The 57671-nt window shown below is 44.1% G+C and carries 54 protein-coding genes (1 of these 54 running past the window's edge); 26 read left to right on the top strand and 28 right to left on the bottom strand.

Annotated elements, in window-relative coordinates; translation table 11 throughout:
- From sucC to sdhC, 7 genes are all read right to left on the bottom strand, one after another.
- On the bottom strand, nt 1–511 hold the 5' end (the start) of the coding sequence (sucC, locus tag AB6E54_RS19545; RefSeq protein ID WP_010436793.1) for an ADP-forming succinate--CoA ligase subunit beta. Its footprint begins 656 nt before the window's first position; 511 of the gene's 1167 nt are visible here — the first part of the coding sequence; its start codon is at nt 509–511; its stop codon lies off the left edge, out of view.
- A 206-nt stretch (nt 512–717) separates the two neighbouring features.
- On the bottom strand, nt 718–1926 hold the full coding sequence (gene odhB / locus AB6E54_RS19540; RefSeq protein WP_017056410.1) for a 2-oxoglutarate dehydrogenase complex dihydrolipoyllysine-residue succinyltransferase: 1209 nt from the start codon (nt 1924–1926) through the stop codon (nt 718–720).
- 21 nt (nt 1927–1947) lie between these two features.
- Nucleotides 1948–4764 carry a 2-oxoglutarate dehydrogenase E1 component gene (gene sucA, locus AB6E54_RS19535; RefSeq protein ID WP_017061946.1) on the bottom strand — a complete coding sequence of 939 codons (2817 nt, stop codon included), beginning with the start codon at nt 4762–4764 and terminating at the stop codon, nt 1948–1950.
- Between the two features lie 97 nt (nt 4765–4861).
- Nucleotides 4862–5575, bottom strand: coding sequence for a succinate dehydrogenase iron-sulfur subunit (locus AB6E54_RS19530; RefSeq protein ID WP_010436773.1), 714 nt, complete (start codon nt 5573–5575; stop codon nt 4862–4864).
- Between the two features lie 12 nt (nt 5576–5587).
- Nucleotides 5588–7354, bottom strand: a complete 1767-nt coding sequence (gene sdhA / locus AB6E54_RS19525; protein WP_048606450.1) for a succinate dehydrogenase flavoprotein subunit — start codon at nt 7352–7354, stop codon at nt 5588–5590.
- Nucleotides 7355–7702, bottom strand: a complete 348-nt coding sequence (gene sdhD / locus AB6E54_RS19520; protein ID WP_010436768.1) for a succinate dehydrogenase, hydrophobic membrane anchor protein — start codon at nt 7700–7702, stop codon at nt 7355–7357.
- A complete protein-coding gene (sdhC, locus tag AB6E54_RS19515) occupies nt 7696–8088 on the bottom strand; it encodes a succinate dehydrogenase cytochrome b556 subunit (protein ID WP_017061948.1) in 393 nt (130 codons plus the stop codon). Before sdhC ends, sdhD begins: the two co-directional genes overlap by 7 nt.
- A gap of 417 nt (nt 8089–8505) precedes the next feature.
- Here sdhC and AB6E54_RS19510 point away from each other — a divergent pair, with 417 nt between their 5' ends.
- Nucleotides 8506–9795, top strand: a complete 1290-nt coding sequence (locus tag AB6E54_RS19510; protein ID WP_017061949.1) for a citrate synthase — start codon at nt 8506–8508, stop codon at nt 9793–9795.
- A gap of 248 nt (nt 9796–10043) precedes the next feature.
- Here AB6E54_RS19510 and AB6E54_RS19505 read toward each other — a convergent pair whose 3' ends face one another.
- Nucleotides 10044–10802 (bottom strand): Nif3-like dinuclear metal center hexameric protein, encoded by a 759-nt coding sequence (locus AB6E54_RS19505; protein WP_371724297.1) that lies wholly within the window; start codon nt 10800–10802, stop codon nt 10044–10046.
- 106 nt (nt 10803–10908) lie between these two features.
- Here AB6E54_RS19505 and AB6E54_RS19500 point away from each other — a divergent pair, with 106 nt between their 5' ends.
- The gene (locus AB6E54_RS19500) at nt 10909–11667 is read left to right on the top strand and encodes a DUF1853 family protein (RefSeq protein ID WP_372106387.1); all 759 of its coding nucleotides are present in this window, start codon (nt 10909–10911) and stop codon (nt 11665–11667) included.
- Between the two features lie 122 nt (nt 11668–11789).
- On the opposite strand, the gene pgm is transcribed toward AB6E54_RS19500, so the two are convergent.
- Entirely contained in the window at nt 11790–13436 is a 1647-nt protein-coding gene (pgm, locus tag AB6E54_RS19495) for a phosphoglucomutase (alpha-D-glucose-1,6-bisphosphate-dependent) (RefSeq protein ID WP_017061952.1), read from the bottom strand.
- A 92-nt stretch (nt 13437–13528) separates the two neighbouring features.
- Entirely contained in the window at nt 13529–14068 is a 540-nt protein-coding gene (seqA, locus tag AB6E54_RS19490; RefSeq protein ID WP_017061953.1) for a replication initiation negative regulator SeqA, read from the bottom strand.
- A gap of 93 nt (nt 14069–14161) precedes the next feature.
- Here seqA and AB6E54_RS19485 point away from each other — a divergent pair, with 93 nt between their 5' ends.
- The 3 genes from AB6E54_RS19485 (at nt 14162) to fldA (ending at nt 15842) form a co-directional block, all read left to right on the top strand.
- Nucleotides 14162–14923: an alpha/beta fold hydrolase gene (locus AB6E54_RS19485; RefSeq protein WP_017061954.1), complete on the top strand. Its 762-nt coding sequence runs from the start codon at nt 14162–14164 to the stop codon at nt 14921–14923.
- Between the two features lie 108 nt (nt 14924–15031).
- Nucleotides 15032–15250: a DUF2788 domain-containing protein gene (locus AB6E54_RS19480; protein WP_004737900.1), complete on the top strand. Its 219-nt coding sequence runs from the start codon at nt 15032–15034 to the stop codon at nt 15248–15250.
- 58 nt (nt 15251–15308) lie between these two features.
- Nucleotides 15309–15842: a flavodoxin FldA gene (fldA, locus tag AB6E54_RS19475; RefSeq protein ID WP_010436745.1), complete on the top strand. Its 534-nt coding sequence runs from the start codon at nt 15309–15311 to the stop codon at nt 15840–15842.
- 96 nt (nt 15843–15938) lie between these two features.
- Here fldA and AB6E54_RS19470 read toward each other — a convergent pair whose 3' ends face one another.
- The gene (locus AB6E54_RS19470) at nt 15939–16445 is read right to left on the bottom strand and encodes a DUF4442 domain-containing protein (RefSeq protein ID WP_017061955.1); all 507 of its coding nucleotides are present in this window, start codon (nt 16443–16445) and stop codon (nt 15939–15941) included.
- Between the two features lie 207 nt (nt 16446–16652).
- On the opposite strand from AB6E54_RS19470, the gene fcrX reads away from it, so the two are divergent.
- Both fcrX and AB6E54_RS19460 read left to right on the top strand, forming a co-directional pair.
- Nucleotides 16653–17099, top strand: a complete 447-nt coding sequence (gene fcrX, locus AB6E54_RS19465) for a ferric iron uptake transcriptional regulator FcrX (RefSeq protein ID WP_017061956.1) — start codon at nt 16653–16655, stop codon at nt 17097–17099.
- A gap of 57 nt (nt 17100–17156) precedes the next feature.
- The gene (locus AB6E54_RS19460) at nt 17157–17774 is read left to right on the top strand and encodes a prepilin-type N-terminal cleavage/methylation domain-containing protein (RefSeq protein WP_371724299.1); all 618 of its coding nucleotides are present in this window, start codon (nt 17157–17159) and stop codon (nt 17772–17774) included.
- Nucleotides 17775–17906: 132 nt separating this feature from the next.
- Here the strand turns inward: AB6E54_RS19460 and glnS are convergent, their stop codons facing one another.
- Together glnS and nagE are read right to left on the bottom strand one after the other, a co-directional pair.
- On the bottom strand, nt 17907–19574 hold the full coding sequence (glnS, locus tag AB6E54_RS19455; RefSeq protein WP_017063407.1) for a glutamine--tRNA ligase: 1668 nt from the start codon (nt 19572–19574) through the stop codon (nt 17907–17909).
- A gap of 299 nt (nt 19575–19873) precedes the next feature.
- Nucleotides 19874–21436, bottom strand: a complete 1563-nt coding sequence (gene nagE, locus AB6E54_RS19450) for an N-acetylglucosamine-specific PTS transporter subunit IIBC (protein ID WP_372106389.1) — start codon at nt 21434–21436, stop codon at nt 19874–19876.
- Nucleotides 21437–21911: 475 nt separating this feature from the next.
- Here nagE and nagA point away from each other — a divergent pair, with 475 nt between their 5' ends.
- From nagA to asnB, 4 genes are all read left to right on the top strand, one after another.
- The gene (gene nagA / locus AB6E54_RS19445) at nt 21912–23048 is read left to right on the top strand and encodes an N-acetylglucosamine-6-phosphate deacetylase (RefSeq protein ID WP_017062193.1); all 1137 of its coding nucleotides are present in this window, start codon (nt 21912–21914) and stop codon (nt 23046–23048) included.
- A 2-nt stretch (nt 23049–23050) separates the two neighbouring features.
- Nucleotides 23051–24265 (top strand): ROK family protein, encoded by a 1215-nt coding sequence (locus AB6E54_RS19440; protein ID WP_017062194.1) that lies wholly within the window; start codon nt 23051–23053, stop codon nt 24263–24265.
- Nucleotides 24266–24348: 83 nt separating this feature from the next.
- A complete protein-coding gene (locus AB6E54_RS19435) occupies nt 24349–25935 on the top strand; it encodes a cation:proton antiporter family protein (RefSeq protein ID WP_017062195.1) in 1587 nt (528 codons plus the stop codon).
- A gap of 235 nt (nt 25936–26170) precedes the next feature.
- Nucleotides 26171–27841 carry an asparagine synthase B gene (gene asnB / locus AB6E54_RS19430; protein ID WP_372106391.1) on the top strand — a complete coding sequence of 557 codons (1671 nt, stop codon included), beginning with the start codon at nt 26171–26173 and terminating at the stop codon, nt 27839–27841.
- Between the two features lie 78 nt (nt 27842–27919).
- Here the strand turns inward: asnB and rfaH are convergent, their stop codons facing one another.
- Nucleotides 27920–28426: a transcription/translation regulatory transformer protein RfaH gene (gene rfaH / locus AB6E54_RS19425; protein ID WP_372106393.1), complete on the bottom strand. Its 507-nt coding sequence runs from the start codon at nt 28424–28426 to the stop codon at nt 27920–27922.
- Nucleotides 28427–28927: 501 nt separating this feature from the next.
- Here rfaH and AB6E54_RS19420 point away from each other — a divergent pair.
- Nucleotides 28928–30325, top strand: a complete 1398-nt coding sequence (locus AB6E54_RS19420) for a peptide MFS transporter (protein WP_017062198.1) — start codon at nt 28928–28930, stop codon at nt 30323–30325.
- Between the two features lie 123 nt (nt 30326–30448).
- Here AB6E54_RS19420 and hemH read toward each other — a convergent pair whose 3' ends face one another.
- From hemH to htpG, 3 genes are all read right to left on the bottom strand, one after another.
- Nucleotides 30449–31411, bottom strand: coding sequence for a ferrochelatase (gene hemH, locus AB6E54_RS19415; RefSeq protein WP_017063404.1), 963 nt, complete (start codon nt 31409–31411; stop codon nt 30449–30451).
- A gap of 277 nt (nt 31412–31688) precedes the next feature.
- Complete coding sequence (gene adk, locus AB6E54_RS19410) at nt 31689–32333, bottom strand: adenylate kinase (protein ID WP_372106394.1); 645 nt, start codon at nt 32331–32333, stop codon at nt 31689–31691.
- Nucleotides 32334–32721: 388 nt separating this feature from the next.
- The gene (gene htpG, locus AB6E54_RS19405) at nt 32722–34626 is read right to left on the bottom strand and encodes a molecular chaperone HtpG (RefSeq protein WP_102332544.1); all 1905 of its coding nucleotides are present in this window, start codon (nt 34624–34626) and stop codon (nt 32722–32724) included.
- Between the two features lie 270 nt (nt 34627–34896).
- Here htpG and AB6E54_RS19400 point away from each other — a divergent pair, with 270 nt between their 5' ends.
- The 3 genes from AB6E54_RS19400 (at nt 34897) to AB6E54_RS19390 (ending at nt 36796) form a co-directional block, all read left to right on the top strand.
- Complete coding sequence (locus AB6E54_RS19400; RefSeq protein WP_102332545.1) at nt 34897–35808, top strand: transcriptional regulator; 912 nt, start codon at nt 34897–34899, stop codon at nt 35806–35808.
- Nucleotide 35809: 1 nt separating this feature from the next.
- Complete coding sequence (locus AB6E54_RS19395; RefSeq protein ID WP_102332546.1) at nt 35810–36325, top strand: regulatory protein ToxS; 516 nt, start codon at nt 35810–35812, stop codon at nt 36323–36325.
- Nucleotides 36326–36475: 150 nt separating this feature from the next.
- A complete protein-coding gene (locus AB6E54_RS19390) occupies nt 36476–36796 on the top strand; it encodes a SelT/SelW/SelH family protein (protein ID WP_017062204.1) in 321 nt (106 codons plus the stop codon).
- A 24-nt stretch (nt 36797–36820) separates the two neighbouring features.
- Here AB6E54_RS19390 and yfcE read toward each other — a convergent pair whose 3' ends face one another.
- The 5 genes from yfcE to AB6E54_RS19365 are packed head-to-tail and all read right to left on the bottom strand — an operon-like array spanning nt 36821 to nt 39683.
- Complete coding sequence (gene yfcE / locus AB6E54_RS19385; RefSeq protein WP_017068995.1) at nt 36821–37366, bottom strand: phosphodiesterase; 546 nt, start codon at nt 37364–37366, stop codon at nt 36821–36823.
- Between the two features lie 47 nt (nt 37367–37413).
- Nucleotides 37414–37821, bottom strand: coding sequence for a CBS domain-containing protein (locus AB6E54_RS19380; RefSeq protein WP_017062206.1), 408 nt, complete (start codon nt 37819–37821; stop codon nt 37414–37416).
- Nucleotides 37818–38168, bottom strand: coding sequence for a P-II family nitrogen regulator (locus tag AB6E54_RS19375; protein ID WP_017062207.1), 351 nt, complete (start codon nt 38166–38168; stop codon nt 37818–37820). The genes AB6E54_RS19380 and AB6E54_RS19375 overlap by 4 nt, the downstream gene beginning before the upstream one ends.
- On the bottom strand, nt 38158–38952 hold the full coding sequence (locus tag AB6E54_RS19370) for a DUF1538 domain-containing protein (protein WP_017066002.1): 795 nt from the start codon (nt 38950–38952) through the stop codon (nt 38158–38160). Before AB6E54_RS19370 ends, AB6E54_RS19375 begins: the two co-directional genes overlap by 11 nt.
- On the bottom strand, nt 38949–39683 hold the full coding sequence (locus AB6E54_RS19365) for a DUF1538 domain-containing protein (RefSeq protein ID WP_017072437.1): 735 nt from the start codon (nt 39681–39683) through the stop codon (nt 38949–38951). The genes AB6E54_RS19370 and AB6E54_RS19365 overlap by 4 nt, the downstream gene beginning before the upstream one ends.
- A 289-nt stretch (nt 39684–39972) precedes the next feature.
- On the opposite strand from AB6E54_RS19365, the gene AB6E54_RS19360 reads away from it, so the two are divergent.
- The 6 genes from AB6E54_RS19360 (at nt 39973) to AB6E54_RS19335 (ending at nt 45088) form a co-directional block, all read left to right on the top strand.
- The gene (locus AB6E54_RS19360) at nt 39973–40887 is read left to right on the top strand and encodes a TIGR01777 family oxidoreductase (RefSeq protein WP_102332547.1); all 915 of its coding nucleotides are present in this window, start codon (nt 39973–39975) and stop codon (nt 40885–40887) included.
- A 43-nt stretch (nt 40888–40930) separates the two neighbouring features.
- Nucleotides 40931–41758: an SDR family oxidoreductase gene (locus AB6E54_RS19355; protein WP_017061923.1), complete on the top strand. Its 828-nt coding sequence runs from the start codon at nt 40931–40933 to the stop codon at nt 41756–41758.
- A 396-nt stretch (nt 41759–42154) separates the two neighbouring features.
- Complete coding sequence (locus tag AB6E54_RS19350) at nt 42155–43009, top strand: co-chaperone YbbN (RefSeq protein ID WP_102332548.1); 855 nt, start codon at nt 42155–42157, stop codon at nt 43007–43009.
- 197 nt (nt 43010–43206) lie between these two features.
- Nucleotides 43207–44136 carry an SPFH domain-containing protein gene (locus tag AB6E54_RS19345; RefSeq protein WP_102332549.1) on the top strand — a complete coding sequence of 310 codons (930 nt, stop codon included), beginning with the start codon at nt 43207–43209 and terminating at the stop codon, nt 44134–44136.
- 3 nt (nt 44137–44139) lie between these two features.
- A complete protein-coding gene (locus tag AB6E54_RS19340; protein ID WP_017061926.1) occupies nt 44140–44589 on the top strand; it encodes an NfeD family protein in 450 nt (149 codons plus the stop codon).
- Nucleotides 44590–44908: 319 nt separating this feature from the next.
- Nucleotides 44909–45088 (top strand): hypothetical protein, encoded by a 180-nt coding sequence (locus AB6E54_RS19335; RefSeq protein ID WP_017061927.1) that lies wholly within the window; start codon nt 44909–44911, stop codon nt 45086–45088.
- 76 nt (nt 45089–45164) lie between these two features.
- On the opposite strand, the gene cueR is transcribed toward AB6E54_RS19335, so the two are convergent.
- From cueR to zipA, 5 genes are all read right to left on the bottom strand, one after another.
- On the bottom strand, nt 45165–45557 hold the full coding sequence (gene cueR / locus AB6E54_RS19330; protein WP_017061928.1) for a Cu(I)-responsive transcriptional regulator: 393 nt from the start codon (nt 45555–45557) through the stop codon (nt 45165–45167).
- Between the two features lie 93 nt (nt 45558–45650).
- Nucleotides 45651–46454: a DUF2057 family protein gene (locus AB6E54_RS19325; protein ID WP_017063394.1), complete on the bottom strand. Its 804-nt coding sequence runs from the start codon at nt 46452–46454 to the stop codon at nt 45651–45653.
- Nucleotides 46455–46552: 98 nt separating this feature from the next.
- The gene (locus tag AB6E54_RS19320) at nt 46553–47653 is read right to left on the bottom strand and encodes a porin (protein ID WP_102332550.1); all 1101 of its coding nucleotides are present in this window, start codon (nt 47651–47653) and stop codon (nt 46553–46555) included.
- A 525-nt stretch (nt 47654–48178) separates the two neighbouring features.
- Nucleotides 48179–50191, bottom strand: coding sequence for an NAD-dependent DNA ligase LigA (ligA, locus tag AB6E54_RS19315; protein ID WP_102332551.1), 2013 nt, complete (start codon nt 50189–50191; stop codon nt 48179–48181).
- A 92-nt stretch (nt 50192–50283) separates the two neighbouring features.
- Entirely contained in the window at nt 50284–51327 is a 1044-nt protein-coding gene (gene zipA / locus AB6E54_RS19310) for a cell division protein ZipA (RefSeq protein WP_017061932.1), read from the bottom strand.
- A gap of 229 nt (nt 51328–51556) precedes the next feature.
- Here zipA and cysZ point away from each other — a divergent pair, with 229 nt between their 5' ends.
- The 5 genes from cysZ to crr all read left to right on the top strand — a co-directional run bounded on the left by cysZ (nt 51557) and on the right by crr (nt 56558).
- Nucleotides 51557–52315, top strand: a complete 759-nt coding sequence (cysZ, locus tag AB6E54_RS19305) for a sulfate transporter CysZ (RefSeq protein ID WP_029235129.1) — start codon at nt 51557–51559, stop codon at nt 52313–52315.
- Between the two features lie 237 nt (nt 52316–52552).
- Nucleotides 52553–53521, top strand: a complete 969-nt coding sequence (cysK, locus tag AB6E54_RS19300) for a cysteine synthase A (protein ID WP_017061934.1) — start codon at nt 52553–52555, stop codon at nt 53519–53521.
- Between the two features lie 302 nt (nt 53522–53823).
- Complete coding sequence (locus tag AB6E54_RS19295) at nt 53824–54081, top strand: HPr family phosphocarrier protein (protein WP_004734263.1); 258 nt, start codon at nt 53824–53826, stop codon at nt 54079–54081.
- 136 nt (nt 54082–54217) lie between these two features.
- Complete coding sequence (gene ptsI / locus AB6E54_RS19290) at nt 54218–55942, top strand: phosphoenolpyruvate-protein phosphotransferase PtsI (RefSeq protein WP_017061935.1); 1725 nt, start codon at nt 54218–54220, stop codon at nt 55940–55942.
- A 106-nt stretch (nt 55943–56048) separates the two neighbouring features.
- Nucleotides 56049–56558 (top strand): PTS glucose transporter subunit IIA, encoded by a 510-nt coding sequence (gene crr, locus AB6E54_RS19285; protein ID WP_004737851.1) that lies wholly within the window; start codon nt 56049–56051, stop codon nt 56556–56558.
- 491 nt (nt 56559–57049) lie between these two features.
- Here crr and AB6E54_RS19280 read toward each other — a convergent pair.
- A partial coding sequence (locus AB6E54_RS19280; protein WP_372168999.1) for a flagellin occupies nt 57050–57671 on the bottom strand: 622 nt, incomplete at its 5' end.

Below are 57671 nucleotides of genomic sequence, written 5' to 3'. Positions count from 1 at the left end.
CAACTAGACCAAGTTTGAACGCCAGTTCACGGCCTTGGTAAGCTTGAGGGCCTACTAGAGGATCGATCGCTGATTGGTGAATCAACTCTGGAGTTTCTTCAGCGATTTTCTCAATGTCCACACCGCCTTCAGTTGACGCCATGAATACAATTTTACGCGTTGCGCGGTCAACAACAGCACCTAGGTAAAGTTCGTTAGCAATGTTTGATGCTTCTTCAACTAGGATCTTAGTTACAGGCTGACCATTAGCGTCTGTTTGGTAAGTCACTAGGTTTTTACCTAGCCACTTTTGTGCAAACTCTTTAACGCCTTCTTTGGTGTCATGTAGCTCTACGCCGCCCGCTTTACCGCGGCCACCAGCGTGTACTTGACACTTAACGACTTTCTTGGCTGTACTGATACGACCTGCAGCTTCGAAAGCTTCTTGTGCAGTATCACATGCGAAACCTTCTGGTACAGGCAAACCGAATTCTGCAAACAGCTGTTTGGCTTGGTATTCATGCAAATTCATTTTGATATTCCGTTTATTTTCCCTTAAGGGATTATTATTTCCATAACGACACAGTTTCCTGTGTTACGTCTGTAGGGTCTTCTCAAAACAACTGCTGTCCATTTTCTAATGGCTTTACAGTTCAATTGAAGGCCAGACGTTGAGCAGCCTAGCCTTTGAAACTTTTTACGTCTAGCTAACGGGGTTAACTAGACGTTTTAGCGATACTAAACGTCTAATAGCAGACGTGCAGGATCTTCTAGAAGCTCTTTGATGGTCACTAGGAAGCCAACTGATTCACGGCCATCGATTAGACGGTGGTCGTAAGAAAGCGCTAGGTACATCATTGGTAGAATCTCTACCTTGCCATCAACAGCCATTGGACGGTCTTGGATTTTGTGCATACCCAAAATTGCCGCTTGAGGCGGGTTGATGATTGGCGTAGACATTAGAGAACCAAATACACCACCGTTTGTGATAGTGAAGTTGCCGCCCATCAGTTCATCAACCGTTAGCTTGCCGTCACGACCTTTGATTGCTAGCTCTTTGATGCCTTTTTCGATATCAGCGAAACCTAGTGTGTCACAGTCTTTGAGTACTGGAGTCACTAGACCACGTGGCGTAGATACCGCCATGCTGATGTCGAAGTAGTTGTGGTAAACGATATCTGTACCATCAATAGAAGCGTTCACTTCTGGGAAACGCTTCAGTGCTTCTGTTACTGCTTTCACGTAGAAAGACATGAAGCCAAGACGCGTATCGTGACGTTTCTCGAATTGGTCTTTGTACTGCTTACGAAGGTCCATGATTGGCTTCATGTTCACTTCGTTGAAAGTAGTCAGCATTGCTGTGCTGTTTTTCGCTTCTAGAAGACGGTTTGCAACTGTCTTACGCAGGCGAGTCATAGGCACGCGTTTTTGGCTGCGAGCCGCTGCTGGCGCTTCAACTGCTGGTGCAGATGCTGCTGCCGGAGCCGCTTTCGCTGCTGCTAGGTGTGCGTCGATGTCTTCACGAGTAATACGACCACCAACACCAGTGCCTTTAACGTCAGCTGGTTGTAGGTTGTGCTCAGCAAGCAGGCGACGAACAGCTGGGCTTAGTGCGTCGTTGTTCTCTTCTGTTAGCGCAGCTTTATGGCGCTTATCAGGAGATGCTTCTGTATCTTCAGTGGTGTCTTTCGTTGGTTCACCAGCGACAGCACCCGGCTTGATTTTAGCCAAAAGCTGCTTAGAAAGTACCGTAGCACCCTCTTCTTCGATGATAGCTTCCAGAACACCCGCTTCAGGAGCCGGTACTTCTAGAACTACTTTATCTGTTTCGATATCTACAATGACTTCATCACGTGCAACCGCTTCGCCCGGTTTTTTGTGCCAAGTAGCAACTGTTGCATCAGCCACAGATTCAGGTAAATCTGGAACCAGAATTTCAATTGTCATGTGCGTATTTTCCTTTTACTTCTAGTTCTTAAGTAGGGTCAAAGCGTCGTCAACTAACGCTTTTTGTTGTTTCAAGTGTACTGACATATAGCCAACAGCTGGTGATGCTGATGCAGGACGACCTGCGTATTGAATATCAGCACCTACTGGGATAGCAGCTCGGAAATTATGTTGGCTACTGTACCAAGCACCTTGGTTTTGTGGCTCTTCTTGACACCAAACGTAATCGACTACATTTGTGTATTGTGCGATGGCAGCTCTCACGTCCTCATAAGGGAACGGGTAAAGTTGCTCAATACGTACAATAGCGACATCGTCTTGCTCGTTCTTACGTCTTTGGTCAAGCAGGTCAAAGTAAACCTTACCTGAACAGAACACGACGCGTTTTACGTTCTCAGGAGCCAGATCATCAATTTCTGCGATAGCTGGTTGGAACGTGCCTTCTGCCAAATCTTCAAGAGAAGAAGTACACAGAGGGTGACGAAGCAATGACTTAGGTGACATTACAATCAGTGGACGACGCATTGGTCGAACAACCTGACGGCGAATCATGTGGTAAACCTGTGCCGGTGTTGAAGGAACAACAACCTGCATGTTTTGTTCAGCACATAACTGAAGGTAACGCTCAAGACGTGCAGAAGAGTGCTCTGGGCCTTGGCCTTCATAACCGTGAGGAAGCAGCATAGTTAGACCACATAGACGTGCCCACTTTTGCTCACCTGATGAAATGAATTGGTCGATAACAACTTGTGCACCGTTTGCGAAGTCACCAAATTGAGCTTCCCAAAGGGTTAGACCGCTTGGCTCTGCTGTCGCGTAACCATACTCAAATGCGAGTACCGCTTCTTCAGATAACACAGAGTCAAACACTTGGAATGGCCCTTGTTTATCATGAATGTTCGCAAGAGGAACATACGTGCTTGCATCTGATTGATTGTGCAGTACTGAATGACGGTGGAAGAACGTACCACGACCTGAATCTTGGCCTGAGATACGAATACGCTTACCGTCGTCAACAAGTGTTGCGTATGCCAGAGTTTCAGCCATACCCCAATCGACTTGTTTCTCACCATTCACCATGGCAGTACGATCGTTGTACAGTTTATTTACTCGGCTTTGCAGCTTGTGGCTGTCCGGGTATTGACAAAGTTTGGTACCAAGCTCTTTCAGGCGCTCGATATCAATCTTGTTATCCCACTCGATGTTCCAGTCGTGACCTAGGTAAGGAGACCAGTCTACTGAGTGAAGTGCCATTGGACGCCACTCTTTAACCACAACTTCACCGTGATCAAGTGCATCACGATATTCGTTAACTAGCTGAGTTGCTGTATCAATACCAAACTCACCGCGCTCCATTAGCACGTCAGCGTAAAGCTTACGTGGTGTTGGGTGCTTCTTGATTTTTTGGTACATCAAAGGCTGTGTTGCATTCGGCTCATCGGCTTCATTGTGACCGTGGCGACGGTAACAAACCAAATCAATAACAACATCACGCTTAAACGTATTACGGTAATCCAATGCAAGACGCGCAACAAACGCAACCGCTTCTGGATCATCAGAGTTAACGTGGAAAATCGGAGCCTGAACCATCTTCGCGATATCGGTACAGTACATCGTAGAGCGTGTATCGCGAGGGTTAGACGTTGTAAAACCAACTTGGTTGTTTACAACGATACGAACCGTACCACCTACACAGAAACCACGAGCTTGAGACATGTTAAACGTCTCTTGTACTACACCCTGACCAGCGATAGCTGAGTCACCGTGGATAGTAATTGGAAGTACACGGCTACCATCATTATCACCAAGGCGATCTTGACGTGCACGTACTGAACCGATAACTACCGGGTTTACGATTTCTAAGTGAGATGGGTTAAATGCTAGTGCTAAGTGAACGTTGCCGCCTGGCGTTGCGAAGTCCGCAGAGAAGCCTTGGTGGTATTTCACATCACCAGTACCCCACGTGTCATCGTGCTTGCCCGCAAACTCGTCAAACAGGTCTTGTGGCTTTTTACCAAGCACGTTGACCAACATGTTTAGACGACCACGGTGAGCCATACCAACAACAACTTCACGCATGCCTTGTCCGCCAGCATGACGAATAATTTCTTTCGTCATTGGGATAAGAGCATCACCACCTTCCAACGAGAAGCGTTTTGCGCCTGGGAATTTCGCACCAAGATAGCGCTCAAGACCTTCAGCAGCAGTTAGCTCTTCTAGGAAAGCTTGCTTTTCTTCTTTGTTGAAAGAGGGTTGACCAGATACAGACTCTAAACGTTGTTGGATCCAACGCTTTTGCTCTGTATTTGTCATGTGCATGTATTCAGCACCAATAGAGCCACAATACGTTTGCTTTAGAGATTTGTAGAGATCTTTAAGCACCATCGTCTCTTGGCCAATGGCGTAAGAGCCGACGTTGAACGTCTCATTGAGGTCATCTTCGGTAAGAGTGTGGAAAGAAGGGTCCAGTTCATCAACTGTCGCTCTTTTCCATAAACCTAGGGGGTCTAGATTTGCTGCTTGATGCCCTCGGAATCGATAGGCATTAATAAGTTGCAGAACCTTTACTTGTTTCGCATCGACATCTGGATCACTAACTTGGACACTGTAATGCTTTGTTTCTTGAGCGAGTCGACGGAAGTATTCACGAACACGAGAGTGTGGTTGTTCCACTGTCTCTGAAGCTTGCACAGGCAGTTCTTCAAAAACACTTCTCCATTCGTCACTTACCGAATCTGGGTCACTTAGATACAGTTCATAGAGTTCTTCTACGTACGTTGCATTGGCGCCAGCCAAGTGTGAAGACTCGAGCCATGCCTTCATCACGCCGTTGTGCATATTTTCCCTTAACCAGTAGTTTTCACGTTTGCTGCGGTCTATGCCGAGCTATTAAAAGGCCGCCCCAAAACTTCTAGGGCGGCAATTTTTATATAACTTAAACCGAACGATTCACTAGCATGGTCTTGATGTGACCAATAGCTTTTGTCGGATTTAATCCCTTAGGACAAACACTTACACAATTCATGATGCCATGGCAACGAAAAACGCTAAATGCATCATCAAGATCGGACAAACGTTCGTCTGTCGCTGTATCTCGGCTATCAATTAGCCAACGGTACGCTGCAAGCAGGCCTGCTGGTCCGATGAATTTGTCAGGGTTCCACCAGAATGATGGGCATGACGTTGTACAACATGCACACATGATACATTCGTACAATCCATCTAAATGAGCACGCTCATCAGGGCTTTGTAAGTTTTCACGAGCCGGTGGCACATTGCCATCAGACACTAAGAATGGCTTCACTTTTTCGTAGTTATCGTAGAACTGAGTCATGTCTACAATCAGGTCACGAACAACGGGTAAGCCAGGCAGTGGGCGAATCACAATCTTGTCTTGGCCCGAAAGCGCAGACAATGGCGTGATACACGCTAGGCCATTTTTACCGTTCATGTTCAAACCATCCGAGCCACATACACCTTCACGGCATGAGCGACGGAATGAGATTGTTGGATCTTGCTCTTTCAACAGAATAAGCGCATCCAAAAGCATCATGTCTGAACCTTCATCCACTTCTAGAGTGTATTCCTTCATATAAGGTTTCTGGTCGACATCTGGATTGTAACGATATAAAGAGAAATTCAGTTTCATGGTCATATCTCCTTAGTACGTACGTGCTTTTGGTGGGAACGCTTCACGATGGATAGGTTCCATGTTTACACCACGCTTAGTCATGCTCTCTGACTCTGGGTTGTAAAGTGAGTGGCATAGCCATTGCTCATCATCACGGTCAGGGAAATCGAATCGAGCGTGTGCGCCACGGCTCTCTGTACGGAAATTTGCAGCAACAGCCGTTGCGAATGCCGTTTCCATCAAGTTTTCAAGCTCTAGACACTCGATACGTTGAGTGTTGAACTCTGTAGACTTATCAGATAGGTGTGCATTTTTCAGACGCTCGCGAATCGCTTTTAGCTCTTCTAGGCCTTCAGCCATTGCTTTGCCTTCACGGAATACTGAGAAGTTGTTCTGCATACATTGCTGAAGATCTTTACGGATTTGCGCTGGATCTTCGCCGTCTGTGCTGTTTTCCCAACGGTTGTAACGCTCTAGTGAACGCTCAATGTCAGCTTCAGTTGCAGGTTTCGCTTCGTCTTGCTTCTTCAGTGTCTCACCTAGGTGTAGACCTGTCGCACGACCAAATACCACCAAATCAAGCAGTGAGTTACCACCTAGACGGTTGGCACCATGTACTGATACTGATGCGATTTCACCACAAGCAAAGAGACCTTGGATTTCAACATCGCTGCCGTCTTCGGTTTGCTTAATAGCTTGACCAGAAACTTGTGTTGGAACACCACCCATCATGTAGTGACATGTCGGGATTACTGGGATTGGCTCTTTCACTGGATCAACGTGAGCAAAGGTACGAGAAAGTTCACATACACCAGGAAGACGAGATTCAAGCGTCTCTTTACCTAAGTGATCAAGCTTAAGCTTAATATGTGGACCCCAAGGGCCATCGCAACCACGACCTTCACGAATTTCAACCATCATTGAACGAGCAACAACATCACGACCCGCTAAGTCTTTAGCGTTTGGTGCGTAACGTTCCATGAAGCGTTCGCCGTCTTTATTGAGAAGGTAACCACCTTCACCACGACAACCTTCCGTTACCAATACACCTGCACCAGCGATACCCGTTGGGTGGAACTGCCACATTTCGATGTCTTGCATAGGAACGCCAGCACGAATCGCCATACCAACACCGTCACCAGTATTAATATGTGCATTGGTTGTTGATGCGTAGATACGACCAGCACCTCCGGTAGCAAGGATTGTTGCCTTCGCTTTGAAGTAGCAAACCTCACCGGTTTCCATGCAAAGCGCAGTAGTACCTAAGATTGCACCATCTTCGTTCTTAACAAGATCCAGTGCATACCACTCAGAGAAAACAGTCGTTTTGTGTTTAATGTTTTGTTGGTAAAGCGTGTGAAGCAGAGCGTGACCAGTACGGTCGGCTGCAGCTGCGGTACGAGCCGCTTGCTCACCACCAAAGTTTTTAGATTGACCACCGAAAGGACGCTGGTAAATAGTACCGTTCTCAAAACGAGAGAAAGGTAGGCCCATTTTTTCGAGTTCGATTACCGACTCAGGACCGTTTTTACACATGTATTCGATAGCGTCTTGATCACCGATGTAATCAGAACCTTTTACTGTGTCATACATATGTTGTTCCCAATGGTCTTCATGCGCGTTACCAAGAGCAACAGTGATGCCGCCTTGCGCTGAAACCGTATGAGAACGAGTAGGGAAAACTTTAGAAAGCAATGCACAAGAAAGGCCTTGCTCAGAAATTTGCAGTGCGGCACGCATACCTGCACCACCAGCGCCGATAACTACGGCATCAAACTCACGAACAGGAATAGTCACTTACGCACCCCACAAAATAAACAGACCAGAGAAGAAATATCCAAGAAGAACTGCAACAACACCGACTTGAAGACCAACACGCAGTTTTGCGCATTTGATGTAGTCAGTTAGTACTTGCCATAGGCCGATCCACGCGTGAACCAAAACAGAAGTAAGCGCTAACATGGTGAAGACTTTAGTGAAGGTTCCACCAAAGAATTGCGTCCAAGATGCGTAAGAGATATCACCAGAGAAAGCACAGAAGCTAACTAGGTAGATAGTGTAAAGCGTCATAATGATGGCAGTTGCACGAATCAATAGATAATCGTGGACACCATTACGACCAAAAGTAGAAACGTTGTTTACCATACTAAGATCCCCGCTAGTAGAGACAATACCGCTGTTGCTGCGAATGCAACCTTAGCGCTCTTAGCGCCAGATTCCAGCTCTTCAAAGTGACCAAGGTCCATAAGAAGGTGACGAATACCACCAGCAATGTGGTAAGCCAAAGCGGTTAAAATGCCCCACAGAATAAACTTCACGAAGAAACCATCGACAATGTCGCTAGCTTCGGCAAAGCCTACTGGGGATGAGAGGGAAATGGATAGTAACCAAAGCAGAATTCCAATCGCGACAAAAGTTATCACCCCAGACACACGGTGTAGGATGGAAGCTATTGCTGTGATTGGAAAGTGGATGGTCTGTAAATCTAAATTAACAGGTCTTGTCTTTCTTTCTTTCACGGGCTTGCTCACTCAGCTCCATTGAGCATTATGGTCATTAAATAACCTTATGATATTGTTATGGACAAAATTTGATTGTAAACCTTCAAAATTTAACATTAACTTAACAAATAACTGAAGTTGAGCCTTAGATAATTGTAAAATAATTGTTAACTGCTCGATTAAGAAAGACACCTCACATTTCTTCTTAGCCTTGCATTTATAAGGTTTTAACCAAACTTTTCAGCGTCACTATACGACTGGCAACATTCTAATACAATTGATGTAACAAATAATGCTACACAGACCAGATTTTTAACGAATTTAATGTAAAAAACACTAACAAGTGCACACAAAGCTTCAGAAAAATTGACTTTCCCACGTAAGACCAGTAAAAAAATGGCACATAAACATCCTGGACGGATTAAATAATAAACAAAGGAGATTGTTATGGCGGATAAGAAAGCTACCCTTCACATTGAAGGTCAAGCGCCAATCGAGCTGCCGATTACAGAAGGTGTACTTGGTACTCCAGTGATCGATGTTCGTACACTAGGTTCTAATGGTTTTTTCACTTTTGACCCTGGTTTTCTTGCCACTGCATCCTGTGAGTCTCAAATCACTTTTATTGACGGTGGAAAAGGCATTCTTTTACATCGTGGTTATCCAATCGACCAACTTGCCAATAACGCTGATTACTTAGAAGTATGTTACATACTTCTTTACGGTGAAGCCCCATCTCGAGCTGAGTACGAAAAGTTCAAGACTACCGTGACACGTCACACTATGGTGCACGAGCAAATCGCTAGTTTCTTCCACGGCTTCCGTCGTGACGCTCACCCTATGGCTGTAATGTGTGGTGTTGTAGGCGCTCTAGCGGCGTTCTACCACGACTCACTTGATGTCAACAACGATACACACCGTGAAATTGCGGCATACCGCCTGATTTCAAAAATGCCAACACTGGCTGCAATGTGTTACAAATATTCAATCGGTCAGCCGTTTATCTACCCACGTAACGACCTAGGCTACGCAGAAAACTTCTTACACATGATGTTTGCAAACCCATGTGAAGAGTATGAAGTGAACCCTATCGTTGCTCGTGCAATGGATAAGATTTTCACTCTACATGCTGACCACGAACAGAACGCTTCTACGTCTACAGTGCGTCTTGCTGGTTCATCTGGTGCTAACCCGTTTGCGTGTATCGCAGCAGGTATCGCATCACTTTGGGGCCCAGCTCACGGCGGTGCAAACGAAGCTTGTCTGCGCATGCTTGAAGAGATCGGTAGCGTAGATAACATTGAAGAATACGTTGCGAAAGCAAAAGACAAAGATGACCCATTCCGTTTGATGGGCTTCGGTCACCGTGTTTACAAGAACTACGACCCACGTGCAACAGTAATGCGCGAAGCGTGTCACGAAGTGCTTAAAGAGCTAAACATCCAAGATCCATTACTAGACGTGGCGATGGAACTTGAGCGTATCGCTCTTTCTGATGAGTACTTTGTTTCTAAGAAGCTATACCCGAACGTAGATTTCTACTCAGGTATCATTCTGAAAGCAATCGGTATTCCAGTATCTATGTTTACAGTAATCTTCGCGATGTCTCGTACCATCGGTTGGATTGCTCACTGGAACGAAATGCACAGCGATCCGACGAACCGTATCGGTCGTCCTCGTCAGCTATATACTGGTGAAGAACAACGTGACTTTAAAGCACTTCACGAACGTGAATAGTTGCTATAAATCATAATGTTAAAAGGGGTTGATGTGAGAACATCAACCCCTTTTCTTTTGTACGCTCTCAACTTCGTCATCCTCAAGAATGCGAAGTGAACGAATAAAATAATATCGTCATCCCCAAGAACGAGGGACGAATGAGTTGGGGATCTCCTTAAGCGAGCAGATAAACTATACAGGTTACCTGCTCAATTCTAGAGAACGACGCATACACTCGACTCGTACCCCTTATCTCGCATCTGCTCTTAAACTGGGTTATCGATATCAATAAACTCAACATCCAAGCCATGTTCTTCCGCTAACCATTCACCTAACGCTTTTACACCGTATCGCTCAGTCGCGTGGTGGCCAGCAGCAAAATAATGAATGTCTTGCTCGCGTGCTGAGTAAGTAGTGCGCTCAGAAATTTCACCAGAAATAAAAGCATCAATGCCTTGAGAAGCCGCTAGCTCAATGTAGTCTTGACCACCACCAGTACACCAACCGACGGTCGTTATCATTTTGTCTTGGTTTTCTGGAGCGATATGCAGTGGTTTACGATTTAGAGCTTGATCGATTTTTTCTGCGAATTCAGTACCTGTCATTGGTGTTTTTAATCTACCAAACATAGCAACCGATTGTGGGTGCCCTTCCAAGCCACCTTCTACTTCAATATCAAGCAGTTCAGCGAGTTTGGCGTTGTTACCAAGTTCAGGGTGGATATCAAGCGGCAAGTGATAACCTAAAAGGTTGATGTCATTTTTAATTAGGGTACGAATACGCTTGCCCTTCATGCCACGAATTGCCTCTGACTCACCTTTCCAAAAGAAACCGTGATGAACCAACAAAGCGTCAGCCTCTAGCTCAACCGCTTTATTAATCAAAGCTTGCGAAGCTGTTACACCAGTAACGATTCGCTTCACTTCTGTCGCGCCTTCAACTTGAAGACCATTAGGACAGTAATCTTTAATCTGCTGTGGCTGCAGTTTTTCGTTAAGTAGCTTTTCTAATTGTAAGTTAATCATTTTTCTTTCCAGCTTACCTTTATAATAACGTCGTTATATCAATTTACGGGTAGAATGTCGAAAGCCCCAGGGTTATGTTTATAAAGAGCTAGTTTATGAGGAAGAGATGACAGCACTGCAACGTTTTTACCAATGGGTCATCGACTCACCGCCATTACTAGAAATCAAGCCACCGGTTTCGGATCTCAGTGCATTCTCTAGCAACCATGCCATCGACTCATCACATACTTATGAGGGTAATCCTAGATTAGGTTTCCTCTACCAATATCTATGCGAGCAAGTGATCGCTGCCTCACCGAATTACTCGATAAAGCACGACGAGATTCAGATCAATGTGGAAGGCAGAACTCTCGGTGCAATCGACTTTATTCTTAAAGAAGAGAGCAGCCCAAAGCTGGAACATTGGGAAGTGGCGATTAAGTTTTATCTGCTCCACGAACAAACATGGTTTGGACCCAACTCTCACGACCAATTGGATAAGAAACTCGACAGGATGCTCAGCCACCAACTCGAAATGTCCTCTTCTGCCGCCTTTGTTGAGCAATATCCAGAAATCGATGTCGACTCAAAACACTTACTGATGCAAGGTCGTCTATATACCAACCCTTTCTTAGAGCAAAACATACCGACAAAATGCTTGGGCTATGACATTAACCCAAGCCAAGTAAACGGCTTTTGGTGCTATCAAGATCAGGCTCATTTAATCAGTGAACCACTGTATCCACTCACCAAAGAGCAATGGGCAGCAGGGACGGATGATTTCAGCAGTCAGCCGATCACCGAGTTCGGTGATCGCTTCGTCCATGGGCAAACAAAGTCGGGGCAATTCTGGTTTGTGATGCCACAAAGTTGGCCACACGGTTAGTCGTCTGAGCTAACTCAGTTACCTTTTCCCGCTTATACGTAACTAACACAAACAAAAAGGGTTGATGCTTTCACATCAACCCTTCTTCTATTTACTTAGCAACTCTAGTAATCGAGATTCGATTATAGGCCAGCGGCTGCAAATACTTGGTTAACAATCTCTTGAGCTTCTGCTTCGATTGCTTTCAGGTGCTCTTCACCCTTAAAGCTTTCACAGTAGATCTTGTAGATGTCTTCAGTGCCTGATGGACGCGCAGCAAACCAGCCGTTCTCAGTTGTCACTTTCAAGCCACCAATCGCAGCACCGTTACCTGGAGCGTGTGTTAAGCGTGCAGTAATTGCATCACCAGCCAACGTCTCAGCAGAAACCATCTCTGGAGATAGTTTCTTCAGCACGTCTTTCTGTGCACCATTTGCTACCGCTTGAATACGGTTGTACTTAGATTCACCGTGTTTAGCGGCAAGTTCTTCGTAGTATTCTTGTGGGTTCTTACCTGTCACTGCTGTGATCTCAGCCGCAAGCAAGCAAAGAATCAGGCCGTCTTTATCTGTTGACCAAGGCGTACCGTCTTTACGTAGGAAAGAAGCACCTGCGCTCTCTTCGCCACCAAAACCAAACTGGCCGTTGTATAAGCCATCAACGAACCATTTGAAACCAACTGGCACTTCACAAAGTTCGCGACCTAAGTCAGAAACTACGCGATCGATTAATGCACTTGATACTAGTGTCTTACCAACAGCAACGTCTTTACCCCAACCTTCACGGTTACGGTATAGGTAATCAATACAAACCGCTAAGAAGTGGTTTGGATTCATCAAACCTTTAGGTGTCACGATACCGTGGCGATCGTAATCTGGGTCGTTACCAAATGCTAGAGCGTACTCGTCTTTAAGCGCCAGTAAGCCTGCCATTGCGTATGGAGAAGAACAGTCCATACGAACTACGCCATCTTTATCTAGAGACATGAATTGGAATGAAGGGTCAACCGCTTCACTTACCAGAGTAAGATCTAGATTGTACGCTTTACCAATTTGACGCCAGTAATCAATACCGCTGCCACCCAGTGGATCAACACCAATCTTGATGTTTGCTTTCTGGATCGCTTCCATATCCACGACGTTAACCAAATCAGCGACGTATGGCGCGACTAGGTCAACTTCTTTTACTAGCTCAGACTGTTTAGCCTGTGCGATAGGCGTACGCTTAACACCTTGCATTTGCTCAGCAATGATCACGTTCGCACGGTCTTCAATCGCTTGAGTCAGTTCAGCTTCAGCTGGGCCACCGTGTGTCGGGTTGTATTTAATACCGCCGTCTTGAGGTGGGTTATGTGAAGGCGTGATAACAATGCCGTCGGCTTTTTTGTCATTCACTAGGTTGTGCGTAAGAATCGCGTGCGAGATACCAGGTGTTGGAGTAAAGCCGTTGTTTTCTTGAATAATAACTTCAACACCGTTCGCTACAAGCACTTCGATAACCGTAGAGAACGCAGGCTCAGATAGAGCGTGAGTATCTTTACCTAAGAAAAGAGGGCCAGTTGTACCTTGCTCGGCACGAACTTCAGCAACCGCTTGTGCAATTGCTAGAATGTGGTTTTCGTTAAATGTTGATTTGTCTGCTGTACCGCGGTGACCTGAAGTACCGAAAAGTACTTTATGATCTGGGTTCGTAGCATCCGGTTGCTGTAAGAAATAGTTAGCAACTAAAGCCGGGATATTATGAAGATCTTCCTGCTGAGCTTTCTGCCCAGCACGAGGGTGCATAGCCATTTTTCGACATCCTTATATATAAAATTTTAAAACAAAAAAACCTCATAATATCTTCTTATCCATGGATATTATGAGGTTTAAATCAGATTTCGTTAAATTGAACCTGTTACTTTTTCTATCAATTCTGCTTGGAAATTCATGCGGCTCATAAGCTGCTCAACCATCTGTCTTTTTCGGCTTGTATTGTTATTAGTAATAACCCAAAAAGGACTTTGTGGAATAGCTTTAGGCTTAGTCGTGTTGCCGTTTGCTAGCAACGTCGCTTCGTTATCTGCAAAGTAAACGCGCTTACGGCCTTTTACTTGAGTTGCTTCTGAAAAGCTTAAAGGGTCGATTTTATGCAGTGTTGATAACACAAGCATGAAACGATCAATGGCTTTCTTTAGTGATGCAAACTCATCTGATATTAGTAGTGAGCGCATTTCTTTAACGCCATCGAACTTCTCTGGAGTAAAGCCTACCTCTTTGCTAACAACGATACCTTTTGGCTCAACGATCTCTTCGATCGGAGCCATGCCTTGGCTATCAACCTGTAACAAGCGGCGCAGAATATCTGAAGCGCTTTCGCCAATACGTTCTGTCTGACCCGCAATAAAACGGTATAGGTCCTCATCAACCTCAATTGTTTTCATTCGCTTTTCACAATCTCAATGTTTAAACTCTGGGGGATTATAGCGAGATCCGCGCGGATACTCTACGTCAAACCCACCATGAATAAGATAAAAATGTCAGTACAGCTCAACTATAAAATTGAAGGTGAGGGTCACACCATTGTTTTGATCCATGGGTTATTCGGTAATCTGGACAACCTTGGCTTGCTCGCTAGGGATCTAAAAGCCGATCATCAGGTACTTAGTATCGATCTCCGCAACCACGGTCAATCCTTCCATAGTGACACTCATAACTATCAAGCGATGGCACAAGACGTGGCTCAACTGCTGCATGATCTTAAGTCAGAAGACGTCACTGTGATTGGTCACTCGATGGGTGGCAAAGTAGCGATGGCACTGACACAACATCTTGCGCTGCATAAATTGATTGTCTTGGATATGGCTCCGGTCGCGTACACTCAGAGTCGCCACGACAACGTATTCGCAGGCCTGCAAGCCGTGATAGAAGAAGAGCCGACTTCACGCTCAGATGCACTCAAGGTTCTCGCAAAACATATCGAGATCGATGGCGTTCGCCAGTTTTTAACCAAATCTTTGTTCAAAACAGAGCAAGGCATCATGGAATGGCGCTTCAATGTTGCTTCGTTATTGAGCAACTACCCACATATTATTGGTTGGGAACCGATCGAGAAAACCTCGGTCAAAACCTTGCTCATTAAAGGTGGGGATTCAGATTACCTCACCGCAGAACATCAAGCAGCCGTTCAGCAGCAATTTTCTAACGCAAAAGCGCATGTCATTGCCAACACAGGTCACTGGCTGCATGCTGAAAAACCAGCAGAAGTACTTAGAGCAATTAGAAAATTCATCGCTTAACTGCGCTTTTTCGTGCAGATAAATGAGAGCTGTGTAATTACTGCAGATTAACTTTATCTCACAACAGTGATATAGTGCGCCCAAGCAAAATTGGTATATAAGGTTCCCATGCTTTACGACTACATGAACATCATCGAATCTGTTGGTTTAGATCTCCTGTTTGCCGCGATTTTCTTTTTAATCGGTATGGCAATTAAGGACGTTCTCAAGCAGGGAAATGTTCCTCCATTTGGTCGTCGCATCGTATGGTTAGTACTTTTCCTTGGCTGTGCGGGTTTTATCGCCAAAGGGATAATCCAACTAAGCTGGGAAGGAACTGGGATCTAACGATTCTCTTCCGAACTTTATTACACCGACAACAGACAAAATGAAAGGTAATGATTCTATGGCAAGTGTAGGTCTCTTCTTTGGTAGCGATACAGGTAACACTGAAGCTGTTGCTAAGATGATTCAAAAGCAATTGAGCAAACAGCTCGTTCACGTTCAAGACATTGCAAAAAGCAGCAAAGAAGATATCGATAACTTCGATCTACTGCTGCTTGGTATCCCTACGTGGTACTACGGCGAAGCACAATGTGATTGGGATGACTTTTTCCCAGAGCTAGAAGCTATTGATTTCTCAACTAAGCTTGTTGCTATCTTTGGTTGTGGCGACCAAGAAGATTACGCAGAATACTTCTGTGATGCTATGGGTACTATCCGTGACATCGTTGAAGCGAAAGGCGGTACTATCCTAGGTCACACATCAACTGAAGGCTACGAATTCGAAGCATCGAAAGGTTTAGTTGAAGGCGATGACAGCCAATTCGTTGGTCTATGTATCGATGAAGACCGTCAACCTGAGCTAACTGATGAGCGCGTATCTAACTGGGTTAAACAAATCCACGAAGAGATGTGCCTAGCAGAGCTAGAAGACTAATTCTCTAGTGGTTGTTAATTGTTACAGTTAATAACCATTATGTAGATATGAAAAAACCTCCTTATAGGAGGTTTTTTGCTATTTAAAATCTATTAATTAGCACTCAGCCTCTAATGCTTCATCATCATCTCTAAATTGCGGCTTCTTTCTTACATAGAGGGTGCGTTGAATTTCTGAAACCACATTACCCTGCTTATCTTTCACGTGAATAATAAATTCGGGGAAACACTTTTCACCGAGTTGCGTCTGACGATAGATATCGTCAAGCTGCCCTTGCCTTATCTCAAAATCTGCATACAAGTCCGATTGCCCCGGCTTGATGAAGTTAATGCTCGCTTCTTTATCCCAAACATAATATCGTTCACCTAAAATTCCCATTAACATCAATGAGTAAACGGGATCGGTAAGAGAAAAGATACTGCCGCCATATTGAGTACGATTGGCGTTCTTATTCCACCAGCGTAGCTTAAGTACTGTCTTAACAACCCTAAAGTCAGTGCTAATGTGGGCTATTCGAATACCCGCTCCCCAAAAGGGAGGCCAAATATTAAGAGCAAATTTTACAATGTTGGGTTTATATATTTTTGCGAGTTGCTTATTCATAACAACATTCCATGTTCATATCAGAAACACCGTCACCTTGACTGGTCGTACCTCCACTATAAGTGAGATACTTCCAATTTACAAAACAGATTGTGATGTCAGTAAGTAACCCTTTGAAGTTCGTGGTTTATTGTTATGCCTGACTAAACTATAATGGTATTAATATTGAATTCTGTTAATTGCTGCAGATCATCAACAGGAAAGTATATGTCAGACAATAATCAAGCGCTAAAAGATGCAGGTCTTAAAGTGACCCTTCCACGGCTCAAAATTTTAGAAGTATTACAACAGCCAGACTGCCAACATATTAGTGCTGAAGATTTATATAAGAAGCTGATCGACCTAGGTGAAGAAATCGGTCTTGCAACCGTTTATCGAGTACTTAACCAATTCGATGACGCTGGCATTGTAACTCGTCACCACTTCGAAGGCGGCAAGTCTGTATTTGAACTTTCTACACAGCACCACCACGACCACCTTGTATGTTTAGATTGTGGCGAAGTGATCGAATTCTCTGATGACATCATCGAAGAAAGACAGAAAGAGATTGCTCAGCGTTACAACGTGCAACTAACAAACCACAGTTTGTACTTGTACGGCAAAAGCATTAACGGAGATTGCAAAGGCAATCCAGACGCGCATAAAGCGAAGTAGTAATACAGAACGCTGGCTTAGGCCGGCGTTTTTTATATAGGGCATCATAAAGTATCCATGAAAAGAATCCCGCTAGTTAAGGCTTTTACTTTAATTGAGATGTTGGTTGTTGTAGTGATTATTGCAGTGCTTGCTATTGTTGCCCTTCCCCGTTTTCTTAACATTCAAACCGATGGCCGTATCGCTCTGTTTGACGCTGCTCAATCTCAATTTCAAACTGCGATCACGTTTGCTCACAGTAAATGGCTGGTCAGCGGCGGCGGCAACGCTGAAATGAATGACATGCCAGGTTTTGGGGAAGACGGAGACGGCAATGCTCAATTGGACATAAATGACGTCGGCTACCCACTCGGCGTCGATAAAGGCAACCCTATGGGGCAGCCTTACAACATAGGTCAAGGTGACCAAGGGTGTGTGTCAATATGGAATGCCATTATGACAACCGACCTGACCGCTACTACAGACCCGAACCAGTCCAACAATTTTGATTTTATTACCCGCCGTCAAAACCATAGTTTTGTTGCCAAAGACGATACTCCTCAAAACAAACTCGCGCTTTGCTACTTCATCTACACTGGAGTCGATTTCGACAGCGATCCTGGTAATGCAGGTTATGTTTTCTGGTACAACTCACGCACGGGTGAAGTAACCCAACAAGACCCTAATAATCCCTAAAACTCTGGCTCTAGTGCTTAAAACGCTAGTTGGTCACTAGAAACACCTTGGTAATCAAATTTAAGACACAAAAAAACCGGCTCTAAGCCGGTTTTTTATTGGGTCGTTTTTAACAAACTAAATACTCAAGCATTAAGCTTCAGTTTTACCCCATGTGTCACGTAGACCAACCGTGCGGTTGAAGACTAGTGCATCTGCTTTAGAGTCTTTCGAATCCACACAGAAGTAACCTGTACGTTCAAACTGGTACGCTTGCTCTGCCACACCTTCTGCTAAGCTAGGTTCAACAAAACCATTTAGCGTAACAAGAGATTCAGGGTTTAGCGTTGCAGCGAAGTCATCAGCAGCGGCTGGGTTTGGCACTGTGAATAGACGATCGTACAAACGAATCTCAGCAGGCAGTGCTTTATCAGCAGATACCCAGTGGATAACGCCTTTCACTTTGCGGCCATCTGCAGGGTTCTTACCCAATGTTTCATTGTCGTAAGAACAGAAGATAGTCGTAATGTTGCCTTCTGCATCTTTTTCGATACGTTCAGCTTTGATCACGTAAGCACCACGCAGGCGAACTTCTTTACCTAGAACCAAACGCTTGTACTTTTTGTTTGCTTCTTCACGGAAGTCGTCACGTTCGATCCAAACTTCGCGTGTAAATGGAACTTCACGAGTACCCATTTCTGGCTTGTTCGGGTGGTTTGCAACCGTTAGCGTTTCTACTGTATCTGCTTCGTAGTTTTCGATAACGATCTTAACTGGATCCAGAACAGCCATTGCACGAGGTGCATTTTCGTTCAGATCATCACGGATGCAAGATTCAAGTGAACCGAACTCAATCATGTTCTCTTGCTTAGTTACACCAATACGCTTACAGAATTCACGAATCGAGCTTGAAGTAAAACCACGACGACGTAGGCCAGAAATAGTAGGCATGCGTGGGTCATCCCAACCTTGAACTAGGTTTTCAACCACAAGTTGGTTCAGCTTACGCTTAGACATCACTGTATATTCAAGATTCAGGCGGCTAAACTCGTACTGACGAGGTTGGCAGTCAATCGTGATGTTATCTAGAACCCAATCGTACAAACGACGGTTATCTTGGAATTCAAGCGTACAGATAGAGTGCGTAATACCTTCCAGCGCATCAGAGATACAGTGAGTAAAGTCGTACATTGGGTAAATGCACCACTTGTCAGCCGTTTGATGGTGGTGAGCAAAACGAACACGGTAGATAACAGGATCGCGCATAACCATGAACGAAGAGCTCATGTCGATCTTAGCACGTAGACACGCTTTACCTTCTTCAAAGCCACCGTCACGCATTTTTTCAAACAACGCTAGGTTCTCTTCAGGGCTGCGGTCACGGTATGGGCTCGCTTTACCAGGCTCTTTTAGCGTGCCACGGTACTCACGGATTTGATCAGGACTTAGCTCGTCAACATACGCTAAGCCTTTATTAATTAATTCCACAGCATAAGCATAAAGCGTATCGAAGTAGTTTGATGAGTAACAAATATCACCAGACCATTCGAAGCCTAACCAGCTTACATCATTCTTAATTGACTCAACGTATTCAACGTCTTCTTTTTCAGGGTTTGTATCATCGAAACGAAGATTACATTGTCCCTGGTAGTCCTGAGCAATACCAAAGTTCAAGCAAATAGATTTAGCGTGACCAATGTGCAGGTAGCCATTTGGCTCCGGCGGGAAACGAGTATGCACGCTACTGTGTGTACCATCCGCTAAATCTTTATCAATAATTTGGCGAATGAAATTCGATGGACGAGCCTCAGCTTCACTCATCTATAGCACCTCTATGTATTTAGTATTGTCAGAGAAAGTTATCTTTCGTCCCCAAGAAAACGGTCGCTTATAGCGCCAGTCAAAGATAGAAAGATCATTGTTGCTAATCATCCACAATTCTTAGCCTTTGCACAATAAGAACCGTCCGTTAATTGCGATTATTTCTGCTATTCGATGAAGAATAGAACGAACCGTGTTCGCTGGTCTTAAACTGCAGGCACAAAAAAGCCTCCCGTGTGGGAGGCTTTCAATTTGACACTTACTTAAGAGTAACTTTACGTCTTAATTAAGTACTTCCCTTACTGTGGAAGTTTTACATCAGATAGGTCTTCGCCTGCACCAATAGCTTTCATTTCGCCAGCTACGATTTCAGCTAGTGGGCCTAGGATAACCTGTAGGTTGTTTTCACCTAGTTTAACCACACCTTTAGCACCAAGTTTCTTAAGAACAACTTCATCTGCAACAGAGCGGTCTTTAAGAGTTAGACGTAGACGAGTGATACAAGCGTCGATTGAAGTTAGGTTGTCGTGACCACCTAGAGCTTTCAGGTATTGACGTGCAAGGTCGCCCTTTGGTGCTTCGCCAGCAGGAGCTGCAACAGCTTCGTCATCATCTTCACGACCTGGCGATTTCAAGTTGAAAGCGCGGATTGCGAAAGAGAAAGTGAAGAAGTATAGAGCACCGAAGCCAAGACCGATTAGTAGTAGTACGAATGGTTTAGTTGCTAGACCCCAGTTCAATACGAAGTCGATAAGACCAGCAGAGAAACCGAAACCGTGCAGAGTACCAAACATGTTAGCAACTACTAGAGACAAACCTGTAAATACAGCGTGCATTGCGTATAGAGCAGGAGCTAGGAATACGAACATGAATTCTAGCGGCTCTGTGATACCTGTTAGGAATGAACAGAATGCAACTGAGAATAGTGCGCCACCAACTTGGCTACGTTTTTCAGCAGGAGCAGCTAGGTACATTGCAAGTGCAGCACCTGGTAGACCAAACATCATTACAGGGAAGAAACCGTTCATGAATACGCCAGCACCTTTATCACCACCGAAGAAACGGTGTAGGTCGCCAGATTTAACTGTTTCAGTCACTTCTTTCACAACAGTTGTGATTTCTGGAGTAACAGAGTTAGCGAATGTGAACGTGTGCTCTTGACCAACAACTAGTGTTTTAGCCAGTGCAGGGTCAACACAAAGTTGAGTGATACCAGCGAATGCGCCTTGACCAGCAACGATGATTTCTTGACAAGAGCCCATACCGAACCAGAAGTACGAGTTCAGTACATGGTGTAGACCTACTGGGATAAGTGCACGGTTAAGAGTACCGTAAACAAATTGACCGATAGCGCCAGACGTTGAAACTGCGTGAGCAAGTGCATCTAGACCAGATTGAACAGCAGGCCATACAACACCAAAGATTGCGCCAGCAACTAGAGCAAATAGACCAGCCATAATAGGAACTAGACGTTTGCCAGAGAAGAATGCTAGCCACTCTGGAAGACGAGTCGCGTGGAATGCATTGTAAGAGTGACCTGCGATGATACCTGCAAAGATACCGCCGAAGAATGACATATTTACACTAGCATCGATGTTTGTTGCGGTTGCTGTCAGAACAAAGTAAGCAACTGCACCAGCAAGACCTGCTGCGCCGTTACCGTCTTTAGAAAGACCAATAGCTATACCCAAACCAAACAATAATGGTAGTTGACTGAAGATTGCGTTACCAGCAGATGCCATGAATGCGATATCGAGTAAGTCTGGTTGACCCAGACGTAGCAGCAATGCCGCAATCGGAAGCGTTGCGATTGGTAGCATTAACGCCTTACCAAGCTTCTGCGCATATCCTAGAATATTCACCAGTTGTTTCCCCCTATAGGATTTTTTAGAATTCGTTTGAGAAACTTATTTTAGTCGCTCAATTTAGTCCTATTCAGTGTATTCAATTAATTTTGCTCCGCAAATTAAAACCTTACCATTTGTGATCCTAATCACCAGTTTTTACCAAATCCAGAGGTTTTTGCTAGCGAGATCATAAAACTTATTTTATCATTCAAAAAAATGAACATTTATGGATAAAATCCAAATCTAATCATTAGGCAAAAAGATGGTAACTCCGGGCTTATAGAGCACCGTGAATAATCATTATTGATGGACCTAAATGTATAATAAAAATCAATTGTTCATATGTTTTTCAACAACTTAAATCGCTTCTCATTTTGAAGCCGTTTGCCCATAAAAGATAAATCGTTACGTAAATGATGCTCGCAAACTAAGTCCGCATTTAGGTAACGAACGAATTTAAAAGATCTCACGAAATAAGGATTAGCTGACTATGTACGCGCTAAGTAACTGTAAAATTTACACTGGTAGTGATGTTCTAACCGATCATGCTGTTGTAATTGAAAACGAACTGATCAAAAAAGTCTGTCCTATCTCTGAATTGCCAGAAGGAATCGAGCTTCGCGACCTAGACGGAGCAAACCTAAGCCCAGGTTTCATTGACCTACAACTGAATGGTTGTGGCGGTGTAATGCTTAACGATGAGATCACTGCAGAAACCATGCAGATCATGCACAAAGCAAACCTGAAATCTGGCTGTACTAGCTTCCTACCAACGCTTATCACCTCTTCAGACGAAGATATGCGTGCGGTTATTACGGCAGCTCGTGAATACCATAACCAGTACCAAAACCAATCTTTAGGTCTGCACCTTGAAGGCCCTTACCTAAACGTTGCGAAAAAAGGCATCCATAGCGTCGATCACATTCGTAAATCTGACAACGAAATGATTGAGCTTATCTGTGAGAACCGTGACCTTGTTGCAAAAGTAACATTGGCTCCAGAGCTTAACGACCCTGAACACATCGAACGCCTGCACAAAGCTGGCGTTGTCGTTTCTATCGGCCACACCAACGCAACTTACGCAGAAGCGCGTCAAGGTTTCGAATCTGGTATCACGTTCGCCACTCACCTGTTCAATGCAATGACGCCGATGGTTGGTCGTGAGCCTGGCGTTGTTGGCGCGATTTACGATACTCCTGAGGTTTACGCTGGCATTATTGCCGACGGCTTCCACGTTGATTACGCAAACATCAGAATTGCGCATAAAATCAAGGGAGAAAAGTTGGTATTAGTGACGGATGCCACAGCTCCTGCAGGTGCTGACATGGAATACTTTATTTTTGTCGGTAAGAAAGTATATTACCGTGATGGTAAGTGTGTTGATGAAAACGGCACACTGGGCGGCTCAGCTCTGACTATGATTGAAGCAGTTCAGAATACAGTTGAGCACGCTGGTATCGCTTTAGACGAAGCTCTTCGCATGGCTACGCTATACCCAGCTACGGCTATCGGTGTAGAAAGCAAGCTAGGTCGAATCAAAAAAGGCATGGTTGCAAACCTAGCTGTATTTGACCGAGACTTTAACGTTAAAGCGACTGTTGTTAACGGACAATACGAGCACAATTAAGTATGAATGGCGGACAAATAGGTAACGTAGACTTAGTTAAACAACTAAACAGTGCGGCGGTATACCGACTTATAGACCAACAGGGACCTATCAGTCGTATACAAGTGGCTGATGTAAGCCAACTCGCACCGGCAAGTGTTACAAAAATTACCCGCCAACTTTTAGAGCGCGGCCTAATTAAAGAGGTTGCGCAGCAAGCGTCTACTGGCGGTAGACGCGCTATCTCCCTAACCACAGAAGTAGAGCCTTTTCATTCTGTTGCTGTGCGTTTGGGTCGAGACTACATTCAAATAAGCCTGCATGACCTTGGTGGTCGTGAATTGGCTTTCCAACAGCAAGACCTGAATTATTCAGACCAATCAGACCTTACCCAAGGCTTGGTCAATAACCTCAAAGCTTTCATTGCTGAGCATCAACCAAAGATCGATCAACTGATTGCTATTGGTGTCACGCTTCCAGGCTTGGTTAACCCAACGACCGGTGTTGTTGAGTACATGCCGAATACCGACATCGATAACCTCGCATTAAGCGACATTATTCGCGATACATTCCATGTTGCTTGTTTTGTTGGTAACGATGTTCGTGGAATGGCGCTTGCTGAGCACTACTTCGGTGCAAGTAAAGATAGCCAAGATTCTATTTTGGTCAGTGTTCACCGTGGTACAGGTGCAGGTATTATCGTTAATGGTCAGGTTTTCCTAGGTCATAACCGTAATGTGGGTGAAATTGGTCATATCCAAATTGATCCGCTAGGCGAGCAATGCCAATGTGGTAACTTCGGCTGTCTTGAAACAGTAGCGGCAAACCCAGCTATCGTTGAACGCGTGCAGAAGCTGATTAAACAAGGCTATGAGTCTTCTTTAACAGAGCTTGAGCATATTACGATTCAAGACGTTTGTGACCACGCGATTAATGGTGATGAGCTAGCCAAGCAAAGCTTAGTTCGAGTAGGAAACCAGTTAGGTAAGGCTATCGCGATGACGATTAACTTATTTAACCCTCAAAAAGTTATCATTGCTGGTGATATTACCAAGGCACAAGAGATTGTTTTTCCTGCAATTAAGCGCAATGTAGAGAATCAGTCGTTAACGACTTTCCATAGCGGCCTGCCTATTGTAGCATCACAGATCGATAAACATCCTACGATGGGAGCTTTTGCTATGATTAAGCGCGCCATGCTTAACGGCGTGTTACTGCAGAAGCTTCTCGAAGACTAGAGAAAACAATTCTGATTTTCCGCGGGCCGTGTTTGTATAAACACGGCCCGTTTTTTTAAGCTAGGGAACTACAACAACAAGTTATGGAACTTATATTAATATCCACTGCGTTTATCGCAGGATTTATTGCTTTAAAGTGTCACCTTCCCCCATTAGTTGGTTTTTTGGTTGCAGGCTTTGGGCTTTTTGCCTTTGGCTTTGAAACCAATGACACCATCATTACTTTAGCTGACCTTGGTGTCACGCTGCTTCTATTTACTATCGGCTTAAAGCTCGATATCAAAACCCTACTCTCTAAAGAGATCTGGGCTGGCGCGACAATCCACAACCTTTTGTCCACTCTGTTTTTCGCCGTCGCCCTGTTTGGCTTTAAGTTCTTAGGTATTTCATCGCTAGCTGCCATGTCGGTAGAACAGATCGTTCTGCTCGGTTTTGCTCTTTCATTCTCTAGTACTGTATTTGCGGTTAAGACTCTGCAAGAGAAAGGCGAAATGAATGCGACCTACGGAACGTTAGCGATTGGTATCTTGGTCATGCAGGATATCTTCGCCGTAGTATTCTTAACGGCTTCTACGGGCAAAATACCTGAGTGGTATGCAATTGCTCTGTTTGCCCTACCCTTATTACGCCCACTGTTCTACAAAGTGCTCGATTGGGTTGGTCACGGTGAGATGCTGGTTCTTTCCGGCATCTTCTTCGCATTAGTCGTCGGTGCTGGTTTATTCCATTTGGTTGGTGTGAAACCAGATTTGGGGGCTCTTGTTCTAGGTATGTTACTTGCTGGTCACCCAAAAGCCTCAGAATTATCAAAGTCGCTGTTTAACCTTAAAGAACTTTTCCTTGTCTGTTTCTTCTTGAATATTGGTCTGTCAGAGCAACCAACCATTCAAGGCTTTATGCTCGCAATCTTGTTCTTGCTGATGCTGCCAGTGAAAGGTGTTCTCTACTTCTTGGTACTCAACCGCTTCAAGTTCCGTGTTCGAACGTCTCTACTTGCCTCGCTATCACTGTTTAACTATAGCGAGTTTGGCCTCATCGTTGGTGGTCTCGCCTTCAAGATGGGTTGGATGTCGGGTGATATCTTAGTTGCCGTTGCCATTGCAGTTTCACTGTCTTTTCTAATCGCTGCTCCTTTAAACCGAGCTGGTCATAAGCTTTATCAGCAGTCAGGTAAATGGCTAAAAGAGCATGCGTCAGAAAAGCTTCACCGACGTGATAAGCGAATTGACCCTGGTCGTGCCCAAGTGCTTATTCTAGGTATGGGCCGAATTGGTACCGGTGCTTATGACGAATTACGTACTCGCTATGGCAAGGTCAGCCTAGGTGTAGAAGTGCGTGAAGAAGCCGCGCACAACCACAGAAGCCAAGGCAGAAACGTGATTTCTGGCGACGCGACTGACCCAGATTTCTGGGAGCGAATTCTAGATACAGCAAACGTAAAGCTGGTGATTTTGGCAATGCCTCACCACCAAGGTAATCAAACCGCTTTAGAACAATTAAAGTCACGTAACTTTAAAGGCCAAATTGCGGCTATTGCTGAATATCCCGATCAACTCGAAACACTGAAAGAGAATGGCGTTGATGCGGCATTTAACATTTACAGCGAGGCTGGTAGTGGTTTTGCTCGCCACGTTTGCGAACAGTTAAATCCAAATATCAATAAAATCTAGTATTAGACAGTGTTCAACTAAACCTCTCAAAACTGCCTATTTTTCGCACTTTTGAGAGGTTTTTGTTTAAAAAACCAACCGCAATTAAACATCACACACCAAAAGCACATAAAAATTAGATAATTTCTAACAGAACACCCTTTATATTATTTTTTTGCTCACATCCGGTTGCTTTTTTTAGCCAGAATGGCAAATTGAATGCAGTTGATTTGGAAATTATTTAAAAGGAAGTTCTATGTGTTCAGTATTTGGCATTCTCGACATTAAAAGTGATGCCGCAGCACTTCGCCCTATTGCTTTAGAAATGTCTAAGAAGCTTCGTCACCGTGGTCCAGACTGGTCTGGTATCTATGCTGGTGAAAAAGCAATCCTTGCTCATGAACGTCTTGCTATTGTTGGCTTGAACAGTGGTGCTCAACCACTATACAGTCAAGACAAAAAGCACATTCTTGCAGTAAACGGTGAAATTTATAACCACAAAGAACTTCGTGCACGCTATGAAGATAAGTACCAGTTCCAGACTGATTCTGACTGTGAAGTTATCCTAGCGCTATACCAAGAGATGGGTGCAGACCTTCTAGAAGAGCTTAACGGTATTTTCGCATTCGTTTTATACGACGAAGAGAAAGACGAGTACCTAGTGGGCCGCGACCATATTGGTATCATCCCGCTTTACCAAGGTTACGATGAGCACGGCAACTACTACGTGGCTTCAGAGATGAAAGCATTGGTTGAAGTATGTAAGACGATCAGTGAATTCCCTCCAGGTAGCTTCTACTCTTCGAAAGATGCTGAACCTCAACGCTACTACATCCGCGATTGGAACGAGTACGCTGCGGTACAAGGCAACAGCACAAGCAAAGAAGAACTGACTGAAGCGCTAGAAGCAGCCGTTAAACGTCAACTAATGACTGACGTTCCTTACGGTGTACTTCTATCTGGTGGCCTGGATTCATCAATTACTTCAGCAGTTGCAAAACGCTTTGCGGCAATGCGTATCGAAGATGATGAGCAATCTGAAGCTTGGTGGCCACAACTGCACTCGTTCGCTGTTGGTCTTGAAGGCGCACCAGACCTTATCGCTGCTCGTGAAGTTGCGGACAAGATCGGAACTGTGCACCATGAGATGACTTACACTATTCAGGAAGGCCTAGACGCAATCCGTGACGTTATCTACCATATCGAAACTTACGATGTAACGACGATTCGTGCATCAACGCCAATGTACTTGCTGGCTCGTAAGATCAAAGCGATGGGCATCAAGATGGTACTTTCAGGTGAAGGTGCTGATGAAATCTTTGGTGGTTACCTGTACTTCCATAAAGCGCCAAACGCGAAAGAGTTCCACGAAGAGACAGTACGTAAACTGCTTGCTCTAAGCATGTTCGACTGTGCTCGTGCAAACAAATCGCTAGCGGCATGGGGTGTTGAAGGCCGTGTACCATTCTTGGATAAAGAGTTCATCGATGTCGCAATGCGTCTGAACCCTGAAGATAAGATGTGCGGTGACGGTAAGATGGAGAAACACATCCTGCGTGAGTGTTTTGAAGACTACCTACCAGATTCAATCGCATGGCGTCAAAAAGAGCAGTTCTCTGATGGTGTTGGCTACGATTGGATTGATACATTAAAAGCAACGGCTGAAGCAAAAGTAACGGATCAACAAATGGAAGCTGCTAAGTTCCGTTTCCCTTACAACACGCCAACAACCAAAGAAGGTTATGCTTACCGTGAAATCTTTGAGGAGCTATTCCCTCTAGAATCTGCGGCAGAGTGTGTACCTGGTGGTCCTTCAGTTGCTTGTTCATCAGCGAAAGCGATTGAGTGGGATGAGTCATTCAAAAACTGTGTCGACCCATCAGGCCGTGCAGTACAAGCCGTTCACAACGATGCTTACAACGCTTAGAGCGTTTTGAACAAATCCTAAAGACTAAAAAAGGCGCATTATGCGCCTTTTGTTTTAAGCCTATTTTTATTACTGCAGTTATGCGCGAGCTTGTAGTGCTTCGTTCTCAATACTGATTGGAACGACTTGGCTGATCATTTTCACCAGCATAATCGATCGAGCCTCACCGTCTTTCTGATCGAAAATAGCTTCAACCCCAGCAAATTGGCCACTATGAATCTTAACTACCTGTCCAGATTCAAACTCAACACAACAATCTTCCACTTCGTTACTGCAGCACTTCTCAAACTCTTTAAGTTCAAACACCAAGTCTCCTTGGACCTCGTGCGGCAGTGAACCGAACTTAATAAAGTCCACAACGCCACGTGTTGAACGAACGGTCGTGAAGCTAGGACCTTGCTCATAATCGAAGCGAACAAAGATGTAAGACGGAAACAGCGGTTCTTTGACCTGCTTTTCTTTCCCTCTCACCACCTTTTTGACTTCTATTTGAGGGTAAAAGCACTCTACCCCCTGATTCTCTAAGTGCTGCTGAGCGCGTTTTTGATCACCACGCTTACAGTAAAGCAAATACCAACGTTTCATTTAACTAGCCATTTTATATTTTTAGATATTTTACCACATGCCTAAAACGGTTGAATCGCCATTAATAAAATGAATCGTTGCTAACGAAAAATAATGCGTAGCAGACCAATTTATCAACAAAAAGTTATAGGTGTCGGAGTGGTTAAGCATTGTACAGAGATCATTTAGAGATCAAAAGACTCATTGTTGTAAGCATATGTATACCCCACCTAATGAGCACACCACTCCCTTTAAACTCAAAATGATACACCAGAGCAATGCATCTAAAGATTTTTATTCAACACGACTTTAATAAAGGTTATTAACCAACCAGCTCAAATCTGGAAAATTAGTTTGCAGCACACTTAAAATGGGCAACATTAAAAGTAAAGATGATTAATATCAATACCTTAGCTAAACCAAGTTGTCGTAACCATAAAATACGTCTATTGCAGACTTTTATCCCACTGTGTATACATGAATGACCATAAAATCTTTTAATACCTAAAATTAGTAAAACTTATGCCAAGCAACCACAACATCTTTGGCCACCCTAGAGGCCTATTTCTACTTTTTAGCACAGAGCTATGGGAACGTTTCTCTTACTATGCGATGCGCGCCATCCTTGTCTTATTTTTGACTGACACTACCCTCAACGGTGGACTGGGTTGGTCAACGAAAGACGCACTCGATCTCTACGGTATTTACACCGGTTTAGTCTACATCACACCATTAATTGGTGGCTGGATTGCCGATAACTACCTAGGTCAGCGTAAATCAATTCTGATTGGCGGTGTATTAATGGCACTTGGCCAATTTACACTGGCTCTACCTAACGGCTTCATCGGTTTAGACCAAGTGAACGCTCTGTACCTTGGTTTAGCACTGCTAATCAGTGGTAACGGTATGTTTAAGCCGAACATCTCAACCATGGTTGGCGATCTGTACCAAGAAGGCGATAACCGCCGTGACGGTGCTTTCACCATTTTCTACATGGGCATCAACTTAGGTGCGCTGCTTGGTGGATTAATTTCAGGTGCTGCTGTCGATTCATTCGGTTGGAAAGCAGGTTTCCTAGCCGCTGGTATTGGTATGGTTATTAGCTTGATCATGCAAGTGACAATGGCTCAGTCTTGGTTAGGCAACATCGGTTCTGTACCTGCTGCTGCAAGAGCGAAAGCACTGAACAAATCTAAAGAAAAAGCGCCACTGACCAAAGAAGAGTTCGACAGACTAAAAGTGATTCTTATCATGGGTCTGTTCGTGATTGTATTCTGGGCGGGCTTTGAACAAGCTGGCGGCCTAATGAACATCTACACTCAACAATATACTGACCGTATGATTGGTGGCTTTGAAGTTCCTGCTGCGTGGTTCCAATCTTTGAACCCATTCTTCATCATTACACTTGCTCCAATCATTGCTGCGTTCTGGGTGAAACTGGGTAAGCGTGAACCCAACTCTCCTGTGAAGTTTGCAATGGCATTGTTCTTCTTAGCACTGGGCTTTGTGTGCATGATGGGCGCGGTAATGGAGCAAGGCGGTGACCTAACAGTGAAAACATCAATGCTATGGCTAGTCGGCGCTTTCTTCTTCCATACCCTTGGTGAGCTTTGTCTATCTCCTATTGGCCTGTCGTTGGTCACTAAGTTAGCTCCGCTTCGCCTAGCATCATTGATGATGGGTGCATGGTTTGGCTTCAATGCGGTGGCAAACTACGTGGCAGGCCTGGTTGGTTCTCACGTTGGTGAGCTTGGTGCTATGTCAATCTTCAGTGGTATTGCTATCACAGCAACGGTGAGTGGCATATTACTGCTGCTTTGTGCTGGTAAGCTTGTGTCATGGATGCACGGCGTAGAAACCAACATGACGCTTGAAGCAGAGCCTAAAGCTAAGCAAGCAACAGAGACATCTGCGGCTTAACTCTCAAGCTGTTTCAAAACGAAATATCCTGATCAAAAAGGGCTGCTCAATGAGCAGCCCTTTTGTTATTTGTATTATGCGCCTTAATGCTAACGATAAGTCATAATCAAGGCTCAGCATCTGTTAGCGATACAGCGCCACTAACTCTGCCATCATATCGATGTGCGAATCTCTGTCGTTCAGACACATAATGTAGCTAAAGTCCGAACCACCAGCGTCAATGAAAGTCTCTTTACACTGGTCTGAAATCTCTTCCAACGTTTCCAAACAGTCAACCGAAAAGGCAGGTGCCATAATGTCGATCTTCTTGATGCCTTTACTCGGCAGTGATTCAAGTGTCTCGTCAGTGTATGGCTTCAACCACTCTTCTCGACCAAATCGCGATTGGTATGTCATTGTGATATCGTCCGCTGACAAACCTAACTCTGCCGCAAGCAGCTTTGTTGTCGCTTCACAATGCTGAGGGTAGATATCGCCTTCATCAGCCAGTCGCTTCGGAATACCGTGGAAAGAACACACTAAATGATCGGCTCTGCCATTTTTATCCCAATGACTGCGGACGCTTTCAGCCAATGCTTTGGCATAGCTTGGGTGCGCGTAGTAGTCGCGAATAAAGCGATAGCTCGGGATAACTGGCATCTGCTTAAAGGCTTTGGTTAAACCATCAGAAACCGCCGCTGTGGTTGTACCAGAGTACTGCGGATATAAAGGCAGTACGATGATGTCCTCAACGCCCTGCTCCATCAGTTGCTCAACACCAGTCTTTAGGCTTGGGTTGCCATAGGTCATACCCAGTGCAACAGGCATCTCTAGCTTCTTCTGGAGCTTTTCAGCTTGTCTTTGAGAGTACACAAGCAGTGGTGAGCCTTCATCCATCCAGACAGACTGATACAGCTTAGCAACTTTAGGCGAGCGAATCGGTAAAATCACCCCATGTAATATAGGACACCAAAGCCAACGCGTTAGGTTTACAACTCGCTTGTCGTGTAAGAATTCACTCAAAAATCGACGAACGCCAGCGGGGGTCGCCGAATCTGGAGTTCCTAAGTTCACCAGTAAAACACCCTGCTTTTTATTATTTTCCATAGATACCTGAGACCAATATGTGATTTTCTGGAAAGTAATATACTAATCTGCATAAGTTTAAGATCATTGCGCCTCAATGAAAGTCTGAATAATCACTCTTCATATGAGATACACAACATCCACTCTCAATTGCTAGCCACTGCCATCGGGTCTGAACCGTTCTGAATCATGTGCAATCAAATTATCTAGATTGGTATCGTACTAAAAATTGAAACAAAAAAAGCGACCCTTAAGGTCGCTTCCAATATATCAAATTCTAAAACTGGCTGTTAGCCAATTATGCTAGTGCTTTCTCAAGTTCTGCACTAACTTCAGCAACTTGCTTAGTACCATCAAACTTAAGGTACTGAGTGTTGCCTGTTTCAGCTTCTTTACCGTAGTAAGAGATTAGCGGAGCTGTTTGATCGTGGTATACACCTAGACGTGCACGAACTGTTTCTTCTTTGTCGTCATCACGTACCACTAGGTCTTCACCCGTTACGTCATCTTTACCTTCTTCTTTAGGCGGATTGTACACAGTGTGGTATGTACGACCAGAAGGAAGGTGAGCACGACGACCAGCCATACGCTCAACAATCACATCGTCAGCTACGTCAAATTCAACAACGTAATCAACAGCGATGCCCATTTCTTTTAGGCCATCAGCTTGTGGGATTGTGCGTGGGAAACCGTCTAGTAGGAAACCTTTCTCACAGTCATCTTGAGCGATACGCTCTTTGATAAGACCAAGGATAATTTCATCAGAAACTAGCTGACCAGCGTCGATTACTGATTTTGCTTGCTTACCAAGCTCAGTACCCGCTTTGATAGCAGCACGTAGCATGTCACCAGTTGAAATTTGAGGGATACCAAATTTGTTCATGATGAAGTTAGCTTGAGTACCTTTACCCGCGCCAGGAGCACCTAGAAGAATGATGCGCATGTTTAATCCTCTTATAAAATTATGATTTATACCGAAGCTCACTATCCCTCCATTCTTGCTCATTTTTAGGATGAACAGAAAGCGTTAAGTAACCATTGAGGCTAAGCAAAACTGTGAACAGAAGCAAAACGGTAAGTTTCGGTATAACGTTTAAAAATCATACAACTGGAGATAGTCGCTTCTTAGCCCCAGCTGATTAGGTCGAGCATTCTATCACATTAATATTCAATTTGGCTGAATTTACGACTAAAGAATGCATCGACAACATTTGTTGTGACGATAACGGTGACGTTGACCACGTTAGGTCAATTTTCAACGACGTTCATAAAAAAAGCCCGCATTTGCGAGCTTTTTATTGTAATTGTTGGCTTAACCTAAAGTCGAAAGACTAACGCTTTGTTAGTAGCTCGTTGATTGCACCCAAGAATTGTGACGGATCTTCCATTGAGCCCTTTTCAGCCAGCATCGCTTGACCAAGTAGCAACTCAACCCAACGACTAAACGCTTGCTCGTCTGCTTCGTCAGCCATCTGTTTAACCAGTGCGTGCTCAGGGTTAATCTCGAAGATGTACTTCACTTCCGGTGCCGCTTGACCCGCAGCTTCAAGAAGCTTCGCCATTTGCGTGCCCATTTCGAAGTCGTCAGTCACAACAACCGCAGGTGTTGTTGCTAGCTTGAAGGTCGTACGAACTTCTTTAACACGACCACCTAGGTAAGATTGAGTGCGCTCTACAACAGATTTGAACTCTTCTTCTGTCTCTTTTTGCTTCTCTTTCTCTTCTTCACCTTCAAACTTGCTTAGGTCTAAGCCTGCTTTAGTGATCGATTGGAACTGTTTACCGTCGAAGTCAGTCAGGTAGTTCATTACGTACTCATCAATACGATCGTACATTAGAACCACTTCAATACCTTTAGCTTTGAACTGCTCCAAGTGTGGGCTGTTCTTAGCGGCAGCGTAGCTATCTGCTGTCAGGTAGTAAATCTTATCTTGGCCTTCTTTCATGCGCTCAACGTAAGATTCTAGGCTGATGGTTTGTTCAGCAGAATCCACTTCCGTTGACGAGAAACGAAGTAGACCAGCGATCTTCTCTTTGTTCGCCATATCTTCAGCCGGGCCTTCTTTCAATACTAGGCCGAACTCTTTCCAAAACTCTAGGTACTTATCATTGTCATTCTTCGCCATGCGCTCAAGCATAGTCAGTACACGCTTGGTACATGCGCCACGAAGAGACTGAGTTACCTTGTTGTCTTGCAGGATTTCACGAGACACGTTCAATGGCAGATCGTTTGAGTCAATCAAGCCACGAACGAAACGCATGTAAGATGGCATGAACTGCTCTGCGTCATCCATGATGAATACACGCTGCACGTAAAGTTTCAAGCCACTCTTGTGGTCACGGTTCATCATGTCCCAAGGTGCTTTCGCTGGGATGTAAAGCAGGCTTGTGTAATCGTTCTTACCTTCAACCTTGTTGTGGCTCCAGGTTAGTGGATCAGCAAAGTCGTGAGATACGTGTTTGTAAAACTCTTGGTACTCTTCTTTCTCGATATCAGACTTGTTACGAGTCCAAAGTGCTTGCGCCTTGTTGATCTGTTCCCAATGTTTCTCTTCGGTGTCTTTACCTTCGTCATCTTTCACTGCTGTGAAGATAGAAACAGGAATGCCGATGTGGTCAGAATATTTACCAATCACTTCACGCAGACGCCACTCATTTAAGAACTCTTTACCGTCTTCACGCATGTGCAGAACGATGTCAGTACCACGAGACTCTTTAGTGATGTCTTCGATTGTGTAATCGCCTTCACCTGCAGAGTGCCACTGAACAGCTTCATTGTTCGGCAGGCCAGCTGCACGTGTGCGAACCGTTACCGCGTCTGCGACGATGAATGCAGAATAGAAACCCACACCAAATTGACCAATCAGTTGAGAGTCTTTGCTTTGGTCTTCAGACAGCTTTGAGAAAAAATCTGCAGTGCCTGACTTAGCAATCGTACCTAAATGCTCAATAACGTTGTCGCGGCTCATACCGATACCGTTATCAGAAATGGTTAACGTGTTTGCTTCCGCGTTGAAAGAAAGTTTTACACCTAGATCTGCATCACCTTGGTAAAGGTCACCGTTCGATAGAGCTTGAAAACGGAGCTTATCAGCCGCGTCAGATGCGTTAGAGATCAGCTCACGTAGAAAGATTTCTTTATTTGAATACAGTGAGTGAATCATTAGATGAAGTAGTTGTTTTACTTCAGATTGAAAGCCACGAGTCTCTTTATTTTGCGTTGCCGTTTCGCTCATTTTTACTCCAAAACATCTATACTTTATGTTGAATAATCATAGGGGCGTAACACTTGATGCCACTCTTCTGTTCATTAACATGAGGATGACAAATGTAAATTCAAGGTCAAAAATCATAAAAACACTGTTTTTTTGATCTGTTTTTATTATCCTTGAGTCTGATAAATATAAAAGAACATAAAAGAAGCCATGATTTGGTGAAGAATTAACGGAACTTCACCTGAGATTTGTCTATTTCGCACCCAAAACAATCAAAAATAGAAGAATTCAATGAGCAATATCGGCACAAAGTTTATTCTCGCACAGCGGTTCGTATTCGACCCAAACAGCAATTCACTTGTTGATCAAATGAGCGACGGTGAAGTCGTTCGTCTTGGTAGCAATGAAAGCCGCATTCTCCTGATGCTGTCAGAAAGACCCAATGAAGTTATCACTCGCAATGAATTGCATGAGTATGTTTGGCGAGACCAAGGCTTTGAGGTGGATGACTCAAGCTTAACGCAAGCCGTATCGACTCTGAGAAAGATGCTCAAAGACTCGACTAAATCTCCTGAATTCGTAAAAACAGTACCAAAGCGCGGTTACCAATTTATTGCAACCGTTGAACGCTCTGCACCACTTTCATCAAATGATCAGCCAGCAGCGGCTGAAATTGCAGAAAATGACGTAGAACCTATCTTAACGTTTGCAACGCCTACAATGACCGAAGAAGCAATGACTGAAGCTGTCGAGCCCGAGTCAATTACAAAGTTTCAAGAAACCAAAGTTGAAGTGGAACCAGCAACAACACCAACTGCTACCCCGGTTAAAGGCACCAATAAGTGGTTAGCGTTTTCGTTATTGCTTGCGGCTTTCATCATGCCAATTCTGGTTTTAACGTTTACTAACCCCGCAGAATCCGAGTTCAGAACATTGACTGAAGTGGATGGTGTAAAGATTCAAACCCCAATCAATCATCCTGATCTCAGTAGTTGGCTCCCTGCGATAGAGAAGTGTGTATTGCGCTACAACACTAATCACACTGGCATGCTGAAACCGACTGAGGTGATTGCAACAGGTGGACAAACCAACAACCTTGCCCTCAACTACATTCACCCGCAAGATTACTCTAGCGAAAATGTAACCCTAAGAATTTACGCAAACCAGTCGGATGTAAACGACATTTGTAACGGTGGTCAGTAACATGAAATTAAAAGTATCGATTATTTTACTGGTTCTATCTGCATTCTTAAGTGGTTGGTTATATTGGGGCAGCGACGCAAAAGTAGAGCGCTTGCTCACTCAGCATGAGTGGCAATCGAAAATGGTGACTCTGATTAGCGACAACAAGCAAGCTGATGCAATCGGCCCGCTGCGTAGAGTTGAACTATCATCGAATGCGAAATACCTACCAAATGGTACGTACCTGAGAATGTCAGTGGTTAGGCTGTACAGCACTCAAACTGCACCTGCGAATGTGATCAACATATCAGAAACAGGTCAGTGGGATATTAACGATAACTACTTACTGGTTTCGCCAACGGAGTTTAAAGATGTGACCTCGGCTCAGCGCCAAGACTTTTCAGAAGAACAGCTAGAGCTGATCACTCAAGTCATTAAGATGGACGCAGAGCAAAGCCGCCGCATAGATATTGTTAACCCGAAGGCACTGCTACTGACTAGCTTAAATCATGGTTCTACCGTATTGTTTTCAAACTAAGATTGGATCGCTATTTACTGTTTATGAATTTACTGTTTATGAATAGCTGAATACCATGAAACGGTAAACCAATAGAAAAAAGGGGCATGAAGCCCCTTTTTTGTTAGCCGTTGGTATCAAATTACGGATGTAGCATTTTAAGGATTAACCATGAAAACGGAACAACCTAATCTGGCGCCAGCGAAAGAGACAGCAACAAAAGCCACAATCGCGATACACTATTGCCGTCAATGCAATTGGATGCTTCGCTCTAGTTGGTTATGCCAAGAGCTACTGCATACCTTCAGCGAAGAAATTGAACAAGTGAGCTTACACCCAGACACAGGAGGCAGGTTCGAAATCTTTTGTAATGGTGTGCAGATTTGGGAAAGAAAAGCAGATGACGGTTTTCCAGAGGCGAAAGTTCTGAAGCAAAGAGTACGAAACATCATTGCTCCAGACAGAGATCTCGGCCACGTGGACTCAAAATAAGCCTTTCACAGCCGATCCAATGATTTAAAGCTGACCACTCACGAGAACATCACCTTCAAGGCTAATGACTTTGAAGGTATTGTTTTCATAGATGCCATAGCTTGCCGCGTGTCCCTCTCGTGGGAATGTCACCGAGCTAGGGTTAAAGATAAAGATGTCATCTTGGTATTCGGCGACAGGAATATGGGTATGACCGTGTGCAATGATATCGCCCGCCTTCAACGCAGGGCGTTTATTGGTGTTGTACAAATGGCCATGCGTTAGGAAGATACGCTGGCCTGATTCTAATAGCACCCACGAGTAATCCATCATCATTGGAAAAGACAACAACATCTGATCCACTTCGCTATCGCAGTTACCACGAACGGCAATGATCTCTTGAGAAAACGCATTCAACTTATCTGCAACCGCCGGCGGGTTGTATCCTTCTGGAATCGGATTTCTTGGTCCATGATTCAGAATGTCACCCAATAGAACTAAATATTGCGCACCAGATGCTTGGTAGAGTTCTAATACCTTTTCTGTTGCTGGCAGCGAACCGTGTAGGTCTGAAGCAAAAAATAATTTCACACGTACTTCTCCATAAAATTTATGAGCCTATTGTACGTATCTAAATGCTACACGTCATCTCTCGCCATACCATTGATCACGATATTATTGTAACTAACCATACCGACTATCTTGTTATCACGAACTACTGGCGCACGACTGATACCAAAGCGTTCAAACAGGCGAGCGCAATACTTTACGTTCATCTCAGCAGACACGCTTAGCGCTGGCTTGGTCATGATCTCATAAACATTGGTTCGCTTTGGAGATCGGTTCTTAGCCAGTACTTTCTTGGCAATGTCATTCATCAATACGATACCGTATTCGTCATCTTCGTGGCGTTTATCGACAATGATTGCCTTCACTTTGTGCTTTTTAGCCATCTCTATCGCTTCTAACACCGTGGTTAGCCCATCGATAATCACATACGTATTGGCCATGACATCGCCTACTCGGATCTTTTCACTGGTACTCATAGCTCATCCTCCACAACCTTTGTTAACGTCTCGACTTGATGCGCAACCCCGACTGCGTCTTCGATATCGATCTGCACCGCTATACCTTGTCCTGACTCCTGGTCAAACTCGCCGACTTCGCCAATAGTTTCAAGAATATGCCTAGCTAAGTGTTCCTCAACCACAAACAGCAACACATCTTTTTGCACCTCTAACGTTAAGCCGAAGAAGGTGGTTTTTTGGTTTAAGCCTTGCCCTCTGGCGTTATTAATCACCGTTGCTCCAGTCGCGCCCGCATCACGCGCGGCATCGAGCACAGTGTCGGTCTTGCTCTCTTCTACAAACGCTAGGATAAGTTTAAAGCGCATCTTTGCTCTCCTTAGAGGTATGTAAACGGTTTAACCATTGTGTTATTTGGGCATAGCCCATCACTGAAATGATGGGAAATAAGCTGGCAAAGGCGATCAATCCAAAGCCATCAATGACAGGATTTCTTCCTGGTACGGTTGAAGCAAGTCCAAGCCCGAGCGCCGTCACTAAAGGGACTGTCACCGTTGATGTAGTGACGCCACCCGAATCGTAGGCTAATGGGATAATGAGTTTTGGGGCGTAAAAGGTTTGAATGACCACGACGACATAACCAAAAATGATGTAGTAATGGATCGGGTCACCCGCAACGATACGGTAGCTGCCCAGAGAGATACCGATAGCAACGCCCAATGCCACGGCGATCCTCAGCCCATTGACGCTGATACTGCCACCGGAAACTTGGTTCGCCTTAATCGCTACAGCTATCAAAGAAGGCTCGGCTATCGTGGTGCTGAAACCAATACAAAACGCAAACAGGTAAACCCAGTAATAATCAAACCAAACCAAAGCAAGACCAGAACTGATCTTAAACTCAGTCAAAAAGCTTGGCTCGGTGAGTTGCATTGCCATCGTCTCCCCTAGAGGGAATAACGCGAGCTCCAATCCCATCAAAAAGAGTGATAAGCCAAGAATGACGTAGAAGAAACCGATCAGCACTTTGGCTAGGTTATTGACTGGCTTTCGTAATACCGCCAACTGAAAACCGAAGATGATGATCGCAATCGGGATCACATCCATCACAGTGCCGAGAAAGGTGTCGATAAATTGTTGAACACTGATCATGTCACCACCATCCCGTACACCATGACAAACATCATCGGCAGCAACGAAGCAAACGCGATCAACCCAAAACCATCTATCATCGGATTACGCCCTTTAATTGCCGAGGCTAAACCCACCCCTAACGCAGTTACTAATGGGACGGTGATCGTCGATGTCGTTACTCCACCAGAGTCATACGCAATTCCAATGATGTTTTCCGGAGCAAATGCAGTGAGCACGACCACTCCAATATATCCACCGATGATCATGTACTGGATTGGCCAACCTTTTAAGATTCTCAGCACACCGAGTAAAATAGCGATACCGACTGACAGTGCCACAGTAAAGCGCAGGCCATTGGCATACTGCTCCATTTCATCTAACGTATTGGGGATTACACCTCCCTCAGCTGCCACTTCTGCGGCTTCGGCAGCGACTGCGGTTAACGCTGGCTCGGCTATGGTGGTACCAAAACCCAAACAAAAAGCGAAGATCAATAACCAGAACACACTCCCCTTTCTGGCAAATGCTTGAGCCATCGATTCGCCAATTGGAAACAACCCCATTTCAAGGCCAAAGATAAAGAAAGTGAGTCCAAAAACGACGAGCACTAAGCCAGTCAGAATAGATAAAAGATGAGGAAGTGGCTCTTGTAAGACAGCAAGCTGGAAGAAAGCGATTACCGCCACGATTGGCAATAGATCCCTCAGGCTACCTAACATGGATCGAAACAAAGCAAGCACCGCCGTCATCGCAATTCCTTGTCGCTGATTATGAATTAATAATAATCATGGCAAATCCTTATCATTGCTTATGTGACAAATATTACGCAGTTGGTAACATATCCGAGTAAAGTGCATAAGTGTGATGACGGTACACATCCTGACTTGATGAATTTAATTTCACTCCTTTGTAAATTGAAAAAGGCGTAATTTGGGCATCACACGATTGAAACCTTATGATCGTTATAGTGATTTTTTCGTATTGATTGGCGACTAAAAACAAGCCATGTCTATAATTATGTTTAATAGGGAGATTGGTATGAAGATATTGTTAACGGGTGGTACTGGATTTATTGGCTCTGAATTGGTCAAGAGTTGGAACACTGACGACGTGACATTGCTGACGCGGAGTCCTGAAAATGCGAAGCAAAACCTAAATCACCTCAACCAGAACAACCTTCATTACATTCAATCCCTTGATGAGCTCAGTGATCTCAATGACTTTGATGTGGTGGTCAACCTCGCGGGTGAACCGATTGCCGATAAGCGTTGGAGTACAGAGCAAAAAGAGAGGATCTGTAACAGTCGCTGGCACATCACTGAAAAGCTGGTCGAATTAATTCATGCCAGTAACAACCCGCCACACGCTTTTATTAGCGGTTCAGCCGTCGGCTACTATGGCGATCAACAGCAGCACCCATTTGACGAGTCACTGCAAGTAGAAGATGAAAGCTTTCCTCATAAAGTCTGTGCCCACTGGGAAGAGATAGCCAAGAGAGCACAATCAGAAAGCACACGCGTGATACTACTGCGAACAGGGGTTGTACTTGGCGAGAATGGCGGCGCACTCAAGAAGATGCTATTGCCTTATAAACTCGGCGTCGGTGGTCCAATAGGTTCAGGTGAGCAGTACATGCCATGGATTCACATTCTCGATATGGTGAGAGCCATCAATCACTTGTTGTCACTCCCCCACGCTCAAGGGGAATTCAATATGTGTGCCCCTCACCCTGTGACCAACAAACTGTTCAGCAGCACGTTAGCGAAACAATTAGGCCGACCGCATTTCTTATTCACGCCGAAATGGGCAATGTCGATTCTCATGGGGGAATCATCTTGTTTGCTATTTGACAGCATTCGCTCCAAGCCGAAGAAACTCACTGAGATGGGATTCATCTTTAGTTACTCAAGAATCGAGCCAGCACTAAAAAACTTGTTACAACATCAAGACTAATTCTTTACCCTAGAGCGATAGAGACTCTAATAAAGGATTAAGTGTGAACAAGTCGATTCTGATTACCGGTTGCTCAACAGGTATTGGCTATACATGTGCTCATGCACTTCAAAAGCGTGGTTTTCATGTCATTGCATCTTGTCGTGATCCACAAGATGTTCAACGCCTTCAAGATGAAGGCCTCACCTGTATTCAATTAGATCTTTCCAACCAAGAAAGTATTGAGCATGGCGCCAAGCTTGCTATTGATCTCGCACCTAATGGATTGTATGGATTATTCAATAACGGTGCTTACGGTCAAGCAGGGGCACTAGAAGACTTACCGACCCAAGGACTCAGAGAACAATTCGAAACCAACTTCTTTGGTTGGCATCATCTCGTCTGTCAGATCCTTCCGCACATGCGCGAGCGTGGCGAAGGTCGAATCGTACAAAACAGTTCCGTATTAGGTTTTGCAGCCATGAAGTATCGTGGTGCTTATAATGCTTCTAAATTCGCGATTGAGGGTTGGACAGATACCTTACGATTAGAACTGCATGGCAGCGGTATACAGATCTCATTACTGCAACCAGGGCCAATTGAGACTCAATTTAGAACCAATGCCTTGAAAGCGTTCAATAAATGGATCAACATTTCTGGCAGCGCCCACCAAGACGCTTACCAACAACAAAAAGATCGACTCGAAAAAGAATCATCGAATAACGCTTTTGTCCTGCCTCCAGAAAGTTGTATTGAGCCGGTATTCCATGCTCTCACCGCCGACAAACCCAAGCTAAGATACCGAGTTACGACCCCGACTAAAGTGTTCGCGGTATTGAAAAGGATTCTACCGAGTCGCTTGCTAGACCCTATTTTGAGAAAAGCTGCATAAATTACTAACTTTGAATGCAGAGTCGCAAACTTTAATGTAACGATGTAATTTTTCCGTAACAATAAGATGTCATGATTATCCTATCCCATCAGTTATTCCCAATTGATGGTTCTACTCTGGAAATCTCATGACTTTAAACCGCCTTAATTGGGTAGGTGTGGGTCTGGCAATTACGCTGTTTATACTGTTTTGAGTATCTCACGCAACGCCTCACTGACTACCTCGATGATAACGCTATGCCTTCCATGTTGAGATAACAACTCTATCAACATCGAAGCATAGCGTTTTTCTATTTTTGGTTCTTTTTATCCGAGATAACCGAGTTAGATCTTGAAGTTACCGACTAACCCCCCCATATTTGCAACGTATCCACAAAACAAACCTCAAGGAACGTAAATGCAATCTCCGCATATTGTTGAACTTAATGAGCAGAACTTTCGTCAAGTATTAGAAGGTTCGATGCAGACCCCTGTACTCATCCATTTTGGGGCACCAATGAGCCAAGAGAGCGCCCAAGTCATTCCTGAACTGCAAACTTTAACTCAGCAATACAACGGTGCCTTCACCTTAGCCCTGCTCAATTGCGAACAAGAGCAAGCTATTGCTAGCCAGTTTGGTGTTCAAGCACTGCCCACTATTGCACTGTTTGTTAATGGTCAGCCAGTCGATGGGCTCGGTGGCCCTCAAAGCATAGAAGCTATTGTCGATATGCTCAGCAAACACCTTCCTAGCCAAGATGAACTTGCTTTGCGTCAGGCTCTTGAGCAAATGCAAGCTGGCGAGCACACACAGGCACTAGCAGCAATGCAGCAACTTCCAGCAGAGCTGACGAATAAAGGTGAAGTAAAACTGGCGATCGCAGAGTGTTTGTTAGAAACGCAACAATTTGACCTTGCTGAAACTCAGCTAGCAACTATCCCTCTTGAGTACCAAGACAACTACTACAAAGGCTTAGTTGCAAAGCTTAAACTTCATAAACAAGCAGCAGACAGCCCTGAAATACAAGCATTAGAAGCAGCTCTTCAGCAAAATCCGAGCGACGCTAAAACAGCATCTGAATTAGCATTGCAATATCACCAAGTGAACCGCAGTGAAGAAGCTATGGATCTATTATGGTCTTTCCTAGCCAAAGATCTTAATGCTCTCGATGGTGACATGAAGAAAGAGTTCATGGACATCTTGAGTGCGCTTGGACAAGGTAACCCAGTTGCCAGTAAGTACCGTCGACAACTGTACTCTCTGCTTTACTAGTTAAACCTAAAAAGCCGTAGATTAAACATCGAAAATTGACAATTCAATCAATTAGTTTATCGCATAATAGAATGTAAAATGGGCCATAAAATCAATATTTTATGGCCCATTTCTCGTTTATAAATTTGCTCAGAATTTAAATATGAGCCAGTATCAATACTGAACTATCAAAAACTCAAACTTGCAAAGGATTTTGTATGCCTATTGATACCTTGATTACTATCGGCGTCTTTACTGCCGTCGCACTGTTATTTATCTTCGCTGGCGTAAAAACCGTTCCACAAGGCAACAACTGGACCGTTGAACGCTTCGGGCGATACACACACACCCTTAAACCGGGTCTTAACTTAATCATTCCATTTATTGATAAAGTTGGACAGCGCATCAGCATGATGGAGCGTGTTCTCGACATCCCAGCACAAGAAGTCATCTCCAAAGATAATGCTAATGTCATGATTGATGCTGTCTGCTTCGTACAAGTTATCGATGCACCGAAAGCGGCTTATGAAGTCAATGACCTTGAGCATGCGATCCGTAATTTAACCCTCACCAATATCCGTACTGTACTTGGCTCTATGGAGCTGGATGAAATGCTTAGCCAGCGTGACATGATCAATACCAAGCTGCTAAATATCGTGGATGAAGCAACCAACCCATGGGGCGTAAAAGTTACTCGCATCGAGATCAAAGATGTACAGCCACCAGCCGATCTGACCGCTGCGATGAATGCCCAGATGAAAGCCGAGCGTAATAAACGTGCTGATATCTTAGAAGCAGAAGGTGTACGACAAGCTGAGATCTTGAAAGCAGAAGGCCACAAGCAATCAGAGATCCTGAAAGCAGAAGGTGAGAAGCAAGCGGCAATATTGCAAGCAGAAGCCCGTGAGCGTGCCGCAGAAGCAGAAGCTAAAGCGACAGAAATGGTATCAACGGCAATTGCTCAAGGTGACATGCAAGCGGTCAATTACTTCATTGCACAAGGCTACACCGACGCACTGAAATCAATTGGTCAAGCAGAAAACGGCAAGATCATCATGCTACCACTCGAAGCAACTGGCCTTATGGGTTCTGTAGCGGGTATCGCGGAGATGTTTGCACATAAGAATGACAAAGGTAGTAAGGACTAACTTATGGTCGAATTACTAGAACAAGTAAACCACTGGCATTGGTTAGCGTTTGGTCTAGCATTGTTAGCGCTTGAGCTAATTGGAACCGCTGGTTACTTTTTATGGATAGGCATATCTGCCATGCTGGTCGGTGCCCTATTAGGAGCATTACCAATTGGTTGGCAGATGCAATGGCTGTCCTTTGCTAGCTTCTCTCTTATTACCACTTGGTTGTGGTGGAGAAGACAACTCTCGAATGACAAGCAATCGGATGCAGGGCGAGAGTTAAACCAAAGAGAAAAGCAATTGGTAGGTCAAACCGTTATTTTAAGTGAAGACGTAAAGAAAGGTAGCTGTCGAATTAAGTTCGGTGACTCTTCTTGGTCAGCAAAGGCCAGTCAAGATATTCCATCTGGAACCGAAATTAAGATTGTCGCTTTAGACGGAATCGTTCTAATAATAGAACCTTTATAAACAAGAGCTATATGAAGCCTGCATTTTCAATAAATGCAGGCTTTTTCTATTTTTGAACCTTAATAATATTCGAATTATCATTGCGATAGATTGAATTGAAAAAAAAATAAGTTCTTATTTCGTAAAGCTAAAAAGTTTGATTGAGCTAAAAAGGTATAAGAAAGCCAGATTTCTTACCCAATATATATATGAATAGTTAACCTTACTCTCGCTTATTTATAATTATTAAAAATGTTAAGTCCGTCCAATTTTTGAAATTTTCTTTTCCTTGTCCATACTTTCAATTATCTCAATTAGAGATAAACCTAATGGAGTTTGTATGAGACATTTTTTAATAATTCTAACGGCTATTTTCAGCTTGTCATTTGGAAGCGCTCTAGCGAGCAGTCAGTCTCCTGGTAACGGAAACATGGGGCCTATCGTTAAGTGTTCAGATGGTAACGCAGTCACTCATGTACCACTGTTGATCTGTAAACATTACGGCGGAAAGGTGCTGTGATAGGTGCTGTGATAGGTGATTAAAGTCAGGCTAGTAATGAAATTGCTGCCTGACGATTATTTAGAACTGGAATAACCTAACTGCGGCCAGATAGATTATTCAAGATAGGACATTCCGTTGAAGTATCTCCAGGGCAGTCATGTACCCAAGATTGTAGCTGCACCTTCATCTTGTTTAACTCCGCAAGCTTCAACTCTATTTCATCTAACTTCTGAGTAGCCTTCTTCTTTACTTCGTAGCTTTGTCTGTTGGGATTCATTGCCAACTCAACCAGTGACTTACACTCATCGAGAGTGAAACCAACCATTTTAGCTCTCAAAACGAACTCTAACTGTTCGATATGAATCTCGCCATATTGCCTGTAACCATTTTCTGATCGGTGCGGTGGGCTCATCATGCCTTTACTTTCGTAAAAACGAATGGATTTCGCTGTTGTACCAACACGCTTCGCTACTTCACCAATATTCACAATCTTACCTGTAAGCCTAAAATGAAAAACCGCAGTACTGCTGTTATACAATACTGCGGTTGAAAAACATAGCTAGAGACTTACGTTAGAAGCCTACTCTTGCTCTAATAGCCAAATCATAGTTTGAGATTTTTCTTCGCTGTTTAGCTTATTGAACCAATATGAAACCATTTCGATTTCTTTTGAGCCTTCTAGTGATGTTGGGGTAGCGTTTTTACGATTCTTGAATGCCCAATCAGTCACAGCAGCTTGCTCTTCTTTTGTCGCTTGACCATACCAGTAATTAACCATCTCTTGAGCTTGAGACGCTTTTGGTTCTTCAGCAACTACAGCCGCAACAGGTACCGCAACCGGAGCAACAGCGATAGCCGTATGATTATTTGCACCGTTATAAATTGTGTCGATATACGCTTTCGGCACAATGAAAGTTGTACTCATCACTGAGTTTTGTCCATCAAGTGTAAATTCTAAATTCTTTTTTCTTGCTTGCTGGATGTCAGCTTCGCTCAATGGAAATTTAATATACTGAGTCTTTGTGCAGTGTTCGCTGCAGCTCTCTCTTGGAAGTTGTCTCTCTTCAAGGTCTATCGTCTTACCAAAAAAGCTAACGGTTTCGTATTCTTTATAGCTCTGGAAATAGCTTACATCCATGGTAATGGAAGATTCTGGAGCCGAATTCTGCGTTATTTCTTTGTTGTATGTAAAGTAGAGTGACGATTTCAGGATGTCTGCCCCGACATTCGCTTTACTTTCCGCTACATAAGATTGCCCAGTCACTTGAATGTAGCCACCTTTTGGCTGTACATCAGCAACTGAGTCTGCAAAATTACTTTGTGAATCGAGTGAACTACAAGCTCCCAAAAATAATGATAATACGACTACACTAACTTTATTCATTATGACTAATTCCTTATGTTCACTATGGAAAAACGCTGGCAAACAAAATTTACCAGCGTTTTGATTTTTATCTAACTGTTTAAGCTAAAGATTCTAGCTTAGAAACCGTATTCAAGACCAACGCGAGTTACGATATCTGTATCAGCGTCACCAACAGTACGACCCGCTACACGTAGGTAAGGTACGAAACCGTTATGAACAGCCATTAACTGACCAGAAATAGTGTTGCTGTCTGAGTTAGCGTCTTTCTTACCGTTTGTTTCAGACTCAAGGTTAGCTGCGTAGCCTAGTTTGAAACCGATTGGACCATTCCAGTATTGACCGATGATAGAGTAAGAATCTTGAGTTACTTTGCGGATGCTGTTATCTAGCTCTTCGCCTTTATATGCTGCAGCGAAACCGAAACCTGCTGGTAGGCTAGCTTCGAAACCAACAATGTATGCGAATGTATCATCATCGTAACCAGCTACTTCAGGAGCCTGTTCTGGGTTACCGTTTTCATCAAAAGACCAATCACCACCAGACGCGGCAACGACACGAGTACCAGATTCAACCGCACCCATTAATGTTACTTTCTCGAAGCTGTACTTAGCACTTGCGCCAACAAAGTTTGCGTCACGAGTTGCTGCACCACCACCGTTGTCGTTGTCGTCACGACCAACAGAAGCTGCAAAAGAGAAACCGCCAAATTTAGCTGAATCGTAACGAACTTGGTTAGATTGACGATCGTAGTGACCGTTGATGCCGCCCCAATCGAATACAGAACCTAGACCAGGGTTAGAGAATGGCCAGTCGACGATTTCGTATAGTGGAGTAAGAACACGACCCACACGCAGGTTACCCCAAGAGCCAGAAGCACCAACGAACGTATCACGGAAACCAAGCACACCGCCTGAAACGCCGCCATGACCCCAGTCTGTGCTATCTACGTAGCCAGATTCAATCTGCATTGTGATTAATACGTCATCAAACATCTCTTTATGAGCACGGAAGCCGATACGAGATTCATTCTCTACAGCGTAACCAGTACTAGAGTCGTTGTTGTCAGTTGTGTTGTAGTTAACTAGAGAGATAGCTGCAACACCGTATACGTCAACGTTGAAATCAGAGTTGATACCAACTTCTTTCGCCATTACGCCTGTCGATAAAAGTGCAACGGATGCACCTAGTAGAGTACGTTTGAAAATTTTGTTTTCCATGGAATAAAACTCCTAAAAATGGATATAGCTGTTTGAATATTCCCCGCCTAAAGTTGGCCGCCGTAGAGAGAAATACCTTTTCTTGTTTGAGAACCCTAAACTCTGAATTCTCTATTTCCTTTCTGGTTATACACATCATGTGCATCCATGGCATTAAGACTAACTTCGCCCTCAAAAAGATCAATGAGAACTTAATTTTCATCTAAAAAAATATGAGTTGGTGCAAATTTAATAGGTACTTAGTGATCCAGATCGATAAATAGAAAAATCCTCACCAAAACAAAATCAATACCAATAAATTCAACAACTTGAGGTAATTATCACTTTGTAAAAATAGATATGACTCGCATTTTTGATACAACTACAATGGTATTTCATTAATGTTGAGCAGCGTCACTGTCCTGATTTTAGAGTTCGTATAGGAACAAAATTCTCAACAATTAAAAAGCCCTCATTTTTATATCAGAAACAAAAAAGGCACTCCCTTGAAAGGAGTGCCTTTGAGCTTTTTTTATCTGTATTTACTTACGAAATAAGGGCTATTAGATCTTCTTCTGTTCTTATTTCGATACCTAAATCTTGTGCTTTAGTTAATTTAGAACCCGCAGCTTCACCGGCAAACAAGATGTCCGTTTTCTTCGATACGCTACCCGTCACTTTCGCACCTAATGCTTGTAACGCAGCTTTAGCTTCACTTCGACCTAATTGCGACAATGAGCCTGTTAACACAACGACTTTACCTTCTAATGGTAGCTCTTGGTCATCGGCAGCTTCTTTGATGATTGGCCAATTCACACCTAGCTCTATCAGCTGATCGACGACCGCTCTGTTTTTCTCTTGTGAGAAGAAGCTGGTGATATGGCTAGCAACGATGTCACCAATATCTGACACTTCAACTAATTGTTCATGAGTAGCTGCTTGAACCAGTTCCAACGTCTTAAAGTGTTGAGCTAAGTTCATAGCCGTCGCTTCACCGACTTCACGAATACCGAGTGAATAGAGGAAACGTGCTAACGTTGTGTCTTTGGCTTTATTCAGCGCACTCACCACATTTTGCGCCGATTTAGGCCCCATACGATCAAGAACTGTAATTACGCCCGCGCTAAGCTTGAACAAGTCAGCGGGCGTTTCTACCATTTCACGGTCCACAAGCTGCTCTATCACTTTTACGCCAAGGCCATCGACATCCAACGCCTTTCTCGACACAAAGTGCTTAAGCGCTTCTTTACGCTGCGCCTGACAGACTAAACCGCCAGTACAACGCGCTACAGCTTCCCCCTCGACACGCTCAACCGTAGAGCTACATACAGGGCAAGCATCAGGGAAAACAATGTCTCTAGCCGTTTCAGGGCGACGATCTAGTACAACAGCCACAATTTGCGGAATAACATCACCTGCACGGCGAATAATAACGCTGTCGCCTACCTTCACGCCTAAACGCGCAATCTCATCGGCATTGTGTAAAGTGGCATTGCTGACTGTCACGCCACCAACGAAGATAGGTTCAAGTTTAGCAACCGGCGTAATAGCGCCAGTACGGCCCACCTGAAATTCAACGTCATTGAGCAGTGTAATCTCTTCTTGAGCTGGGAACTTATAAGCAATTGCCCAACGTGGCGCTCGTGCAACAAAGCCAAGTACTTCTTGAGCCGCGATATCGTCGACTTTGATAACAACGCCATCAATCTCGTAAGCCAGAGCATCACGACGAGTCATAATATCTTGGTAATAGGCTTTCACGTCTTCGAGAGAGCTCAGTTGCTTAGTCTCGGGGCACATAGGTAAGCCCCAACCTTTAAGCTGTAAAAAGCGTTGGTAGTGACTATTTGATAGCTCAGCGCCTTGTACAACACCTACACTGTATGCGTAGAAAGCTAGCGGACGTTTCGCAGTAATACGAGAATCAAGCTGACGCAGGCTACCTGCGGCAGCATTACGTGGGTTAACAAATACTTTCTCGCCTTTCTTCAACGCCATCTCATTCAACTTATCGAAACCCGCTTTTGGCATAAACACTTCGCCACGAACTTCAATACGCTGCGGCCAGCCTTCACCTTGTAACTTAAGTGGGATAGAGCTGATCGTACGCACGTTTTCAGTGATGTTTTCACCCGTCGCACCGTCACCACGTGTCGCAGCCTGAACTAAAATACCATTCACATAGAGTAGGCTAACTGCAAGGCCATCAAGCTTAGGTTCACAACAGAAAGTCTTGAGGTTAGCGGTTGGCGCTCTATCAGACATTCGCTTATTGAACGCATCCAAATCTTCATCAGAGAAAGCATTGTCCAGAGAAAGCATTGGGATCTCATGAGTCACTTGAGTGAAACCATCGAGAGGCTGACCACCAACACGTTGGCTCGGAGAATCTACCGTCACTAGTTCCGGGTTCTCTTCTTCGATCTTTAGCAATTGCTGCATTAATCGATCGTACTCGACATCAGGGATCTCAGGGCTATCTTCTACGTAATAACGAACGGCGTGATAATGCAGAGTTTCTCTTAACTGCTCTAAGGTAACTTGAATCGATTCTTTCATATCATTCTCTATCGTGATTGAAATATCAAAAAGGGCTCCCTTAGGAGCCCTTTTCTATAAATATAGATTATTTACAAGGCTAAACAATACGGCTAGGCATTCGATGCCGTCATAAAGTCTCTGATTTGCTTGCGGTAGTCAGATAAACGGTTTGGTGTCATTAAGTTGCGTGACTCATCCAACACGTTTCCGCCCATATCGTCAGCAATTTTCTGCGCCGCACTCAGCATCACATTGAAGTTTTGATCAGCTTGACCATAACAAGGCAACGTCATAAAGAACGAAATACCTTTAGTCGTGAAGTCAGCAGGATCATCATGTTCTAGCGTTCCTGGCTGCATCATGTTTGCAACGCTGAAAATAACCTTTGGTGCATCTGTAGATTGTGCAAAGCAGTGGTAAATAGACATCTCACCATAAGTTAAACCGTTGTTCTCCATGCTGCGGAAAAGTTCAGTCCCAACGAATGGGATCTCTCCAGCACAGTGAACATTAAGAACGATCACTTCTAAACCAAGTTCTTCATCTGGTTTTGCTTCTTCAACAGTCGCACTTTGCGGAGTCACGACTTCTTTCGCTACAACTGGCTCTCTTTGAGTAAGCGTTTCGTTTGGAACGACTGGCTCATCAACTGTTTCAGAAGGCTCTTCAAACGAACCGTACTGCACTTTAAAGCCGGCATGGTTTTCTTTTTGCTCGTCAGTCAACTCAAAGCTTGGAACTTCAGGCTCAACGTCCTTCTCTTCCTCAATCACTTCAGGTTCACTTTCAACCTTAATTGGGTCTTCTACGCTGAAAGAAGGAAGATCATTTAATTCGATATCATCTTCGTAAGCTTCTTTCGCTTGTGGCGCTGTTAGCGGATCTGAGTCGATCAGCGGATCAGTATCAGAGGGTGAAACAGCAAAATCCGGCTCTTTACGTTCTTTTCGGATTATCTCAAAATCATCTTCTGGGGCGAATGAACGGTTTGGAATAGTTTCTGCTTCATCTAAGCTGTCGTTATCAAGCTTACCGAGCGGCTTATCTCCAAACTTTGCTTTCCCTTCTTTTTTACTCGTCCATAGACCATGGAACAATAATGCGGCGATAGCTAATGCGCCAACAATAATGAGTACAAATCGCAATTCCTGCATTTTTCGCTCTCAGCTTTCTTAGTCAACTAGCTATAAACACGCTGTCACTAAGTTGGGTTAATTTGGCTAATCTCACTACTCTATCAAAAGTAGCCACTGTTTTAGAACAACTTAATACAATTAGTTCCTTACATGGTGTGATTTTCACCACGCTTTTTTTCTTAATTTCGGTCGAGTACACTAGACATGTTTGCTATTTAACCAAATTCACATGTGACCTAATTTAAATATGACTATTGAATCTGTTCCCCGCTCCGGCTTTGGCTATTTTATTTTCGGAATAAAAATCGCTTTATCACCGAGCATTCGTAAGTTTGTACTAATGCCACTTATCGCGAACGTGTTACTCGTTGGTGGTGCCTTGTTTTATATCTTCTCCAACCTAAACACTTGGATTGAAGGTTGGATTGGTGCATTGCCAAGTTTCTTGTCGTGGTTGTCATACATTTTATGGCCATTACTTGTGTTAACCGTCTTGGCCACATTCTCGTATTTCTTTAGCACGCTCGCTAACTTCATTGCCGCACCGTTCAACGGTTTACTCGCGGAAAAAGTTGAAGAGTTGTTGAGCGGTAAAAAAGTTAATGACGATGGTTTACTTGATGTCCTCAAAGATACCCCACGTATATTAGCGAGAGAATGGCGCAAGCTTGTCTACATTCTGCCAAAAGCGATCGGTTTATTCCTACTTTTGTTAATTCCAGCACTAGGGCAAACCGTTGCTCCGTTTTTATGGTTCATTTTCACAGCATGGATGTTAGCGATTCAATACGCCGACTACCCGTTCGATAACCATAAAATCAAATTTGATGACATGAGAAACAATTTGAAACAAAAACAAGGCAAGAGCTACAGCTTTGGCGCGCTTGTTTCTGTGTTCACCACAATTCCAATTCTAAACCTGATCGTAATGCCCGTTGCCGTTTGCGGCGCGACGGCAATGTGGGTTGCTGAGTTTAAAGACCAAGCTCTGCGTTCTCGTCTATAGTTCTCGTCTCTAACCCTTTCTACACTTCCTAGTTTCGCCTATCTTTTTGAAGTTCTGATTTCAATAAAGATAGGCGTCAATTCTGCTACATATCTATATGATATAACTTTTTAATCCTTTTACCTTTTTTTCAACTTGTTTAATCTAAATTCAAGCTGAACAAACATCGAAAGACACTAGACGGTAAAGTGATTGATATACTACGTTTAGTTCTGTCATTAAATGAAGGAATATCGCATGAGCAAGATCTACGAAGACAACACCCTAACGATTGGTAACACACCTCTAGTCCGCCTTAACAAAGTAAGCAAAGGTAACGTCCTAGCTAAGATCGAAGCTCGTAACCCAAGCTTCAGTGTTAAATGTCGTATCGGTTCAAACATGATCTGGGAAGCAGAAAAAGCGGGTACGCTTAAGCCAGGTATCGAGCTTGTTGAACCTACCAGTGGTAACACAGGTGTTGCACTTGCATTCGTAGCAGCAGCACGCGGTTACAAACTAACGCTAACTATGCCTGAATCAATGAGCCTAGAACGTCGTAAGCTGCTTAAAGCGCTTGGCGCAAACCTAGTGCTGACTGAAGCACCAAAAGGTATGAACGGTGCGATTGCTAAAGCAGAAGAGATTGTTGCTTCAGACCCAGACAAGTACCTACTACTTCAACAGTTCAACAACCCAGCCAACCCACAAATTCACGAGCAAACGACTGGTCCTGAAATTTGGGAAGCAACAGACGGCGAAATCGACGTGTTTGTAGCGGGTGTTGGTACGGGCGGTACTATCACAGGTACAAGTCGTTACATTAAAGGTGAAAAAGGCAAAGCGATCACTTCAGTAGCGGTTGAACCAGCAGAGTCTCCAGTGATTGCACAGGCACTTGCAGGTGAAGAAATCAAACCAGCTCCACACAAAATTCAAGGTATCGGTGCAGGTTTCATCCCTGGAAACCTAGATTTAGAGATTATTGACCGTGTTGAATCGGTAACTTCTGAAGAAGCGATTGAGATGGCTCAACGCCTAATGAAAGAAGAAGGTATTCTTGCAGGCATCTCATCTGGCGCGGCAGTTGTAGCAGCAAACAGAATCGCCGAACTACCTGAATTTGCAGGAAAAACTATCGTTACTGTACTACCAAGCTCTGGTGAGCGTTACCTAAGCACAGCCCTATTTGCTGGCATCTTTACGGAAAAAGAGAACCAACAATAATATGTGGTCAAATCAATTTTTCGTCCAAAAAAGCCCCGTTTAGGGGCTTTTTTGTTGATCCCTGCCCCACCTTTGGTAATATCGGGTCTGTTTTATTTTTCGCTTCAAAATAAAAGAAGCAATAAACAAATTCTGAAAGTCATGAGTACTCAGCAAAAGACGACCATGGCTGGATAAAAATTTATAACCAGTCTAAGTTCTAACACGAACATGGCGTACTAGCCTCTAGCGCATTTGGGCTAAAGCAGTTAAGCTAATCTGGTTACAAACTTACAAAAAATAAATTAATTGGGGTATATAAAATGTACGAGAAGCAAGTAGAAATCACAGCAGAAAACGGTCTTCACACTCGTCCAGCTGCACAGTTCGTTAAAGAAGCAAAATCTTTCGACGCTGACATCACAGTGACTTCTAACGGCAAAAGCGCTAGCGCGAAAAGCCTGTTCAAACTACAAACTTTAGGCCTAGTAAAAGGTACTAACGTTACTATTTCAGCTGAAGGTCCTCAAGCTCAGCAAGCAGTAGACCACCTAGTTGCTCTTATGGATCAACTACACTAATACGGTCTCCTTCTTTCAAAGCCATTTTGCATAGCAAAGTGGCTTTGTTCGAAATAGATAGGAATAAGCGCGACATTAGTCGACGACTTAAAGTCACACACTCTCCCGTTTACAGTTGAACAACTAAGGTAAGGCTATGATTTCAGGCATCCTAGCATCTCCTGGTATTGCTTTCGGTAAAGCACTACTACTTCAAGAAGATGAAATTGTCCTAAACACTCAATCTATCTCTGACGACCAAGTTGAAGCAGAAGTACAGCGTTTCTTTGACGCTCGTAACAAATCTTCTCAACAACTTGAAGTTGTTAAGCAAAAAGCACTTGAAACTTTTGGCGAAGAAAAAGAAGCAATCTTTGAAGGCCACATCATGCTGCTTGAAGATGAAGAGCTAGAAGAAGAGATTTTAGCACTCATCAAGAAAGACAAGATGCACGCAGACAACGCGATCCACACTGTGATCGAAGAGCAAGCTGTTGCACTAGAGTCTCTTGATGATGAGTACCTAAAAGAACGTGCAACTGATATCCGTGATATCGGTACTCGTTTCGTTAAAAATGCTCTAGGCATTAACATTGTATCTCTAGCAGATATCAATGAAGAAGTTATCCTAGTAGCTTACGACCTAACGCCATCTGAAACTGCACAAATCAACCTAGACTACGTTCTTGGTTTCGCTTGTGACATCGGCGGTCGTACATCTCATACTTCAATCATGGCACGTTCTCTTGAACTTCCAGCTATCGTTGGTACTAACGATATCACTAAGCAAGTTAAGAACGGCGACATGCTTGTGCTAGACGCGATGAACAACAAGATCATCATCAACCCTTCAGATGCTGAATTAGCAGAAGCTAAGAAAATCAAAGAAGATTTCGAAGCAGAAGCAGTTGAACTAGCAAAACTAAAAGATTTACATGCTGAAACTCTAGACGGTCACCGTGTAGAAGTTTGTGGCAACATCGGTACAGTAAAAGACTGTGACGGTATCCTGCGTAACGGCGGTGAAGGCGTTGGTCTGTACCGTACTGAATTCCTATTTATGGACCGTGACGCGCTTCCTACTGAAGAAGAGCAATACGTTGCTTACAAAGAAGTAGCAGAAGCAATGGAAGGCGAGTCAGTGATTATCCGTACTATGGATATCGGTGGCGACAAAGACCTACCATACATGGACCTTCCACAAGAGATGAACCCGTTCCTAGGCTGGCGTGCAGTACGTATCAGCTTGGATCGTCGTGAAATCCTACGTGACCAACTACGTGGCATCCTACGTGCATCTGCACACGGTAAACTACGTATCATGTTCCCAATGATCATTTCTGTTGAAGAGATCCGTGAACTGAAAAAAGCAATCGAAGAGTACAAAGTTGAACTTCGCGCTGAAGGCCTAGCTTTCGATGAAGAAATCGAAATCGGCGTAATGGTTGAGACTCCAGCAGCTGCTGCAATCGCACACCACCTAGCGAAAGAAGTATCTTTCTTCTCTATCGGTACTAACGACCTAACGCAATACACTCTTGCGGTAGACCGTGGTAACGAAATGATTTCTCACCTATACAACCCACTATCTCCTGCTGTTCTTACAGTAATCAAGCAAGTGATCGACGCATCACACGCTGAAGGTAAGTGGACTGGTATGTGTGGTGAGCTTGCTGGTGATGAGCGTGCAACGCTACTTCTTCTTGGTATGGGTCTAGATGAGTTCTCTATGAGCGGTATCTCTATCCCTAAAGTTAAGAAAGTAATCCGTAACTCTAACTTCGCTGAAGTTAAAGCTATGGCTGACGAAGCACTATCTCTACCAACAGCTGCTGAAATTGAAGCTTGCGTAGAAAAGTTCATCGCTGAGAAAACTCAGTAATCGCCAATCGCTTAATAACGTTAGACGGCTAAAAATAGTCGTCTAATTTGTTAGATTGGTATAGTATATTCTACAGAATAAAACTAAACGTTAGGAGCATGACACAATGGGTCTGTTTGACAAACTGAAAAAGCTTGTATCTGATGACAGCGCTGATGCTGGTGCAATCGAAATCATCGCACCTCTTTCTGGTGAAATCGTAAACATCGAAGATGTGCCAGATGTAGTTTTCGCTGAAAAAATCGTTGGTGACGGCATCGCGATCAAACCAGCTGGCGACAAAATGGTAGCTCCAGTTAACGGTACTATCGGTAAGATCTTCGAAACTAACCACGCATTCTCTATCGAGTCTGACGACGGTGTTGAGCTTTTCGTTCACTTCGGTATCGATACTGTTGAACTTAAAGGCGAAGGCTTCACTCGTGTAGCTGAAGAAGGTCAATCTGTTAAAGCTGGTGACACTATCATCACTTTCGACCTAGCGCTTCTAGAAGAGAAAGCAAAATCTACGCTTACTCCAGTTGTTATCTCTAACATGGACGAAATCAAGGAGCTGAACAAGCTTTCTGGTTCTGTAACTGTTGGCGAAACTCCAGTTCTTAAAGTAACTAAGTAATTTCGATTACTTATCTGCTTTAATTAAAACGCTACCTAAGGGTGGCGTTTTTTGTGCCTGTTATATTGCTCGAGTTCCTTAAACAACAGTTCTGATTACTACTCCCACCTTGCTGTAAACAATCCCTCAATAAGCCACAGTAATCCCAATCCTTAATTACCGACTAACACCTACTTTGTATTAAACCAAGTTAAACGCCATTCTAGGCGCTGCTACCGCACGTTAAATCACGGGGGATGACTTCAGGCAGACAACAGTTCTCTGATATCTCGCTCGACTCGATTCTGAGATGACGACTAAAGACTTCGATTCAGGTAAACAATGGATCAATACCACCCAATCGTCGTCCTTCGCTCACCAAATAACAGGCAATAAAAAACCCAGCCGAAGCTGGGTCCTGTTTAGCGCTCATCTCTCACCACGAGCTAATTTGTGGAAGCCTAACGTTAACGCCTATGAACAACATATAGTCAACGTGGCCTTTCAATCGATTAACCTAGTAGGCTAAGTGCCGAGTTCGGAGCTTGCTTCGCTTGAGCAAGAATCGAGCTTGAAGCTTGAGAAAGGATCTGAGACTTAGTCATCTGAGTCGTTTCTTTCGCGAAATCGGTATCTTTAATACGGCTCTTAGATGCGTTAACGTTCTCGTTAATGTTGTCTAAGTTGCTGATAGCGTGGTCGAAACGGTTTTGGAAAGCACCCAATTCAGCACGGTGGCTATCTACATACTTAAGTGCCGCATCGATAACAGCTACAGACTCTTGTGCGCCGCCAACTGATGTTACATCGATAGTGTCAACCGTTACGTCTTTACCTGCTTGAATACCTAACTCACCAGCAAGACCACCAGAGAAAGACACATCGCCGCTCACTTTGTTGTTGCCAGTGAACATTTGTAGCTTGCCGTCTTCAGTTACAGATGCTTTAACAGAATCTTGTTGACCGTTGATGTACGTTGCTAGCTCTTCAATGTCGTCACCCGCTTTTGCGCTGATGTCGATTTCTTGTGCTTGACCGAAGTTATCAGTGAACGACATTTTCAGGTCGTTAGAGCCTGATTGAACGTTCCAATCTTTATCTTTCGCGTTCTCAGTTTGGTAGCTCTTACCACCC

Origin of the sequence: Vibrio sp. 10N.247.311.49 (assembly GCF_041467655.1) — a bacterium.
GTDB lineage: Bacteria > Pseudomonadota > Gammaproteobacteria > Enterobacterales > Vibrionaceae > Vibrio > Vibrio crassostreae_C.
This window is presented reverse-complemented; position numbering and strand designations above follow the sequence as displayed.

Coding starts and splice junctions, on each gene's coding strand:
- odhB (WP_017056410.1), bottom strand. CDS start 1,926: ATGACAATTGAAATTCTGGTTCCAGATTTACCTGAATCTGTGGCTGAT.
- sucA (WP_017061946.1), bottom strand. CDS start 4,764: ATGCACAACGGCGTGATGAAGGCATGGCTCGAGTCTTCACACTTGGCT.
- AB6E54_RS19530 (WP_010436773.1), bottom strand. CDS start 5,575: ATGAAACTGAATTTCTCTTTATATCGTTACAATCCAGATGTCGACCAG.
- sdhD (WP_010436768.1), bottom strand. CDS start 7,702: ATGGTAAACAACGTTTCTACTTTTGGTCGTAATGGTGTCCACGATTAT.
- AB6E54_RS19510 (WP_017061949.1), top strand. CDS start 8,506: ATGGCGGATAAGAAAGCTACCCTTCACATTGAAGGTCAAGCGCCAATC.
- AB6E54_RS19505 (WP_371724297.1), bottom strand. CDS start 10,802: ATGATTAACTTACAATTAGAAAAGCTACTTAACGAAAAACTGCAGCCA.
- AB6E54_RS19500 (WP_372106387.1), top strand. CDS start 10,909: ATGACAGCACTGCAACGTTTTTACCAATGGGTCATCGACTCACCGCCA.
- pgm (WP_017061952.1), bottom strand. CDS start 13,436: ATGGCTATGCACCCTCGTGCTGGGCAGAAAGCTCAGCAGGAAGATCTT.
- seqA (WP_017061953.1), bottom strand. CDS start 14,068: ATGAAAACAATTGAGGTTGATGAGGACCTATACCGTTTTATTGCGGGT.
- AB6E54_RS19485 (WP_017061954.1), top strand. CDS start 14,162: ATGTCAGTACAGCTCAACTATAAAATTGAAGGTGAGGGTCACACCATT.
- AB6E54_RS19480 (WP_004737900.1), top strand. CDS start 15,032: ATGCTTTACGACTACATGAACATCATCGAATCTGTTGGTTTAGATCTC.
- fldA (WP_010436745.1), top strand. CDS start 15,309: ATGGCAAGTGTAGGTCTCTTCTTTGGTAGCGATACAGGTAACACTGAA.
- AB6E54_RS19470 (WP_017061955.1), bottom strand. CDS start 16,445: ATGAATAAGCAACTCGCAAAAATATATAAACCCAACATTGTAAAATTT.
- fcrX (WP_017061956.1), top strand. CDS start 16,653: ATGTCAGACAATAATCAAGCGCTAAAAGATGCAGGTCTTAAAGTGACC.
- AB6E54_RS19460 (WP_371724299.1), top strand. CDS start 17,157: ATGAAAAGAATCCCGCTAGTTAAGGCTTTTACTTTAATTGAGATGTTG.
- glnS (WP_017063407.1), bottom strand. CDS start 19,574: ATGAGTGAAGCTGAGGCTCGTCCATCGAATTTCATTCGCCAAATTATT.
- nagA (WP_017062193.1), top strand. CDS start 21,912: ATGTACGCGCTAAGTAACTGTAAAATTTACACTGGTAGTGATGTTCTA.
- AB6E54_RS19440 (WP_017062194.1), top strand. CDS start 23,051: ATGAATGGCGGACAAATAGGTAACGTAGACTTAGTTAAACAACTAAAC.
- AB6E54_RS19435 (WP_017062195.1), top strand. CDS start 24,349: ATGGAACTTATATTAATATCCACTGCGTTTATCGCAGGATTTATTGCT.
- asnB (WP_372106391.1), top strand. CDS start 26,171: ATGTGTTCAGTATTTGGCATTCTCGACATTAAAAGTGATGCCGCAGCA.
- rfaH (WP_372106393.1), bottom strand. CDS start 28,426: ATGAAACGTTGGTATTTGCTTTACTGTAAGCGTGGTGATCAAAAACGC.
- AB6E54_RS19420 (WP_017062198.1), top strand. CDS start 28,928: ATGCCAAGCAACCACAACATCTTTGGCCACCCTAGAGGCCTATTTCTA.
- hemH (WP_017063404.1), bottom strand. CDS start 31,411: ATGGAAAATAATAAAAAGCAGGGTGTTTTACTGGTGAACTTAGGAACT.
- adk (WP_372106394.1), bottom strand. CDS start 32,333: ATGCGCATCATTCTTCTAGGTGCTCCTGGCGCGGGTAAAGGTACTCAA.
- htpG (WP_102332544.1), bottom strand. CDS start 34,626: ATGAGCGAAACGGCAACGCAAAATAAAGAGACTCGTGGCTTTCAATCT.
- AB6E54_RS19400 (WP_102332545.1), top strand. CDS start 34,897: ATGAGCAATATCGGCACAAAGTTTATTCTCGCACAGCGGTTCGTATTC.
- AB6E54_RS19395 (WP_102332546.1), top strand. CDS start 35,810: ATGAAATTAAAAGTATCGATTATTTTACTGGTTCTATCTGCATTCTTA.
- AB6E54_RS19390 (WP_017062204.1), top strand. CDS start 36,476: ATGAAAACGGAACAACCTAATCTGGCGCCAGCGAAAGAGACAGCAACA.
- AB6E54_RS19380 (WP_017062206.1), bottom strand. CDS start 37,821: ATGAGTACCAGTGAAAAGATCCGAGTAGGCGATGTCATGGCCAATACG.
- AB6E54_RS19375 (WP_017062207.1), bottom strand. CDS start 38,168: ATGCGCTTTAAACTTATCCTAGCGTTTGTAGAAGAGAGCAAGACCGAC.
- AB6E54_RS19370 (WP_017066002.1), bottom strand. CDS start 38,952: ATGATCAGTGTTCAACAATTTATCGACACCTTTCTCGGCACTGTGATG.
- AB6E54_RS19365 (WP_017072437.1), bottom strand. CDS start 39,683: ATGACGGCGGTGCTTGCTTTGTTTCGATCCATGTTAGGTAGCCTGAGG.
- AB6E54_RS19360 (WP_102332547.1), top strand. CDS start 39,973: ATGAAGATATTGTTAACGGGTGGTACTGGATTTATTGGCTCTGAATTG.
- AB6E54_RS19350 (WP_102332548.1), top strand. CDS start 42,155: ATGCAATCTCCGCATATTGTTGAACTTAATGAGCAGAACTTTCGTCAA.
- AB6E54_RS19345 (WP_102332549.1), top strand. CDS start 43,207: ATGCCTATTGATACCTTGATTACTATCGGCGTCTTTACTGCCGTCGCA.
- AB6E54_RS19340 (WP_017061926.1), top strand. CDS start 44,140: ATGGTCGAATTACTAGAACAAGTAAACCACTGGCATTGGTTAGCGTTT.
- AB6E54_RS19335 (WP_017061927.1), top strand. CDS start 44,909: ATGAGACATTTTTTAATAATTCTAACGGCTATTTTCAGCTTGTCATTT.
- AB6E54_RS19325 (WP_017063394.1), bottom strand. CDS start 46,454: ATGAATAAAGTTAGTGTAGTCGTATTATCATTATTTTTGGGAGCTTGT.
- AB6E54_RS19320 (WP_102332550.1), bottom strand. CDS start 47,653: ATGGAAAACAAAATTTTCAAACGTACTCTACTAGGTGCATCCGTTGCA.
- ligA (WP_102332551.1), bottom strand. CDS start 50,191: ATGAAAGAATCGATTCAAGTTACCTTAGAGCAGTTAAGAGAAACTCTG.
- zipA (WP_017061932.1), bottom strand. CDS start 51,327: ATGCAGGAATTGCGATTTGTACTCATTATTGTTGGCGCATTAGCTATC.
- cysZ (WP_029235129.1), top strand. CDS start 51,557: ATGACTATTGAATCTGTTCCCCGCTCCGGCTTTGGCTATTTTATTTTC.
- cysK (WP_017061934.1), top strand. CDS start 52,553: ATGAGCAAGATCTACGAAGACAACACCCTAACGATTGGTAACACACCT.
- AB6E54_RS19295 (WP_004734263.1), top strand. CDS start 53,824: ATGTACGAGAAGCAAGTAGAAATCACAGCAGAAAACGGTCTTCACACT.
- ptsI (WP_017061935.1), top strand. CDS start 54,218: ATGATTTCAGGCATCCTAGCATCTCCTGGTATTGCTTTCGGTAAAGCA.
- crr (WP_004737851.1), top strand. CDS start 56,049: ATGGGTCTGTTTGACAAACTGAAAAAGCTTGTATCTGATGACAGCGCT.